Here is a 57671-nt window from a genome sequence, read left to right on the forward strand (position 1 = left end):
CTCAGTGATCGCTTCTGGAAATAGCATATCTGCACCCGCTTCGATGTAAGCACCCGCACGGTCAATCGCTGCCTGTAAGCCTTCAACCGCAAGCGCATCGGTACGTGCCATGATCACAAAGCTGTCATCGGTACGTGCATCGACTGCGGCTTTAATACGATCGACCATTTCTTGCTGAGTCACGATGGCTTTATTCGGACGATGACCACAACGCTTGGCACCGACTTGGTCTTCGATATGCATCGCAGCAGCACCAAACTTGATCATCGACTTGGTGGTACGCGCGATATTAAACGCAGAAGCGCCGAAACCCGTGTCGACATCGACCAATAACGGCAGGTCACAGACATCGGTAATACGGCGTACATCGGTCAATACATCATCAAGGTTACTGATACCCAAATCAGGTAAGCCCAAAGAACCTGCGGCAACACCACCACCTGACAAATAGATCGCCTTGTAGCCTGCGCGTTTTGCCAATAACGCATGGTTGGCATTGATCGCACCGACCACTTGTAATGGTTTTTCATTTGCGACCGCGTCGCGGAATAGCTGACCAGCAGACTGTTTAGCCATGTTGTTGTTCTCCTTGATTTTGTAGCAATGTTTGCTCAACAATTTTGTAAGATGCATTGATGTGACGGTGCATCAGCATTTCGGCGAGTTCACCGTCACCTTCAGCAATCGCATCTAATATGCGGATATGTTCGTCCCAAGCCTTGCTTGGTCGATCTGGGGTATTTGAAAACTGGATTCGATACATACGGATGAGGTGATACAGCTCATCGCATAACATTTTTTCTAAGGTTTTATTGCCACTGCTTTTGATAATGCAGTAATGGAAATCGTCCTGACCTTCTTGTAAGTAGTAGCCCTTGCCTGCTTTAAAGTTTTCATCCTCAGCATGCATACGCAAGACATCACGTAAGGCCAGAATCTGTTTTTTATCAATATGCTGTGCTGCGAGTTTGCAGGCCAAGCCTTCTAAAGAGGCACGGATTTGATAGAGTTCTTGAAACTGTTGCAGTGAAAGCGAGACTACCCGCGCACCGACATGTGCAGTTCGCTCCACCAGTTTCTGCCCTTCCAGACGATGAATCGCTTCACGTAAAGGCCCGCGACTAATGCCATAAATACGTGCCAGTTCAGGTTCTGAAATCTTGCTGCCCGCAGGAATATGTCCCAATACAATCGCCGACTGAATTTGCTTGAATACGTGTTCCGTCAGGGTCATTCCCTGACTGGTGCTGAGGGCTTGAGGAACAAGGGTATCTTGCATATTGTCGACAATCTCTACAATTTTTATGATTTTATAACCAGATAAAAGAAAAAATGCAATAGGATTGTCGACAATAAATTAGACTGGTGCTTTCAATCCGACGTGATTGTGATCACTCAGTGGCTGATCAATACACTGCCAAAAATTTTACATAAAAACAGAAAAAACAACAGGTTAGTGATAATCCAAATCATCACCCAACCCTGAGCTTTGATCGACTGAACAGGCTTAGACTGTTAATGCTACGACCATGGTATGACAGCTTGATTGTAGACAATCTTTATAATCAGCTTGTAGTGACAAATTTTGTAAGTAAATACTGCACCAAAATGTAAATAACAGCGTGCTTCATGCAGTCTTTATTGATACATTATTGGGCATCGAAGGTTCCGCGTCTAAAGCGCCAACCTCCCCAGACATCTATGCACTTTGTTGAAGAAAAGGACATTGTTAATGTTTCAACATATCCCACCTTATGCAGGCGATCCAATCCTTTCATTGATGGAACAGTTCAATGCTGATCCACGTGCTGAAAAGGTAAACCTCAGTATTGGTTTGTACTATAACGAAGACAGTATCGTTCCTCAGCTTGATACCATTATCGAAGCGCAAAAACGTATTGCACCTAAAAATACGCAAACCAAGCTTTATTTACCAATGGAAGGTTTCAAACCTTACCGTGATGCGATTCAAGCCTTATTGTTTGGTACAAATAGCCCTGCAATTCAACAAGGTCGTGTTGCAACGATTCAAACGCTTGGTGGTTCTGGCGCATTAAAAGTCGGTGCAGACTTCTTAAAAACCTACTTCCCGAATTCAGAAGTTTGGGTGAGCCAGCCAACTTGGGATAACCACGTTGCGATCTTCAATGGTGCAGGCATCAAGAGCAACTTCTATCCATACTTCGATGCTGAAACACGTGGCGTTGATTTTGACGGCATGTTGTCTACCCTAAAAACATTGCCAGAACAAAGCATTGTGTTATTGCACCCATGCTGCCATAACCCAACAGGCGCAGACTTGAACCCAGCACAATGGGATCAAGTGATTGTGGTATTAAAAGAGCGCAACCTGATTCCATTCCTCGACATCGCTTACCAAGGTTTTGGCGATGGTATGGAGCAAGATGCTTATGCCATTCGTGCTTTAGACCAAGCGGGTCTGAACTTTATTGTCAGCAACTCGTTCTCTAAAATCTTCTCACTTTACGGTGAGCGCGTTGGTGGTTTGACTTTCGTATGTGACGATGCAGAAGCAGCAAAATGCACATTCGGTCAATTGAAAGCAACGGTACGTCGTATCTACTCTAGCCCACCTACAACAGGTGCATGGTTGGTTGATCAAGTGTTAAATGACGCTGATCTCAATCAACAATGGCAAGGCGAAGTCAAAGAGATGCGTGAACGTATTATCAAAATGCGTAGCATCTTAAAAGATGAGCTAACTAAAGCCCTTCCTGAGCGTGACTTTAGCTACCTTGTGAACCAAAAAGGTATGTTCAGCTACACTGGTTTAACCGCTGAGCAAGTGGACATTCTTCGTGAAGAATATGCAATCTACTTAGTACGCAGTGGTCGTATCTGTGTTGCAGGCCTGAACATGAACAACGTATACAAAGTTGCCAAAGCAGTGGCTGAAGTTTTAGCAAAATCTGCTGCAACCGCTTAAGTTGTAACGCATAAAAAAGGCGCTTGAAGCGCCTTTTTTATTGTCTGTTTTATTTAAAGTCAGGACTTGGCCTTGCCCCAATACTTCAATTTAGAGGTCTGTCCAATCCCGACATTAAAACAGTTATTCGGATCAAGTTTCTGATAGAAATTGGCCAATGCAGGCTTGGCAATATATAGATGACCGACATTGTGTTCGGCGGGATACTCTGCGCGACGAGCATCGAGTAAATGCCACATTTGATGTTCCATCGCTAAAGGATCATTACCCTTTTTAAGGATGTAATCCTGATGAAACACGTGGCAGAAAAAGTGTCCATAATAAAGCTTATGAATGATCTGCTGTTCCATCTGCGCAGGCAATTGCTCGACCCATTCACGATCATTACGACGTAACGCAATGTCGAGTGCCACAATATCCTCAACTTCATCGCGATGGGTATCACGATAACGAATCGCAGCACCTGCCACTGCAAAACGATGCAAAAAGGCTTTACGTCCTTCATCCGCATCACAGAGAAAGAAATTACCTGATGCATGTACCGCAAAATAGTCATGTAAAAATTGCTCGGTCTGGGCTTTGCAATTATTTTCAACTCGCAACATCAGATGATGTTCATAGCGATCACGATACTCGGTCATCCGTTTGGGTAAATGGCTAGGTAACAAGGCCGTGACCGCTTGTAAAATATGATCGGTCAGCCCTTTGATTTTAAATTTTTCTAAAAAGCCATCGACCTTATCCTTGAGCGCGAAGGCTTTGGGCACATTGGCGGTGCCAAATTTCTCAATAAACAGGAAGGTATCTTTACCGTATTTTTCGCCAATATGATACGCATCACGATGGATGTATTCCCCTGCAATCGGCAAGCTGGGCAATGAAGTCAGTAAATAACGTCGAATCGCAGTCAGATCATCGGCATTATTGCTACCAATATAAAAGACACTGCTCTCCACCTTCTCATAGGTATCCAGACGTACTGCAAATACGCAAACTTTCCCTGCCGAACCCGAGGCTTCAAACAGGCGTGAAGGATCGGCATTAAAACGCGCTGGGCTATCGGCATCGACCTGAGTGACATCTTGTGCATAACGCTGATCGGATGCCTGCTTTTCAACATCATCTAAAATATCTGTGGCTTGATAGCGCTGCTGCTCTAAACGGGTCAGGATTTCTTCAGGACTCGAGCCTAAGTTCACACCCAGATGATTGACCAATTCCAACTGACCTTGGGCATTGACCTGCGCGTATAGCGCCAGTTCGGTATAGGCAGGCCCACGACGTACCAAGGCGCCGCCTGAATTGTTACACACCCCGCCTAAGACAGAAGCACCGATACAGGAAGAGCCAATCACCGAATGCGGTTCACGATCATAGCCTTTCAGTATCTGCTCCAGATTGTCCAAGGTCGCCCCCGGTAAACAAATCACCTGCTTACCCTCATGAATGACTTGAATGCCTTTTAAACGGCGTGTACTCATCACCAACACAGGACGGTCATAATCATCGCCATACGGTGTGGAGCCACCGGTCAAGCCCGTATTGGCCGCCTGCATGATGACAATACAATCTGCTTCGATGGCGGCTTGTAGCACCTGCCATTGTTCCAGCAAGGTGCCAGGGATCACCACCGCAAAGACTTTACCCTCACCAAAACGACGACCTTGCCGATACTGGCGGGTACTTTGGTCATCACTCAGCACATGTTGACGCCCAACGATCTGCTGTAAACGACCAATTACCACTTTGGGAGAAAATGTTTGCATGATGGCTCCTTTGGATCATCCATTTATAAACTTAGACCAACACGGCAGAATCTTAGTATGTGTCATTCGAGTAGCTCATTCTTCAATACGAATCAGCCTTTTATTTGCTATCGTGGTTGGCGGCAAGGATGCCGCCTGTTGAGCAACCGTACAAGGAAGTACGGTTTGCTCAACAAAAGGTTTTTGGTTACTTTTGACCTTTCAAAAGTGACAAAGGCCTATACCTCAGACATAAGCATGTCACCAAACTTGGCGGCTGTGCCTACGACTAAACTTAGAAAATAATTCTTAAAAACCTTGTTTAATGGCTTGTACCAAACAATCCGCATTAATCTCTTGAATCGACTTAGCTCCTGTTAAGGTCATCGCTACCCGCATTTCCTTCTCAATCAAATCCAGCAAGTTCGACACCCCTTGCCCACCTGCTGCCGCCAAGGCATACACAAAGGCACGGCCCAATAACACCGTATCTGCACCAAGCGCCAACATCCGTACCACATCCAGACCATTACGGATGCCTGAATCTGCCAGAATCGCTAGATCGCCTTTCACCGCATCGGCAATCGCAGGCAAGGCCCGTGCAGAAGACATCACCCCATCAAGCTGACGCCCACCATGATTGGACACCACGATGCCATCGGCACCAAAACGCACCGCATCTTTGGCATCTTCAGGATCAAGAATGCCCTTAATCACCATCGGGCCATCCCAAAACTCACGAATCCACTCCAGATCTTTCCATGAAATCGATGGATCGAAATTAGAACCTAACCAGCCGATATAGTCTTCAAGCCCGGTCGGTTTACCCAGATATTTTGAGATATTGCCCAAGTCATGCGGACGGCCGCACATCCCGACATTCCATGCCCAATGCGGATGCAACATTGATTGCAGATAACGACGCATCGCCGCATTGGGACCGCTCATACCAGAATGGGCATCACGATAACGTGCCCCCGGCACAGGCATATCCACGGTAAATACCAATGTCGAACAACCTGCCGCCTTGGCACGTTCCAAGGCATTGCGCATAAAGCCACGATCACGCAACACGTACAGCTGGAACCACATTGGACGCTGAATTGCAGGGGCCACTTCTTCAATCGGACAGACTGAAACCGTCGACAAAGTGAATGGAATACCCTTTTGATCTGCTGCCACTGCGGCTTGCACCTCACCACGACGTGCATACATACCAGTTAAACCCACAGGTGCCAAAGCCACTGGCATCGATAAGGTTTCATTAAACAGCTTGGTTTCCAGACTCAATGCCGACATGTCATTCAGTACCCGCTGACGTAAGGCAATTTCAGAAAGATCCTGCACATTACGTTTTAAGGTATGTTCCGAATACGCTCCACCGTCGATATAGTGAAATAAAAAGGGCGGTAAACGACGCTGTGCCGCAGCACGATAATCATTGCCAGAAGAAATAATCATTTTGAATCCACTCTAGTTAAACGTGTTGCACGTTTCTGGCGAGCTTCATCTTCGCCCAGCGCACGTACATGATTAATCACAAATTCAATATGACCACACACCGCTTGGCGTGCGGCCTCGGGATCTTGACGATCAATCGCATCCATCACCTGAAAATGCTGCTCACTGAGCAAGTCACCATTGACCGGATGGTTATAAACTTTGTTACGCCCAAGCAAGACGTTGTATTGCAACAAGTCAAACAGACTACGCATCATTTGTATCAGCACAATATTGTGTGAGGCCTCAGCAATTGCCAGATGAAATTCAGCATCCGCCACCGCCGCCCGAGCTGAATCGCCTGCATTTTGATAACGACTGATCTCATCAAAACAATGATGAATTTTGGCACGATCTTCAGGGGTCGAACGCAGTGCGGCGTACCATGCAGTGCCGCCTTCAAGCAACAAACGTGCTTCCTGTACATCAAAACGGTACAGTGGATCTTCTTCAATCAAATGACTGATCGGATTGACGATGAGCTGTTGCGGCCACTGCTCAGGTAATTGTTGGATATAGGTGCCATCACCACGGCGACTACTGAGCACGCCCTGACTATTTAACTGTTGAATCGCTTCACGTAAGGACGGACGAGATACACCTAAGCTGGTCGCAAGTTGACGCTCGGCAGGCAAGCGATCACCTTGTTTCATCTGGCGTTGCTCAATGAGTGCCTGTAATTTCATGACCACTTGATCGGAGATTCTCATCACATTTCCTTGATTAGAGTTATGGAATCATCCACGGCACCAGATAAGCCTGAACCGTGACGATGATGCCAACAAAGACTGTAAATATGATGCTATGTTTTACCGTGAAACGGAACAGGTCCGATTCTTTTCCAACCAAGCCCACGGCTGCACAGGCAATCGCAATCGATTGCGGTGAAATCATCTTGCCGGTTACCCCACCACTGGTATTGGCTGCCACCAACAACACTTCTGGAATCCCAATTTGCTGGGCTGTAGTAGCTTGTAAAGCTGAGAACAGCGCGTTGGATGAGGTATCTGAACCGGTTAGGAATACACCCAGCCAGCCCAAGAATGGCGAGAAGAAAGTAAAGGCATGGCCCGTATGTGAGAGTGCCAAAGCCAAGGTCGCAGAAAGACCTGAATAGTTAGCAATAAAAGCAAACGCTAGCACCATCCCAATCGAATAAATCGGGGTTTTTAATTCATTCAATGTTTCGCCAAAGGTACTGACCGCATCACGGGTTTTCATCTTCAGGAATATGATGGTGATAATTGCGGCAATAAAAATAGCCGTACCTGTGGCAGAGAACCAATCAAATTTATAGATCGCTACATAAGCGGTGGTTTCAGGCACAATCGGCGCCATTTTCTCTACCAGCTTATGCAGATACGGAACTTCAATTTTAAAAATCCAGTCCGCCAAAGCACCGTCTTTGGCAAAGAGCGCTTTAAATGGTTTCACACTCCAAATGGTCACCATCACGGTCAAAATCATAAATGGTGACCATGCTTTGGCAATCTGCGCAATGCTATAACGCTGTTGTGATGAGACCGCATGGCTGGCTGCTTGTTCATGAGTCATTTCAAAACGGAAAATATGTTTCGGTTTCCAGACACGGAACAACAAGGTCAAACTGACCAATGAGGCAATCGCAGCGGTAATATCAGGCAGTTCTGGTCCCAAAAAGTTCGAGGTCAGATATTGTGCAATGGCAAAGGCACTACCACCGACCAGTACCGCAGGCCAAGTTTCTTTCACGCCACGCCAACCGTCCATGATCGCCATAATCCAGAACAGCACAATGATGGTTAAAAAAGGCAATTGGCGGCCTACCATCTGGCTGATTTCCATAGTATCGACACCAGACACCTGTCCGGCCACAATAATCGGAATCCCCATGGCACCAAAGGCCACAGGAGCTGTATTCACAATCAGACAGAGGCCCGCAGCATATAGCGGTTTAAAGCCTAAGCCGACCAATAGGGCTGCTGTAATGGCGACTGGTGCACCAAAGCCTGCCGCACCTTCTAAAAAGGTCCCAAAGGCAAAACCGACCAAGAGCATCTGTAGGCGCTGATCTTCAGTAATCGACAAAATACTGGAGCGAATCACATCAAACTGCCCCGTTTTTACCGAAATTTTATACAGGAACACGGCCCCGATAATAATCCACGAAATCGGCCATAAACCGTAAAAAAAGCCATAAACCACGGAAGCAAATGCCATTTCAGCTGGCATTTGATAAAAAAATAAAGCAATCAACATGGCAATCATCACGGTACAGGTTCCCGCGACACTGCCCTTCATACGAAAGACCGCCAACGCCAAAAAGAAGAAAATAATTGGGATCAACGCGACTGCACTGGATAGCCAGATATTATTTAAAGGGTCATATAGTTGTTGCCACACATTTAGCATTCTCATCTCCTTGAAATGCTGGGCGTCATTTTGTTTTTACTTCGATATTTAACGAATCTTCACAATATTGGTATGACCAATATTTAATAAATCAGCAAATCTTAATCATTCGTAATCTTTATGCATCTTAATTATATGAATTATCAGGATCAACCCTATCACCGCAATCATAATTGGTATGACCAATAATAATTAAAATAAATCAATCCTTTTCTGTTCATGTACGCTTTCGGCATTCGACTAAAGTCTGATAAAAATTTTCCAATCAGCATTCGATTTATGTAGCTCAGGTCCTCAACCGCTGAAGATAAAACAATAAATATGACTTTGTAGCGATATCTGTATAATCTGTTCACAACTCAAATCACATCACTATGAATTGAACAATATGACTCAACTGACTTGCTTTAAAGCCTACGATATTCGCGGCAAACTCGGTACTGAACTGAATGAAGAGATTGCTTATAACATTGGTCGTGCCTATGGGCAGATCTATCAACCGAAAACCGTGGTGATTGGTTGTGATATCCGTTTAAGTAGCGAAGGCTTAAAACAGGCCACAATTCGGGGCTTGAATGATGCAGGTATCAATGTGCTTGATTTGGGCATGACCGGCACAGAAGAAGTCTATTTCGCAGCTTTTCATTTGGATGTACAAGGCGGTATCGAAGTGACTGCCAGCCACAACCCAATGGATTACAACGGGATGAAATTGGTGCGTGAAAATGCACGTCCAATCAGTGCAGAAACAGGCTTAAAAGAAATTCAGGCACTGGCTGAAACAGGGCAATTTGTAGAGGTCGCACAAAAAGGTACGACCCAATCCTACAATATTTTGCCTGAGTTTATTGAACACCTACTCACCTATATTGATCCACAAAAAATTAAACCCCTTAAACTTGTGGTCAATGCGGGCAATGGCGCAGCAGGTCATGTGATTGACGCCATCGAACAAAAATTCCAGCAACTGAATATTCCAGTAGAATTTATTAAAATTCACCACGAAGCAGATGGTCGCTTCCCGAATGGTATTCCGAACCCAATCCTGATTGAAAACCGCGATAGCACTCGTGATGCTGTGCTGCAACATCAAGCTGATATGGGTATTGCCTGGGATGGTGACTTTGACCGCTGCTTCCTGTTTGATGAAAAAGGACAGTTCATCGAAGGTTATTACATCGTTGGTTTATTGGCACAGGCCTTCCTGATCAAACAATCAGGTGAAAAGATTGTGCATGATCCGCGTCTAGTCTGGAATACCTTTGACATCGTCGATCAATACCAAGGCATCGCAGTACAATCTAAATCTGGACATGCTTTCATTAAGGATGTCATGCGTGAACACAATGCCGTGTACGGCGGGGAAATGAGTGCGCACCACTATTTCCGTGACTTTGCCTATTGCGATAGCGGTATGATCCCTTGGTTACTGACCATTGCCCTGCTTTCGGAAACGGGTCAATCTCTTTCAACTTTAGTTGAAAACATGATTGCCAAATTCCCATGTAGCGGTGAAATCAATTTTAAAGTGGCGGATACACAAGCCACTGTACAAAAGATTTTTGATCATTATGCCGATCAGAATCCACAGGTTGATCGTACCGATGGTGTGAGCCTTGATTTTGGTGCATGGCGCTTAAATGTCCGTGCTTCGAATACCGAACCGTTACTACGTTTAAACATTGAAAGTCGTGCCGATCAAAACCCGCAACCGATGCAACATTATGTCGATGAATTAACTGGGTTAATTCAGGGTTAATTCAGTCCAATAAAAAAGGAGCCTATCGCTCCTTTTTTATTTGCTTGGTATTTAGTTAAAACCGTTTGGATTCTGTTTCTGCCAGTTCCAACTGTCTGCCAACATATCTTCCAAAGTATATTGAGGCTGCCAACCCAACTCTGTAATCGCACGGCTATTGTCTGCAAATGAAGTGGCGACATCACCTGCACGACGTGGTGCAAATTCAAATGCAACAGGTACAGCATTGATTTGCTCAAAGGTATTTTTAACTTCTAATACAGATGAACCATTGCCTGTCCCAATGTTCCAAGCACGACAGCCTTGAGCAGATAAGCGATTATTTAAGGCACACAAATGCGCATTGGCCAAATCGACCACATGGATATAATCACGAACCCCTGTACCATCGACGGTGTCATAATCATTGCCATAAATTGCCAGCTTTTCACGACGACCGACTGCGACTTGTGTTACATAAGGCATTAAGTTATTTGGAATTCCTTGTGGATCTTCACCAATCTGACCGCTTTTATGCGCACCGACAGGGTTAAAATAACGAAGTAAAGCAATCGACCAACGCGAGTCTGCCTGTGCCAGTTTTTGCAGCATTTGCTCAACAATCAGTTTGGTATAACCATAATTGTTATTTGGCATGCCTGTTGGCATATCTTCATTTAACGGAGAACTATTGGCTTCATCATATACCGTGGCAGATGAACTAAATACCAAGTTAAATACGCCAGCGCGTTCCATCGCCTTGACCAATTGAGCACTGCCGGCAATGTTATTATCAAAATAAGTCAATGGAACCTGTTGGCTCTCACCAACCGCTTTCAGACCTGCAAAATGAATGACTGCATCAATAGAATAGTCCTGAAAGACCTGATCTAACGCATCCTGATTACGAATATCACCTTTTACAAAAACCAAGCTTTTATTGGCGAGTTTCTGTACACGACGTAAAGCTTCTTCAGAACTATTTGAAAGATTATCAAATACAACAACATCATGACTTGCATTGAGTAGTTCTAAACAGGTATGTGAGCCAATATAACCCGCACCACCTGTGACTAAAATTTTAGCCATCTATTTTTCCTAACAATATTTTCAACAAACCTTGCGTCGATGTATCAAAAGCAGATAAATCATCTTGCTCACGGTTTAAAATCGGTAACAGTTGATTGGCAATCTCTTTACCTTTTTCAACCCCCCATTGATCAAAGGGATTGATATTCCACAATACCGACTGCACAAAAACTTTGTGTTCATACGTCGCAATCAGCATCCCTAAACTATAAGGATTCAGCTCTTTGAGTAAAATGGTTGAACTTGGCTGATTGCCTTCATATTGCTTATAAGCAGGTAAATCTTCAAGTTCATCTGCTGCCAAAGCTTGATTACCAAAGGCCAATAATCGCGACTGCGCCAAACAATTCGATAAGGCCAGATGATGCTGTTCAACCAAAGCCTCTGCACTTTCAGCATAAGTAAATTGATTGGCATTATAACGCTTTACCGGTGCAATAAAGTCACAACTGACTGAATGCGTGCCTTGATGTAATAGCTGATAAAATGCGTGTTGTGCATTAGGTCCAACCTCACCCCACACAATCGGGCAAGTGGCTGTATTCACCTTTTCCCCATTACGCTGGATCGATTTACCATTGGACTCCATTTCAAGCTGCTGCAAATAAGCGGCGAAATATTTGAGTCGGCCGTCATAGGGCAACACAGCATGGGTTTGGATTTCAAGGAAGTTATTATTCCACGCCCCTAACAATCCCATCAATACCGGAATATTCTGCTGAAATGGTGCTGTTTGAAAATGTTGATCAATCTCGTGCGCACCCGCTAACAACTGCTTAAAACCATCAACCCCAATCGTCAGCGCAATCGGCAGGCCAATACACGACCACAGCGAATAACGGCCACCAACCCAATCCCATAGCAACAGCTGCTTATCAGTGGCAATGCCCCATTCCGTCATTTTTTCAGGTTTGGTCGAGACCCCAATAAAATGATTCTGCAGAATTTTTTCATTCTGTCCAAGCGACTTTTCTAACCATTGACGCACCGTTTGTGCATTCGACAAGGTATCAATGGTGCCAAATGACTTCGAGGAAATAATAAATAATGTCGTTTCTGGGCGCAGCTGATGTAGCAGGTCAGACAGTTGACTACCATCCATGGTCGAGACAAAGTGCACATCTAAAGGCTTTGTACTCGTCACCTTAAAATCGGACAATGCATGTGTCACCATTAAAGGGCCTAAGTCAGAGCCTCCGACACCAATATTGACCACATCCTGAATGACTTCACCTGTTGCGCCACGGTATTGTCCAGCATGGATTTTATCCACCAAAGCATACATCCGCTCCAGCTGTTGCTGTACCTGTTGATTCTCCTGAGGAAAATCTGGACTCGATTGCGGCAAGCGTAGAGCCCAATGCATTGCGGCACGATGCTCGGTATAATTAATTTGTTCCGAAGAAAATAATGTCTTAATCCATTGTTTTAAATCTTGTGCCTGAGCTAAGTCGACCAAGCCATTTAAAATATTTTGATCAATACGATGTTTACTAAAATCTAGAACAATTTGATCATGTTCAACTGAGAACCGTTTAAAGCGTGAGGGATCTGCTGCAAATAATTCTTTGAGATGAACCTCTTTAATTTGCTTTTGCAAAGATGATAAATGCTCAAGCACTGACGCTGGTGCCTTAACGGCAAAAGGCTGAATTTGCTTGATCATCATTAACGCCCCACGCCCATATATGCGAAACCTTGTAATTTCACATAGTCTGGATCATAAATATTGCGACCATCCAATATCAAAGGATGTGCCATCAGTTGTTCGAGCTGTTTAAAGTCCGGACTCCAATATTGTTTCCATGCGGTTAACACACATAGACCGTGCACATTTTTCACCGCATCATACTGATCATCACAGAGCACTAAATCGTCACGCTGCCCATACATCTGTTTAATTTCATCCAAAGCCTGCGGATCATGTAAATGAACCGTCACCCCTTGCGCCCACAATGCAGCAAGCATTTGGTGAATGGGTGATTGCTGAATACTTGAGGTATTTTCTTTAAAAGAAGCCCCCCAAATTGCAACGGACTTACCCTTTAAATCACCATGATAATAGTTCCAAAACTTACGGAACAGGATTTCTTTTTGTTGCTCATTGATGTCCCATACTTGTGCAAGCAATTGGCTTTTAACGCCTGTATTTGCAACTGTATTAGAGAGTGTCAGAATATCATGAGAAAAATTTTCACCGCCAAAACCAGCACCAGGAGCTAAGTAAGCTGAACCAATACGGTTATCCGCCGCCATACCCTGACGTACTGAAGCAATATCAATCCCAAGTTTCTCAGCAACCACAGCCAGATCATTAATATAGCTAATTCTTGTCGCCAACATGCCTGAAATACTGAGCTTCGTAAATTCAGCATCTAAAATTGGCATAAACAGATACTGCTGTGTCAAAGGAAAAAGAGGCCTTAGCAATTCTTTCACTTTACTCTGAACGTCAACTTGCGTACATCCTACAATCATTTGTTTTGCTTGAGTTAAACTCTGTAAAGCATTTCCTTCTTGAATCGTATCTGGTAAATAAACCCAGTCATCTTCGGAAAGGATTTGCTTAAAGTGATCAGTCCCCTGCAAACCAAAGGTTGAAGCATTGATCATCAGTTTTGGATGAATAATCGGGCGCTGTTTTAACGACTGTAGCAGTTGAAAAACTTGTTGTTCTTGTGTTTGATTAAAACTAAATAAATAGGCATCTATATCTAAAGGAATTGCGTCCAAATCACGATAACTGAGAAAACCACTGTTTAACTGTTGTTCCAGTAAACGGCTAACATTTTCATCATGAAATGAGTACTGCTGATCAGCGGAATTATCATTGAGATGTGAGCACCAATACACAAAGTGCCCAGATTCAGACAATAATGCAGACATCACGCCTGCATATAATGTATTGCCAAAGATTGCAACTTTCATAACCACATGCCCTAAACTACAGGGCCAATTCTTGAATTAAGCCCTTAAAATCTGCGCCCAATTTGGGGTGCTCAATACCATAGTGTAATACAGCTTTTAGGTATCCAAGCTTACTACCACAATCGAAAGTCTGCCCTTTCATGCGATACGCTTCAACAGCTTCTGCTTGCTGTAATGCTGCGATGGCATCAGTGAGCTGAATTTCATTTCCAGCTCCGCGTGGGGTATTTTCTAAAAGCGCCATAATCTGTGCTGGTAAAATATAACGACCAACCACAGATAAGTTCGAAGGTGCTGCGCCCACCGCAGGTTTTTCAACGATTCCCTGCATCACAACGCTTTCACCTTCATTCGGAGAAACCGCGACATCCACAATACCATATTGATCAACCAAATGATCAGGTACTGCTTCAACCATAATCTGTGCTGCTTGAGATGTCTCAAAGCGCTGGATCATCAGAGACAAATCATTCTCAGAGACTTGATTCTTGACTAAAACGTCAGGTAATAATACGGCAAAGGCTTCATTACCCACGATATCTTTTGCACAAAGTACAGCATGTCCAAGGCCTAAAGGCTGCGGCTGACGCACGCTCACAACGCTCACATGCTTCGGTAAAATATCAGTAATTTCTTTGAGTAGATCAAATTTCTTTTTTTGTTCTAAAGTTGTTTCTAACTCGAAATTACGATCAAAATAATTCTCAATCGAGGCCTTAGAGGAATGTGTGACCAAAATAATTTGTTCAATCCCAGCATCAACTGCTTCACGTACCACATATTCAATGGCTGGACGATCAACAACAGTCACCATTTCCTTTGGAATAGATTTGCTTGCTGGTAAGAATCGTGTACCTAAACCTGCGACAGGTAAAATTGCTTTCTTGATCATTACATTACTACTTCATTGATTTAGATAGATCTTCAAGAGTTAATTTTATCTTGTTCTTGTAAATTATTCCCCTTAAATAAAGAGGGGCCAACATGTCCAGGCGCATTAATCCCTTCACGTTTCAACATAACACCTAATGTTTTCCACATGATTTTAAAATCAACGAAGGTATTATGATGATCGACATACCAAACATCACATTTAAAGCGGTCTTCATAATCTAATTCGTTACGACCACTCACTTGCGCTAAGCCGGTCATTCCAGGTTTTACATCCAAACGACGTGCTTGCTCTGGTGAATAAAGTTCAACAAATTCTTTTAACATTGGCCGAGGCCCAACGACGCTCATATCGCCTTTTAGCACATTAAATAGCTGTGGCATTTCATCCAAGCTTGTAGAGCGTAATTTTTGTCCAAATGGTGTAATCCGCTGCTCATCAGGTAAAGCATTACCCTCAGAATCTGTAGCATCTTTCATCGAGCGGAACTTAATCATTTTAAATAGCTTACCGTCTTTACCAGGGCGTTCCTGATAAAAAAAGATAGGAGCGCCTAAGTTCTTTCTGACCTTATAAGCAACGAGAATAAATATTGGAGAAAGTAATAAAATTGCTACAGATGCAACAACTATATCAACAAGCCTTTTCATTGTTTGAAACCCATATATCAAAATAATTTAGACTTTCTTCCTAAGAAAATTATTATAAATTTTCCCCAACATCGTGGATGGTAGTAGTCGAAACACTGACCGTAACAAAAAAACTATATTAGCATGAATTGGATCTTGTAACTTCAACTCTTTTTTTAAATCCAACAACTTTTTTTCACTTTTAATATATTCCAACCCCTTACGACGACCATGCATACCATTATCAATACGAGCATACACCAAAATATCTGATAAATTCTGAACTTGATAACCCTTCGCAATTATACGTAAAAAAAGATTATAATCTTCCATCCATAAATGGTGATGATAACCACCAACATCCAGAATATGTGCCTTTCGATAAGCAATCGTCATATTATTGAAAGGGCTTTGTTTTTTTGCATAGTTTTTTAAATCTTTATGTAAAAGTGGAACACTACGCACCCCAGTTGGATTTTCAATATTTTCAATAAATTCAATAATTTGACCACCTAATATAGAAATACTAGGGTTTTCATTCAAGAAGTCAATTTGTTTTTTAAACCTATCTGGTGCACAAATATCATCGGTATCAACTATGCATACAAGGTCATAGGCACATTCTTTTAAACCAATATTTTTAGCCTTACCTGTTCCAACGTTCTTCTCGAGCTTTTTTACACGAAGAATATCACCTAGCTTGTTTTGCCATTGTCCGATTACTTTATTCAATTCAGGAGTTAAAGGCCCATCCTCAACTAAAATAATTTCTGTAGGTCTTAAAGTTTGTTTATCCCAAATACTTTCCATACAAGCATTAAAATGCACTGGAGATTCTTTGTGATAAATAGAACTTAATACAGAAAACATAAAACTATCCTTTCAAAACCTTATCAATCCAAATTTTTAAAATTTGTTCGGGCTGATATTTTTGAGCATTTAACAATGAGTTTTTTGCGAATTGACCCAATAAATCAGGAGAAGAAGCAACTTTTAAAATTGCTGCAGCTAATTCACTAACATTTTGATCTTGTACTAATAAACCGTTTTCATGATTCTTTATGATATCACTTGGTCCAAAAGGACAATTATATGACACAATAGGCAAACCAAAACTCTGAGCTTCAATTAACACCATAGGTAAGCCCTCATATTTTGATGACATTACAAAAAAACTAGATTGCTCATAGACTTGTTTAACATTTGAAGTACTTCCTTTCAAACTAATATGTCTAAGTGAATGCTCCCTAATATAATTATGCAATATTGTCTCTTGTTCGCCCTCTCCATAAATATTTAGTTGCCAATCAGGAATAGTTTGATATATTTTCTCCCAAGCCTGCAGTAAATGAATATAGTTTTTCTGATCAGTTAAGCGACCAATCGCTACAATTTGTTTACTACCCTTTTGAGGTGCCGAGATGATAGGGAATGGTGAAAAATTAGGGATAACAATTACATTAGAATGAAATTTATCGAATTGATCCTTGTCATTTTGGGTCAAAGTAATAACCTGACCAACTCTTTTGTAAAAAAATCGACTGAGCAATTGAACAGTCTTAGGTCTACTTATGAAAGATACATGCTCAAGCGTCACTAATTTTTTTACTTTTGGTAGAAAAGTACACAATAGAGATAATTTCCCCATATTATGAACTATCACTGCATCATAAGAGTAAGTGGCTGTATACTTTTTTAATTTCTTATAAAATTTAAATATATTTCCAGTCAATCTAATTACATTCACATTTTCAACTAAAGGATATGCTGAATTGTCTTTTGTAGATTCTCTATTTAAAAGTGTAATCTCATAACCATCCATTCTGGACATCTTATTTGCAAGCTCTACAGCAACACGTTCTGAACCAGACTTGTTTTTTAAAGAGTTAATAATAAACAGTATTTTTTTCACTCTCGCACCTTTTCATAGAATTACATGCATATACCAATAACATCAACAAAGAAATGAAAACAGTAATACCTTTAGCCAACAAAGCCAATAATAAAACTAAAAGTGCTATTTTAAATTTAAGATCAACAAATGAAGATTTTATTTTAAATATCAAATATATATTAAAAATCAAAAAAACACCAAGACCTAGCAAACCATTAGCAAAGATCACCCTAAAATAACCAACATCAGTATTCATATAATAACCATTTTTTAAGTTATACATATTATCCCCAATAATCCAAGTTTTATAACTTTCAGGAAATATTGAAAACATGTCTAATAGTGTATTAAATGAGTTATTAGTATCCGAATTCCCATCACTCAAAAACAAACCAAAACCAAATTTAATCAATTGAAAATCAACAAATTTTTCCCCGTAAACAAAATATAAAATTACAGCAATAGATAGCAAGAATAACCCTGAAAAAAATATTTTGATTTGATTTATAGAAAAACTAGAAAACAACAATAAAGATCCTATAGCAAATCCGACTAAAGTTGTTCTCGCACTCATCATTCCAATAATTGCTATCATAAAGTAAACAAACAACCAAAATATTATATGCTTTTTTTCATATTTTATAATTTGACTTAAACAAACCAATATAAAACAATTAATAATTCCTGATGCAAAAAAGGAACGACCAACCCCGACAATTCGCTCAAGTTTCAAATCATCAAGCCTAGATAAATCCGACAAATTGTTATAAACAATGGAGTAAAATATTTTCTCAAAAGCAGGATAAAAGCTAATCAATGCAGACAGCATAAGTTGAATTAACACGGCAATTGCACTAAGTTTAATTACTCTAACAAAATCTAAATGAGCACCACCTACCCTAAAAACACCAATTAAAGCTAGAAGCTGAAAATAAATAAATAAATAAACCTCATAATAATAACTATAATCCAGATTACTATTAAATAAAGCAGATAGAGTACTTACAAAAAAACCAAAAAATAAAAACAAAAAAATAAAAAAATCAATTTTTCTAAATTTATTAAATGAATTAAAAACAAAAAACAGGCCAAAAAGAGAAAATAAAAAAACTAAGAAACCAAATTTAAAAAAAACAGCTATATTAAATATATATATAAACAAAAAAAACACCCACATAAAACCAGTAAGGTATTTTTTATTCAGTTGAAGCAAAGCACTCAAAGCTACAACCCCCTTATTATTCTTTGTATTTTATTAATTATTCTTTCGAAATAATTAAATTTCCACGAATATCCCCAGTGATGTATACCATAAGTATCGTCCTTAATATGAACATACATCAACTGCTTTACAGGTTTATCTTGATCAAATGGATTATAGGGGTAAAATGAACTCTGAGACAAAACTATATCTCTTTCTTTAGAAACCTTATTGTATACACTACCAAGAACATAGGGCATAGTCTTATACACATTACTATTAATATCATAAAAATCTAATACTAATTTTAATATTTGATGCCCCTTAATACAGCCAATTACCCCACAGCTCACTTTATCTTGGTCAGAATCTTCATAAGCTGCAAAAAAATCATTATTAAGCAAAGTCGAAATATCTTTAATCAACTCCATATCAGTATCTAAATATACTCCACCATATTCATATAAAGCATGACAACGAACATAATCAGCAACGAAAGCATATTTCTTATCTTTTAATGCTTTTTTCACAAAATCATGCTCTAAAGGTGAGTTGTCTTCATTCCAAAGAATAAACTCCCAATCAGGTAAATATCTATGCCAACTTTTAATACATTCTTCTATTAAAGGGGACATAGGGTTTTTACCAAACCAGCAATAATGAATAATCTTAGGAATCATAATATACCATTCAATTTTCTAATTAATTTTCCACTTAAGGCTTTTAACACCATAATAGGATGCAAAAAAAACATATTTAGTATTGCAAACAAATATATTTCTACCAAAAGCTGATTATATTCTCTCTCATGTGATTTAAAATAATCAGCAATTTGCAACTTACCAATAATCATTATATTTTTTTTCTTTGAAAGATTATCCTCATGCAATCTATACTTCGTAAAAGTATAGTTTAAGTGTATACAATACCCACCTTTCTCTAGGACTTTCAAATAAATATACCAATCTTCAATGATAAATTTTTCATTAAAACCATTCACATTCTTTATATCTTTTAGTCTAAGCATCTGTGTAGGGGCTGGTAAATATTCTGTATACTTAAACAAGTCTTTAAAAAAATATTTTTTTTCTTTTTTTATTATTTCCCCACACTCTTCATTCTGATCATTAATTAAAATCATATTACCAAAAACACCTTTGCAAGCGTCATCAGCTTCAAGAATAGGAACTTGTACCATCAGCTTTTCAGCTAATAGCATATCATCTGAAGCAATGGCTGAAAAATACTTACCATGACACCATTCCAATGCTTCATTTAAAGTCGCACTTAAACCACGATTTGCTCGATATCTGAACTCAAATCTAGTAAACCGTTCTTCACAAACAGATAACATCTCTTCTATTTTTTCTATAGAATTATCTTTAGAGCCATCATCAATAATAATTAGTTCAATATTCTGATAAGTCTGATTAATCACACTTTGAATACAATCCTGAACATACTGTGCATGGTTATAGCAAGGGATGACAACAGAAACTAACGGCTGACTTTTTGATTGCATCTCTATATAACTCTCATCCGCAAATGTTTAAACACAAAAATACTCATTACCGCCCAATAGATTGCATAATTTATTAGATGAGCAATAGAAACTCCTTCAAAACCAAACATCTGGGTACAGATATAAGTCAAAAGAATTGAACTTATTGCAAACATAATTTCTGTCGTTACAAACAGTTTAATCATTGCTTTGCTTAACATCAAATAAGCAAGTATCCAACTTCCAATTTTTAGGGCATCTCCTATCATTTGCCATAAAAATAGATCAGCCATAGGCAGGAATTTTTCACTGAATAATACAACAATAACCCAATCTTTCAATAGATAAGCCAGCCCCCCTCCTAAAATAGCGAGTGGGAATATAAACTTATAACCTAAATAGACTTCTTTTTTTATTTCAACAAGGGTTTTTAATTCTGATAATTTAGGCAAGTAATAGACACCTAAGGTTGTTGTTACCAACATTAGATATGCAGCACTTAAACGAATCATCGCTTCCCAATAACCCGCATAGTCCGCACCAAAAGTCTGACTTAAATATGTTCTAATCACTATTTGAGAAAGTGGTACACAAATTGCGCTGACTAAAGCCATTAATGCAAATGACATAAACTTATGTGCAATAGCAGAATCGATTCGCCCAAACAAGTAAGAAATTTTAAACCAATCTGCTTTATAGCAAAGATACAGAGTTACAAAAAAAGCAAGAGATTGATAAACAGACAATGCAACCAATGCACCATACAAATGATATTTGACTGCAAGGGCTGTCGTGATCACTAAAGAAACTAAACTACCCGCTATATTTGCCAATACTAATTTTAGTATTTCCTTTTTTCCATTTAATATCGCCAAAAACAAAGTATTAAAATTAAAAAAAACTAGAAAAATGGCAAACCAAATGAATACCGATTGGTATTCTAGGCTATGAAAAATATAAAGGGATAATTGCTGCTGAAAAATAATAATGAGTAATGCAAAAAGTACGCTTAGAATAAAAACTATGCTCCCTGCATTCTGCCATATTTTTTTCTGCTTTTGCTTATCTTCATAATATTCTGCTGTATATTTTGTGACAGCAGTATTAATCATACTTCCTGAAAAGGTTGTAATCATTTGAATAAAATTTTGAAACTGGCCAATCATAGCATAGCCAGAAGGGCCAACATAAATAGCTAAGATTTTATTCAAAACAAATAAAGTAGCTGTTTTAATTAAAACGGCTACTCCATTTAAAGCACTTGTTTTCAGCAGATTCATATCAAAGACTAAACGTGTTACAGACTTCAACTATATGCTGAGCATCTTTTATATTTAAGACAGGACTCATTGGTAAACTCAGGACTGTCTCGTGTATTTTCTCAGATATTGGGAAACTTAGACGATTCCATTCAAGATAAGCTTGTTGTTTATGCGGCGGAATTGGGTAGTGAATTAAAGTTTGTATACCGTGTGCTGCTAAATGCTGCTGTAAAGCTTCTCTATCAAGAGTACGAATGACAAACAAGTGCCAGACATGTTGTTGATCTTCAACTGCATTACCTCCTATTTTAGGAAGTTCAATCAAAGGATTACTAATCCCCTCTAAGTAAACCTGAGCAACTTCACGGCGATGCACAATTTCTTGATCTAAAAACTTAAGTTTAACATCCAGCATAGCCGCCTGAATTTCGTCTAAGCGACTATTTACACCTTGTACGAGATTCTTATATTTTTCATGCGACCCATAATTACGTAGAGCCCTGAGCATATTTGCAAGCTCTGCATCATTGGTCGTGATCGCACCTGCATCACCTAAAGCACCCAGATTTTTGCCAGGATAAAAGCTAAATCCAGATGCATCCCCCCAATTTCCAGCCTTTTTACCATCAATTGCAGCGCCATGGCTTTGTGCAGAATCCTCTAAAACCAATAAACTATATTTTTCAGCAATTGCCATAATCTCAGGCATTGCCGCAAGCTGGCCATATAAGTGAACGGGTAAAATAACCTTGGTCTTATTTGTAATAACAGCTTCAATTTTTGCTGGATCAAGATTAAACGTATCGGAATCTGGCTCAACCAGTACAGGAATAAGTTGATTGGCACTAATCGCGAGAATACTGGCGATATAAGTATTTGAAGGGACGAGAACTTCATCACCGTCTTTTAACTTGCCAAGCTCTTTCCAAGCCCTCAAAGTTAAAATAAGTGCATCTAAACCATTGGCTACACCAATCGCATATTTCGTACCACAATATGCAGCAAAGTTCTGTTCAAACTGATCAAGTTCAGTGCCACCAATATACCAGCCAGAATCAATCACACGTGTGCAGGCTTCAATCAGTTGTTCACGATATTGCTGATTGATATTTTTTAGATCTAAGAAAGGGGTTGTCATTCTACATAACCTTTAATGATAGCTGGATTTCCTACAACAATCGCATTTTCTGGAACATCTTTGGTCACAACAGCACCCGCACCAATCAGTGCATTTTTTCCAATACGGATACCAGGTAAGATGGTTGCATTTGCACCAATACTGGCACCTTGCTCTACAATTGTTTGAGCAAAACTTTCTGGATATTGTTTAGAACGTGGTTTTTTATCATTGGTAAAAGCCACACAAGGGCCAATAAACACATTATCTTCTAAGGTTATACCATCCCAGATATAAACCCCTGATTTGACAGTAACATTATTGCCAATATACACATCATTTTCAATTAAAGTATGAGCACAAATATTACACCCTGTACCAATTACAGCATCTTTTAAAATGACACTATATTGCCAAACTCGGGTATTTTGACCAATATTTTTAGAGTGTACATCAGATAATGGGTGAATGAATGGACGATTAACCGTAGTTAAAAATTCATCATAATCTCGAATATAATCACTTTCATCATAGTGTTCGCTAGCTAATACCAACAATACACAATCTTCCGAAAAGTCATGCATTTCACGCCAAGTCATACTTTCAATGATTAAACCTTGAGTAGGTGAACTCAAGGTAACTTCTTCTTTTTGTCGTCCGTTGTCTAAAACAAAGCGGCACTGCCCATGAAGGCAAATCGCAAGCTGTTTTAGATCTTTATGTGCATGAAACCCTCTAGGCTTATCTTTAGATGCAGCAAAAATATAATAGATCCGTTTAATGTCAAAGGGGATATGCTGATTAGCCTCTACCGAAACCAGCCCGCCTCGTTCATCACCTAAGTCAGGTAAATCAATGAGTTTCTTTAAGCTCATACTTCATTCACCAAAGAAATCAAATATTGGCCATAATCATTTTTATTCATACTTTGGCCAATTACTAAAACTTGCTCTTTGCTTAGCCAACCATTATTAAAGGCAATTTCTTCTAAACATGCCACCTTATAGCCTTGTCGCTTTTCAATGGTTTCTACAAATTGTGCTGCCTCAAGCAAGCTCTCATGTGTGCCCGTGTCGAGCCAAGCAAAACCACGTCCAAGCAATTCTACATTCAAGTCGCCACGCTCTAGGTACATTTGATTGACGGTCGTGATTTCTAATTCACCACGCTCAGATGGTTTGACTTGTTTTGCGATCTCGACAACATCATTGTCGTAGAAATACAGACCGGTTACAGCAAAATGTGATTTTGGATTTTTCGGCTTTTCTTCTAATGAAACAGCACGTTTTTGCTCGTCAAATTCAACCACACCAAAGCGTTCAGGATCTTTCACTTGATAGCCAAAGACCGTTGCCCCTTTTTGACGAGCAACTGCTTGGCGTAACATCGGTGTAAAGCCTTGACCATAAAAAATATTATCACCAAGCACTAAACACACATTACTCGTGCCGATAAAGGCTTCACCAATAATAAAAGCCTGAGCTAAACCATCTGGACTTGGCTGAACGGCGTAACTCAATTCAACACCAAATTGCGAACCATCACCCAATAGTCGTTTAAAGCCATCAATATCATCTGGAGTACTGATAATTAAAACTTCGCGAATACCCGCTAACATCAAGACTGACAAAGGGTAATACACCATCGGTTTATCGTAAATCGGCAGTAACTGCTTAGATACACCCTTGGTAATTGGATATAAGCGTGTACCTGAACCACCCGCAAGAATAATACCTTTCGTCGACATTAGACATTTACCCCTAATCTTTCACCTTGATAACTGCCATCTTGTACACGGCGACACCATTCTAAATTATTTAAATACCATTCAACGGTTTTACGGATACCCGTTTCAAAAGTTTCCTGAGGTTTCCAGCCAAGTTCACGTTCTATTTTTGATGCATCAATCGCATAGCGTAGATCATGTCCGGGACGATCCTTTACAAAAGTAATTAAACTTTCATAAGCTTGAGCATTAGCCTGTGGTCTTAATTCATCTAGAATTTTGCAAATAGTTTTAACTACTTCAATATTCTGCTTTTCGTTATGTCCACCAATATTATAGGTTTCACCGATCACACCTTGAGTAACAACTTGATACAGTGCTCTAGCATGGTCTTCAACGAACAACCAGTCACGGATCTGATCACCCTTTCCATAGATCGGCAATGCTTTACCATCTAAAGCATTTAAAATGACTAAAGGAATTAACTTTTCTGGGAAGTGATAAGGACCATAATTATTAGAACAATTGGTGACAATGGTCGGTAAGCCATAGGTACGTTGCCAAGCTCGAACTAAATGATCTGAACTCGCCTTACTTGCTGAATAGGGAGAGCTTGGCGCATAAGGTGTTGTTTCAGTAAATAAGTCTGTTGTACCCTCTAGATCACCATAGACCTCATCTGTTGAGATATGGTGAAAACGAAAACTTGCTTTTTTATTGTTATCTAATGCCTGCCAGTACTTACGAGTTACTTCTAATAAGGTATACGTTCCTACAATATTGGTCTGAATAAATGCACTTGGTCCATCGATTGAACGATCAACATGCGACTCAGCTGCCAAATGCATGACTACATCAGGTTGAAATTGTTGAAAAACCTTCTCTAGCTTTGGCACATCACAAATATCAATTTGTTGGAACTGATAGCGAGTATCCTCATCAATTTCTTTTAAGGACTCTAAATTTCCAGCGTAGGTCAATTTATCTATATTTAAAACGGTATCTTTCGTTGTTTTTATAATATGGCGTACTACAGCAGAACCAATAAATCCAGCACCACCAGTTAATAATATTTTCATATTTTTCCACTATACTACATCGAGTAGACTCTATCTAAACTTGATATCTTCACACAAAACTTAAAGTATTTATGAACAATCCTATAAAATCTTTCGCAAAATATCGGCTAAGACACTAGGCTGCTTATTTCGAATTTCATCCTATTTCACTGAAAAAAATAAGGAAATAAGGCTTAAAACACTTCAAATTAGTACGGAGAATACAACTCGGCATAATATAACAAATTTCATCAATTTGTTAGCGCTTCATTCTATTTTATTTAAATGATCTTCTAATTAATTTAAATTTATTTACGAATAGCTTTTCGTTAAATACTGAACTAAATCAAATTACTCTATAAAGTGAATTTTTTATATCAAATAATTCAACACTCCCACAAAAAGAATATTATGTTTTTTTAATCTTTTGGGATAAAATCATCGCGATTTAGCATCCATTGTCCACTGATGATCCATACACGACAATAGGTATTGATTAAAAATAAGATTATCTAAGGGTTTCATGTGAAGTATTACCAACTTTTTTCAATTCTTACACTTAGTATTAGCGCTGTAAGTTGTGCAATCACTTCAGGTCTTCAAACACATGACTTACCTGAAAATGGAGACTTTACAACGGAGCAAGGCGTTAATCTTACGATTGTACAATTAACCCAAGAAAACTTAGCTTTATATAACCTAGCCTCTACATCATTGCTACCGCAAGACAAGCTATCGACATTATTTCGCCAAACTCCCACCCAATATCGTTTAAGTGCAAATGATGTCTTATCAATCCAGTTATGGGCCTACCCTGAAATTACCCCCCCTCTAAATAATATTAATAATATGCAATCTGCCCAAGCAAGTGGCTATGCAATTGACATAAATGGCAATGTACAACTCCCCCTAATTGGCCAAGTTCATGTCGCAGGAAAAACCCTTGCTGAAACTAATCGATATCTACGGTCTCAGTTTGCAAAATATTTGAAAACACCTGATGTTATTGTTAGGATTTTATCCTACGAAGGCAATCGTTACTTTGTAAATGGACAAGTCATGAAAAGCGGGCAATATACGCTGAATGATCAGCCAATTAGCTTGTATACGGCACTCAGTATGGCTGGAGGAGTCAATCCTGAAACAGGGGATAACACATCTATACAGTTAATTCGTAAAGGGATTACTTATAATTTAAATTTAGTTGCTTTAGAACAAAGTGGTTTATCTCTCCACAAATTAATAATTCAACCTAATGATACGATTTTTGTAAATACCAAACAAAACCAAAAACTTTATATCATGGGTGAATCAAGTAAAAGCCAGGCGCTTCCCTTACGTGATCAAGGGATGACCTTAAGTGATGTACTTGGTGAGAGTGAAGGTATTAACCCATATACAGCAAGTGCTGCGCGTATTTATGTAATGCGTACAAACCTCAATACTCAGCACTCGACTATTTATCAACTAAATTTGAGTAGCTTAGGGAATCTTGCTTTAGCCAATCAATTCGCTATGCAGAAAAATGATATTGTTTATATTGATGCAACAGGCTTGACGCGCTGGCAGCGTATGGTTAATCAAATTATACCATTCTCTAACGCACTTTATAGTTTTGATCAGTTAGGTAAATAATATGACCTTTTCAATCTAACCATTTAGATCTCCAAGAATCTGCAAGCGTTTTCCCAAATTTTAAATAGTTGTTCCCTTATGAATCAAAATACACAACTGACTGATGACACGATTGACCTTAGAGAATTATTTTTCGCTCTTATTGCACAATGGAAACTTATTGTTTTCTGTACAATATTCGCCCTAATTTGTGCCAGTATTTATCTTAAAACTGCAGAAAAAACTTACGCTGTTGATGCAAAAATTCAAATTATTGATAACAAACAAAATGGCTTAGCAGGTCTAAACTCACAGCTTGCATCTTTAGGCAGTTTAGCTGGCGTAAATATTGGTGGTCTTGGCGGTCAACAATCGATTCAGGCAGAAATCGAAATCTTGCAATCTCGCTCTATTTTAGCAAAAACGATTCAAGATCTAAATCTAGATATCCAAATCCAACCAGATCAAGGTTTTGTTCAGAAGTTTTTAAGCACAGATCAATTTCACACCAACTATCTTACGGATCAAGTACAAGTTAGAAATCATAAAACTGAGTTCTCTATTCGCCAATTTGACATTCCAAAAAAATATCTAGATCAAGACCTACTTTTAAGCTTCCATGGGCAAAACTTTAGCCTTACGTCAGAAAAGACTGGGCTAGAAGTATACAAAGGATCCCTAAATCAAAAAGCAAATTCTACTTCCCTTAGTTCAGCTTGGAAAATTAGTATTTCAAGCCAACATCCTTTAGAAGGTCAGTATATTGTTCAAAAACAATCAACACTTGCTGCAGTCAAAGCTATTTTATTAAGTTTAAAAGTGGCTGAACTTACCAAGCAAACAGGGATTATCACTATCAATTATGATGGAGCAGACAAAGCGCACATCATAAAAGTGCTAAATCACATTTTGGAAATTTATCAAGAGCAAAACTTAGCGACGAAATCAGCAGAAAAAGAAAAAACATTAGCCTTTTTAAACCAGCAACTGCCACAACTGAAACAAGAGCTAACAGAGGCAGAGAAAAAGTTTAATACATTCCGAGAAACTCATGGGACCATTGATATTCAGCAAGAAGCTGGGCTTTATTTAAAGCAGAGTGTTGAGTTGGAAACACAAAAAATTCAGTTAGAGCAGAAGCAGGCACAATTGGCTGCTCAATACACAGCACAACACCCAATGATGCAAGAAATTAATACCCAAATTGCTGTATTCAATAAAAAAATTAATGAATTGAATAGTGCATTAAAAAAATTACCAAATACACAAAGCCAGTATTTGCAATACTATCGCGATGTACAAGTACAAACGCAGCTGTATACCAATTTATTAGGAACATACCAGTCTTTAAGCTTGGCTAAAGCAGGCGAAACAGGAAATACTCGTGTTTTAGATTACCCTGTAGAACCAACGAAACCAATCAAACCTCGTAAGCTAATCGTGTTAATCCTCTCAATTTTTATTGGTGGATTTGTTGGTGTATTGATTGCTCTAGTTCGCAATATGTTACAAACTGGCGTACGTCATCGTGATGAAATTGAACAGGCTGTCGGCATTAATACTTATTTTGAATTGCCTAAAGCGAAACATAAAACTGCTCCTGAGTTACACGCACTCAAGACATTTATCCCGACTTTATGTTTTAAGTTACAGCAAAAACAACATAACGTTGCACTCATAACAAGTGTTACACCTAATCAAAATCAAGGTGTGATTGCTCAACATTTGGCACTTTATCTAAGTCAAGCTGGGCAGAAAGTTTTAATCATTGATAGCGACCTTTATCGTGGTGAACTTGACCAACTTTTTAAGAGCACGTCAAAAGTGGGCCTAGCTGAATATTTACGTGGACAAGCCGATCTAGATCAAATTATCGTGAATACAACTTATCCGAATTTGAGTCTAATTGGCCGTGGAAAAAGCAATGATGAGGCTTCTATTAGTTCACATCAATCAATTTTTGCACAGTTAATGCAACAGATCAGCAATCAATACGACTACATCTTGATCAGTTCAGCACCCGTACTTGCAACCCCTGATAGTTTAAACCTTGCTCAATTTACAGGTTTTAACCTCTGTTTAGTGCAATATGGTCAGACACAACTGAAAGATATTGAACTCGCAAAATCTTATTTTGTGAATGCGGGGCTTGAGATTGACGGTCTTATTCTAGACCAGATCCCGAGCTATCAAATTAATCAATATCAATATCAGACCAGCAAATAATTGCTCTAATATTGAATAAAAAGAACCAGAGGGCTATAAATTCTCTGGTTTTTTTATTTCAACAAGAATGCTCATTGATTTCACAAATGACTCAATCCTCATACAAAAAATCCATGCATTTTTGCTGTTTATTATTCAATGCCTAAGCCTATACATGCTAAGATCAACGGCATATTTTTTATTAAAATCTCGCTTTGGGACATCTCATGAGTAAAGCTTTACCTTTCGTTGTCGCAGCTGTTTTAGGCGGTGCAGCGCTCGTTCCTATTTACTACGCTACTAAAAATCCAACCACTGAGTTTGGCGCCAAGGCTGACAAAAATGCAGCACCTGTGGCAAAAATCAGTTATGCATTAGGTTATGAAGTCGCAAAACAAACCCCACCAGAATTAGAAACCAGTGCATTTATTACTGGTTTCCGTGACGGGCATGCACAAAAACCAGCAGCCTATACAGAAGAAGAGTTACAAGCGGCTTATATCGAGTTCCAAAAAGAGCTGCAACAAAAACAAGCGAATGAGACCAAAAAAGTCGAAGCGACCAACAACAGCTTTTTAGCAGAAAATGCGAAAAAAGAAGGCGTGAAAACCACCGCTTCAGGCTTACAATATAAAATCACTAAAGAAGGTACAGGTAAACAGCCTGCCGCGACCTCTGTTGTGAAAGTTCACTACAAAGGTCAACTTACTGATGGTAAAGTATTTGATAGCTCTTATGACCGTGGCGAGCCAATTGAATTCCCGCTGAATCAAGTGATTCCAGGCTGGACTGAAGGTTTACAGCTGATGAAAGAAGGTGGTAAAGCAACACTTTATATTCCTGCAAACTTAGGTTACGGTGAACAAGGTGTTCCTGGTTCGATCCCACCGAATAGCACATTAATTTTTGATGTAGAATTAATCGCTGTTAAGTAAATGATCTTAAGGAGAGCCTATGCTCTCCTTTATTTTTTGGAAGAAATAATGAAAAGATTAGGTCTCATTTTAATTGCTTCAACCATCGGAACGGTTCAAGCAGCATCAATTACACAAAAAAGCCCACAAAAAGATCAACTCGGATATAGCTACGGTTATCTCATGGGCAGAGGCAATGCCGAGACTTTAAAAGACTTAAATATCGAAACTTTTGTACAAGGCTTACAAGAAGCTATTCAAGGTAAAACAGCATCTTTAACCGATGAGGAAATGGCGACTGTACTCAATCAATATAAAAAACGCCTTGAAGCCAAACAGCTGGTTGAGTTTCAAGAACAAGCACAAAAAAATGATCAAGCAGGCAAAGCCTTTTTGGCTGAAAATGGCAAGAAAGCAGATATCGTGACCACGAAATCAGGCCTACAGTACCAAGTACTACAACAAGGCCAAGGTAAATCACCGAAAGCGACATCAATGGTTAAAGTAAACTATGAAGGCCGCTTGCTCGATGGAACGGTGTTCGACAGTTCAATCGCACGCAACCACCCTCTTGAATTCAAGCTCAGCCAAGTGATTGCGGGTTGGACTGAAGGTGTTCAAACGATGAAAGAAGGTGGCAAAACACGTTTCTTTATTCCAGCAAATCTTGCCTATGGTGATGTCGGTTCGGGCGATGCAATAGGGCCAAACAGTACTTTAATTTTCGATATTGAATTACTTGAAGTGAAATAATAAAAACCCTCCATTTGGAGGGTTTAATTTTTTAATTGAATCTAATTTAAGCTTTTAAATGTCTTGGTCGGAAACCCGTAGCCAACAATGCTACAGCATAGGCAACGACACCAATGACACACAAGCCAATCACTTCAGCAATACGTAGCCATTGAGAAATATCGCCTTGGTACCAGGTTAAACCATACCAAAGTGCTGCAATCATGGTGATATTGGCAACCGCATATTGCAATGCCAGTTTTTTCCAATGTCCCCCAAAACGATAGATGTTACGTTTATGCAAATAGAAATACAGCATACCCGCATTCACCAAAGCCGAGCCTGAAGATGCTAGTGCGAGCGCCATATGCTCGGCATGCCAATCGATTAACTTAAAGAAGCCAATAAAGACTACGTTTAGAATGGCATTGGCTGCCACCGCCATTAAGCCGACACGAACAGGGGTTTTAGTATCTTGTTGTGCATAGAAGCCTGGCGCAAATACTTTGATCAACATAAATGAGATGACCCCTGCACTCATACATTGCAGTGCTAAGGCAGTCATTCGCGTATCTTCTACAGTAAATTCACCACGCTGGAACAAAGCTTGAATAATCGGTGTCGACAACATAAATAATGCAATACTTGCGGGAATACCGACCAGCATAATAATCTTGGCAGCCCAATCAATCATGCCTCTAAATTTGGCTTGATCTTGCTCTGCATGACGTGCGGAAAGTGAAGGTAAAATTACCGTACCAATCGCGACACCAATTAAGCCCAGCGGTAACTCAGTCATACGTTCAGCACTGTATAGCCATGACACCGAGCCATCTTGCATGAATGATGCCCAGATTGTATTGAGCAATAAGTTAATCTGAGTCACTGACACCCCAAACAAGGCTGGCAGCATCAGTTTTAAAATACGATCCACCCCTTCATGTTTGAAGTCCACTTTAGGTGGAATCAATAAGTTCTTTTTCCATAATTCAGGAATCTGAATCGCCAGCTGTAAAATACCCGCAGCAACCACAGCCCAGCCCAAAGCCATGATTGGCTCTGCCATATACGGCGTTAACCACCACGCCCCCGCAATCATCGCCACATTGAGTAATACAGGAGAAAATGCAGGTGAAGCAAATGAACCATAGCTGTTTAAAATACTGCTAGCAAAAGCCGTCAACGACATAAACATCAAATATGGAATAGTCAGACGGAACATATCCACAGCGAGATCAAATTTTTCAGGATCATTATGGAAACCAGGCGCATACAGATAAATAATCGCTGGGGCAGCCACCATAGCGACAAAGGTCAATAAGGACATGGCCGTAAGCAAACAGCCAAACACCCGACTAATCAGAATCTGGACTTCAGCATGGGCACGACTGGTCTTATATTCGGTCAGAACAGGAATGAAAGCCTGAGAAAAAGCCCCTTCCGCAAATAAGCGTCGGAAAAAGTTGGGAATACGAAAGGCAACAACGAAGGTATCGAAGTCCTTACCTGCACCAAATACATTGAGTAGCACAACATCACGTACCAGCCCCAACACTCGAGATAACATCGTCATTGCACTGACAATTACAGTCGATCGCCACAATGCCATCGCATTCACCTACGGCTTATCTTTTAAAAAGCGTTATTGTAATGAAAGTCCGAATAGATTTCGTTATGAAATCTTAAATCTGGTCATATTTTTAGCGTGTTTTTTGTTTAGACAGCAAATTTCGAAATAATTGCCAATCAAAGTACTCACCAGGATCGGTTTTCCGTTTCGGCGCAATGTCGGAATGGCCTGCAATATGATTTTGAATTTTTGGATATGCTTGGCGTAAACTATTCACGACTTCAACCAATGCTTGATATTGCTCAGCTTCGAAAGGTAGATCATCACTTCCTTCTAGCTCGATTCCAATCGAATAATCATTACATTCCTTCAAAGCCAAATAGCTAGAACGGCCTGCGTGCCACGAACGATCATTAAAATTCACAAACTGAATCACTTCACCTGTACGCAAAATCAATAGATGCGCTGAAACCTTCATTCCCTCAATGGTTTGGAAGTAAGGATGTAATGACCAATCCAGCTGATTCTGAAAGAATTGTTGAATATAACCACCACCAAACTGTGAGGGTGGCAAACTAATATTATGAATAACAATTAGTTGAATATCGGTATCTGTAGGTCGGGCATTAAAATTCGGCGATGAAATTTGTGTTGCACCTTCCAATATCCCATCTTGAACTTGAGTAAATCTAGATTGTTGCATGGTGACTCGAATCAGCAATTTAATATTTATCTTGCCCATTCTGACATGCTTTATCACGAATAATCGAGATGAAATACTTATTTTTTATGAGTAGAGTATTAGGGTCTATCGACAGTTCACAGATGCTTGCGACAGAGAATATTTTTAGACGATACAAGGCATGACTTGTGAAATTTAGTCATTCTAAATGAGCCAAGTCATAACGCAGGAACGGCAAAAAATATTCCTGTCCCGAAGGGTTATGGCTAAAACCTCCATAAACAGCGTTATGAAACTTGACAAGGGTGGCGCCATTGCCTACATTTCATGCCTTGTTTATGTCGTTTTAGCCAATAACGCAATGCATGGTTGAAATGTCAATAGACCCTATTATAACGCACACGTTTTTTAGTCAAACATACACTGGAACTGGTATGAGTATCCCTCAATCTTTGCTTGAACAATCTATTCAAATCAATATTCAACAAGCATTACAAGAAGATATTGGGGACGGCGATATTACCGCCCTGCTCACACCTGAAGATGAACAAGCCACTGCAACCATTATTACACGTGAAGATATGGTGTTGGCGGGTCAGCCTTGGGTCAATGCGTTAATTCAAGCCTATGACAGCGCTGTTCAAATCACATGGCTCAAGCAAGAAGGCGAACATGTTGCGGCAAATGAAGCATTCTTAAAACTTGCTGGTTCTGCACGTAGTTTACTCACCGTAGAACGCCCAGCACTAAACTTCATCCAAACGCTGTCTGCGGTTGCAACCAAAACAGCAAGCTATGTGCAACAGCTTGATGGTTTACATACCAAACTACTCGATACCCGTAAAACCTTACCCGGCTTACGTATTGCACAAAAATACGCGGTTGCGATCGGCGGTGGTCAAAATCATCGTTTAGGTTTATTTGATGCATTCTTAATTAAAGAAAATCACATCATGGCTGCGGGTGGAATCGCTCAAGCAATTGCCAAGGCACATACGATTGCGCCAGGCAAACCGGTTGAGGTCGAAGTAGAAACTTGGGATGAGCTCAATCAAGCGCTTGAAGCAGGTGCTGATATTGTCATGTTGGACAACTTTAGCCAACAGCAGATGATTGATGCGGTCAAACATGTGGCAGGTCGTTGTAAATTAGAGGCTTCTGGTAATATTACCATTGAGAATTTACGTGAAGTGGCAAGCACTGGCGTAGACTACATTTCCATGGGCGTATTGACCAAAGACGTACGCGCAGTTGATTTATCCATGCGTTTTAACGCTTAAGCCTGATCAAGATCTTTTTCTTGTTTCAGCGGCTTTTGTTCTACTAAAACCTCTGCTTTATTCAATTGTGTCGTTTCAACTTGCCATGCTGATTTGGCTTCAGTCGAATCAGTTGGGCGAGGGTCAGCCGCCATTAATACAAATGTTACTGCAGTGAGTAAGACCAAGAATACTTGTAGCATCATTATTTCCCCCTAAACTTGTTCCTTTCAATTTGGCTCAATCTATCAAATTAAAATGAGTCAAATCAGTGGGCTGTGTTATAGGCATGTAAATGCTCAGTGAGCTATTTGTTGACGATGATGTGTTTGTGTCTACTTTTATTTCGATCTATGTAAGCTTAAAATGCTAAGCAGCTCAATTTATTAAAATAATAAGTATGGATACCGTATTCGAAGCCGTATTTCATGTGCTGTTTAAGCTGTTCCGTTTTCTATTCATTGACCTAATTTTTGAGATTATTTTTGAAAGTGTAATTCGTAGCCTTGGCTATGGAGTTGTACGTTGCTACCGGCTTGGGCAACGAGTAGATTTTGACAGCACTGAAGTATTTGTCGTCGGTTTTATCACGCTGCTCATATTGATATTTCTATGTATCTACTGGTTTTTACTACGATAATCTTCAACCTATAAAAAGCAGCCTAAGATTGACTTAGACTGCTTTAGGCTCATATCAAACAACCTTAATTTCCTGAAAAGCCCATATACGGATCAGAAATTGAGTCTTCATTGGTTTCAATACGTCCAGCAAAGCGACGGCTATAGCTTGGATCATTTTCAATCGTGACGGTAAAATCGTACCAACCACCAAACTCAGTCATATCCCAACTGAGTTCTTTTTCAGTCGCAGCCGTTTCAATTTGCCAACTCTTATTTGGTAAGTAGGCATTGGCTTTGACCACCAGTTTTGCTGTTTGTGTAGCATCATTGCGGACTTTTAAGAAAATCTTTGGATCACACTCCTCCATACAGACACGAACTTCTGGAAGTGCTTGAATTTGTGCGGTTTGAGTTAGATTACCCGTAAAGCTGCGATGGAAACCATTTGGCCCCAATACCCATAGATCATATCGATTCTCTTTAGTCTGCCAAACATCATCCAGTTGCTTACCTGCTTCCACCATATAACGACGTGGAACTGCTTCTAAATTCAATTTGTCATAGACATGGAACACGGCCGCATGTGTGCCCGTATTTGAGAACATCAGTTTGACCGTTTTGGCTGTAACATCAACTTTGGCGCTGCTATGTAAGACATAAGGCAGTGCACGCGATGGACGAATCCCCATCTCCTGAACTGGATCGGTCTGACTGAGCGGGCGGCTGACCTGAGATAAACGCTCCTGTGCTTTGCGAATCGCATCAGCTTCTGCTTTGCTCTTCTTACCGGATAAATCTGGCATAGGCAGTAAGTTTGGCGTTTTAAAATTAAATGCCGAGGTCAAGTCACCACACACTGCACGACGATATGGACTGATATTCGGCTCTTTCACATCAAAACATTGCTCCAAGAATCGGATCACGGAAGAGTGATCAAACACTTGGGAGTTGACCCAACCACCACGACTCCATGGTGAAATGATGTACATCGGCACACGGATGCCTGGCCCATAGACCCCGACCCCATTACTCACTTTTGGATCGGTAAAATTAGGCTGACCATTCGATGCTTTGGCATGCGTGGCATACTCGTACGACATCTGCTCTTTGTTTAAAGTCGATTTACCATACACTGTTCCAGCAGTATCCATTGACGGTGCACTCGGCGATGGTACATGGTCAAAGAAACCATCATTTTCATCAAAGTTAATTAAAAATACGGTCTGACTCCAAACCTCTGGACGTTCAGTTAGAGCATTTAAAACTTCTTGGATGTACCATGCCCCTTGAACTGGACTCGATGGCCCTGGATGCTCACTATAGGTTGCAGGTGCCACTAACCAACTCACTTGAGGTAATTGTCCCTTGGCAATATCTTCTTTAAATGTACCGAGAAAACCACCATCTGGCATGGTATTGGCAATGCCTTTATACAAAGGTTGACTGGCATCAATTGCTGGATCATAGGCTGGGCAAATGGTGCTGTTATTGACTGGTTTGCCTGATAACTCATTGGCACGACGATACTTTTTAAATCCTGCTAATGGATTATCAGTAAAGTTATCAGGCATGTTTTGATACACTTTCCAGCTGACACCAGCTTGTTGCAAACGCTCAGGATAGGTGGTCCAGTCATAACCTGTGGTCGATGGGCCAATCGCATCTAGATCATTGACTACACTAGCAACATTGGCGCCTGTTGGGCCATTGGTTCCCGTCCAGATAAACATACGGTTTGAGTTGGTTCCCGTATGCATCGCGCAGTGATAAGCATCACACAGGGTAAAGGCATTGGCTAAGGCAAACTGGAATTCAACTTCTTGTTGCTTGTAATAGCCCATCGATTGCGGTTGCTTGTATTGCACCCAACTGCCCATACGACCATGATCCCAAGCATATTGTCCATCGGTCCATGAGTGCGGTGTACCGCTGACACGCTGTGCATTGCCGCGGCTGCTGTCTAAATGATATGGATAGACCTTATTCTTATTGGCATCATACTGTTCCCAGACTTTACGACCTTGGCTTAAAGGAATAGTAAAACGGTCACCAAAACCACGTACACCTTTCAACGTCCCAAAATAATTATCAAAAGAACGATTTTCTTGGGTCAAAATCACCACATGTTTAACGTCTTTAATGGTGCCTGTTTCTACCTTGGCATCAATCGCAAGTGCCTTTTGAATACTCATTGGGAAACTGGTGAGTGCTGCAGTACCAAACAAGGCTTTGGTTGAATTTAATAAAAAATCACGACGATTCATTGATTTATTTCCTTATTGTTCTTGTTTATGGCGCGCAGTGAATTTTGCATGTGGATGTTGGCGGCTTTGGACTTGGCGTTGGGTTATTATTATCGCCATCGCTGTCGTTACAGGCACTGAGTAACAAGCAACTGCTGCTGAGCAACGCTAAAAGGAAATTTCGCATTTGACTATCCGTTAAATATCAGTGCAGATAGTCAATACAATATAAATGACAATTCGATGATGATTTGATCGCAATTCGATGACAAAAAATGGATAAAAAAAAGGCGGTCTAAAAAAACCAGACCGCCCGCACTATCAACTGGAGCTTACCAACCGAGTGCCTGCTGTTGCTTCTGAATCAATTCCGCGATTCCTTTTTCTGCAAGCTCTAACATGGCATTGCACTGCTGGCGCGTAAACGGTTTGTCTTCTGCCGTTCCTTGAATTTCAATAAATTCGCCAGCCTGTGTCATCACCACGTTTAAATCGGTTTGGCAATTTGAATCTTCTTCGTAGCATAAATCGAGTAAAACTTCGTCTTGATACATCCCGACAGAAATTGCTGCGACTAAGCTTTTTAATGGATCCTGTTTAATTTTCTTGTTGCTGAGCAATACGTTCATCGCATCAACCAAAGCCACTGCTGCGCCTGTAATTGCTGCTGTACGTGTTCCGCCATCCGCTTGAATCACATCACAGTCAATCGTAATGGTGTTCTCGCCTAATTTCTTCAAATCCACCATGGCACGTAAGCTACGACCAATTAAACGTTGGATTTCTTGCGTACGACCCGTTTGCTTACCGCGTGCCGCTTCACGATCACTGCGAGTATGCGTTGAGCGCGGTAACATGCCATATTCAGCCGTCACCCAACCTTGTCCCTGACCTTTCAAGAAACGAGGGACTGAGTTCTCAATGCTTGCGGTACATAACACTTTAGTATGACCAAACTCAACCAAAACTGAGCCTTCTGCGTAACGAGTAAAGTTACGGGTAATTTTGACCTCACGTAATTGGTCTAATGTTCTTTGGTCAATACGCATAACGATTCCTTAAAACTATGGCACAAATATCATTGCGCCATAGTATATCTCAATTACACGTGCTTCCAGTTTTACTTATTCGTTACAATTCACAGAATTAGTCATCGCTTAAGCAAACTTAAACTTCGATTTGAAATTCGACCAAGTTTGAGCCACTTGTGCAGCCATATCATTCGGCAAAGAACATCTTGCTAAACGAACCCAAACCGTCCAGAACTGCTTCATAAAGTTAGCTTCGTTGTAGTTCACGCCATATTCAGCACATAAAGCTCTGATTTGTGGTGCAACTTGCTCATAACGATTGGCAGGCATATCTGGGAACAAATGATGCTCAATTTGATGGCTCAAATTACCACTCATAAAGTGCATCCATTTACCACCGGTAAAGTTACTCGAACCACGGATCTGACGCAGATACCACTGCGCTTTGGTCTCATTCTCAGTATTATCTGCTTCAAAGGTTTCCGCATCTTCAGTAAAGTGACCATTAAAAATCACGGCTGATGACCATAAATTACGCATGATGTTTGCAACTGCATTTCCAGCCAATACTGGAATAAAGTTAATCGTTGCAATTGCAGGGAAAAACACATAGTCCTTTAACACCTGACGTGTCGCTTTTTTACGGAAATCAGATGCATCCGCCCAAACCTGTTTCCATGTTTTGGTTTTATAGACCAACGCATCTTCCAAATGCAGGTTTTGTACCCCTACATACCATTGGAAAAAGAACATCAACTGTAAAGCCAACGGAATATTGGCTAAATGACGCACTTCCCATTTTTGATCTTCTGTTACTCGTAAAATGCCATAACCGACATCATGGTCTTTACCGACAATATTGGTATAAGTGTGATGCATATAATTATGGGTATAGCGCCAGTCATTGCCTGAACAGGTATTGTCCCAATCGTAGTCTTCGCCACGCAAGCTTGGGTCATTCAACCAGTCAAACTGACCGTGCATCACATTATGCCCAAGCTCCATGTTCTCTACGATTTTAGACACACCCAGCATGGCTGTCCCCAGCAACCATACGGGTGGGATCCAGCCACCGAACATCAACATGCCGCGTGATGCGATTTCGGTATAACGTACAAAATTACGTACTTTGTAGATATATTTTGAATCCTGCTCACCGAGATTTTGCATCACCTCTAGACGTATTTGCTCGACACGGCGACCAAACTCTTCAACTTGTTCAGGGGTTAAATGCGCTGACTTTGATACGGTTTTAAATTCTAATGCCATATTCATTGTACTAATCCTCAAATATCTTTGTTTTTATAGGTCAATCGTGACTGGGCTTAAGGCCTGGCTCACACATAACTTGATTGGACGATTCGGTTGATCATCAATTTCGCCTGTGATCACGTTCTGCGTCACACCACTGACTTTGGTACAGCTACAGCGGTTACAGACACCCATACGGCAACCATGTTGTGGACGTAAACCTGCTTGTTCTGCACTACTTAATAGATTGGTCGTTGCAATAAAATTCTGTTGCGCACGACGAAAACTAATCGGTTGAGCTGCACTTGAATGCTCAATCTGGATCGGTTGGAAAAACTCTTGATGAAAATTTCCAGTTGCATCCTGTTGTGTATAAATGTCTTGTGCTTGGCGCATCATGCTGTGGTGACCACACGCATAAGCCTGCATCTCTTTAAAATTTGGGACTAATTTCTCTAACAATGCTGCATCTAAATGCTGTTTTTGCTCTGCGGTATTAAAGAAATGATAGTGCAACTGTGGATATTGCTCAGCCAAAGCCAAAATGTCCTGATGCAACACTTCTGCACGGTTAAAATAAACCACATGAATCTGTTCAAGCTGCTGTTGTAGCGCTTGTTGCAATAAAGAATAAATCGCAGTAATCCCTGAACCTGAAGCAATCAGTAATGCAGCTTGCTGACCTTGATGTAAGACGAAGTCACCTTGTGCTTGTGAGATCTCGAAACGATCGCCTACACACAATTGTTGTGCTGCTTTCGATACTACACCTTGGACTTTAATCCCAAGGCGAATTTCGCCCTGTGGCGTGACATCAATAATTGAATAACTACGTTGTTGATATACCCCATTGATCATCAAGGTAATCAAAACACTATGACCTGCTTGGACTTGGCTAAAATCAAAATTATGATTTGGCTTTATCGTCAATAACACGATATCCGAGCTGAGTGGCTGTACGGCGGTCACTTCTGCAAGAATGCGTTTCCAAGCAAAGGTTGGCTTTATTTTTTGCAAAATAAAATCAACAAAATCTTCTCGAATCCAATGTGGCTGATAACTTAACTCTGCGTTCATACGTTCCTCGTTTTGTATCTGGCTATTTATTTTGAGTGAACAAATGTTCGTGTAGTGAACATGTGTACACTATATTTATTTGTGTTCACTGAGTCAACACTTGTTCACTAATTTTTTGAATATTTTTTATACTTTTTAATAAGCCATTTAAAACAAGGAAAAAATAAAAAAATTATGCAGGCTTTGAACTCATATCTAGCAAGCGTTGATCAGTGAAAGATCAAAAACATTGGCATTTAGCAATGGACAAGGACTAAAAAGTTTCTGTTTTTTTTGCTAGACTCTGCTGTACGGTTTCAACGAGTCTTATTCATGTCGATTAGAGATGAACGAAAACAACAGAGTCGGCAGGCTCTACTAGATGCAGCACTTCATCTCAGCACTGCTGGGCGCTCATTTAGTAGTATTAGTTTGCGTGAAGTTGCTCGCGAGGTTGGTTTAGTCCCAACAGCGTTTTATCGTCATTTCCAAGATATGGACACACTGGGCCAAGAACTGGTTGATCAAGTCTCTTTACATCTAAAAAGCTTGATCCATCAATTAGGGCAAAGTTATTTGAAACACAGCGGCAGTGCCAAAACCCGTACCAGTATTGAACTTTTTGTACAGGCCGTGAATCATAGCCCGCAACAATGGCAGTTTATGATTGCAGAACGTTGGGGTGGCTCAGAAACAGTCCGCATTGCGATCGCACGTGAAATTGAGTTTCTGATTGAAGACCTCGCCATAGATCTATGCAAACTCGAAACCTTCAAACACATTAAAGAAGCCAAAGACTTGCAAGTCTTATCTACGATTTTGATTAATATGTCGTTTACATGGGCAATGACGTGGATCAATTTACCCAAACAATTCACGATTGATCATCTACTCGAACAACAAAACTTATTTATCGACAATGCAGCGACTCAAGTCCGTTTACTCTTCAGTGGCATTTCTAACTGGGAACCACAAAACGCTTGACCTGATCCAAACCAAAGTTTGATATATAAAAGCATTGCTTAGCGTTATGATGCATTAGACACTAATGCAAACGCAGTCCAGAACACTATGAGGAGCTTATAAGCATCATGAATCCTGATCGTCATACTCAGTTCTTAATTCGTAAAGAAAAAATTTTGCAGGTTGCGGAAAAGCTATTATTAGAAAACAACCAAGAAATGACCTTAGATGAACTGGTTGCGGAACTGGATATTGCTAAAGGTACGCTATACAAACATTTCCGTAGCAAGAATGAACTGTTGCTGGAACTGATTATTCAAAATGAAAAAGAAATTTTAAAAATTTCAGATAAATACAATACCGATGTCAAAGAATACGCACCACGTTATATGCTTTATCACTTAACTTCACCTAGTCGTACCATTCTGCTGCATCAGCTAGAAGAACATTTGACCATGACCGAATCGAAGTTAAAACATTTGTTTGATGAGCTGTATGCGATTCGTCAGCAGCGTATTGTTTCATTGAAAGATATGACTGAAAAATATTTAAAATCACAGAATTACGATATGTCGATTCGTGATTACCTGTCTTATATCTGGTCTTTGACCTACGGCGCAGCATTATTATTAAACTCAAGCTATTACCAACGCTCGATTGGTTCGCGTGAGAAGTTGATTAATCTTTATGTGAATCAGGCTTTGTCTCTACCGACACAGAAAGTCCAGATTGATTTAAAAGATTTACAGATTGACCAAAATTAAATGATAAAAAGGACTGTCACTACAGTCCTTTTTATTGCAGATGGGCGTAAGTTATTTTGCTTTACGCTCTTTTTCTAGCAAATAATCAACCACTTGAGTCACTTTCCCGTCTTCGCCCTGAACCACATATTTACCATTCACGACCACAGCAGGAACACCTGTCAACTGGTACTGCTGTGCCAATTTATTCGACTCAGCAATTTTTGCGGTAATTGGGAAAGAATTAAACATGCTGTTAAATTTCTGCTCAGGTACACCATAACGCGCAAAGAATTTTGCTTGAGAGGCTTGGTCAAAGATTTGCTGACCGCCATCATGAATCGCATGGAACAATGGAATATGGGTTTTCTTGCGTACACCCAGTGCTTCTGAAACGTAATAACCACGAGCACCTTGTTCCCAGACTTTATTCATCGCCGCAGGGGTACGTAAGAAATAAACGTCTTTTGGAATTTGCTTTAACCATGTTTGCATATGTGGTTCAAGCTTGAAGCAGTGCGGGCAGCCATACCAGAAGAACTCACGTACTTCGAGTTGTCCAGCAGGTGCTGAAGTTTTGCCTGGGTTGGCAATCACGGTATAGTCTTTACCGGCTACAAAATCTGCTGCCATCGCATTCATTGAGAATGCCAACGCAACTGCACTTAAACCACCTAATACTAACTTTTTCATTGGCTTTGCTTTTCCTCTAAGCATTTTTCGTAAGTTTATATGCTAAATATAAAACAAACACGAGCAATTCGTTTTGCTTCTGTGAAGTTTTTTATTGGATTTATCGCTTTTTTTGCCAGAATCGCTACACTACCAACAGATTAAACCTAAATAATCATCCTAATATAGAGGTGACACCATGTCGCAATTGAATGTTGACCCACAAGAAATCGCAAAATTTGAAGCATTGGCTGCCAAATGGTGGGATCAACATTCTGAATTCCGCCCACTGCATCAAATCAATCCTTTACGTTTAAACTGGGTGGATGAGCGTGTCGGTGGCTTGACTGGCAAAAAAGTACTGGATGTTGGCTGTGGTGGTGGCATCTTGGCTGAAAGCATGGCACGTCGCGGAGCAGATGTCCTTGGCATCGATATGGGCGAAGCACCCCTTGCTGTAGGTCGTTTGCATGCACAACAAGACAATGTACAAAACATCGAATATCGTCAAATCCCCGTTGAACAATTGGCACTCGAGCAAGCAGGTCAATACGATGTGGTGACCTGTATGGAAATGATGGAACACGTGCCTGATCCAGCCTCAATCGTGAAAGCCTGCCAAACCTTGGTGAAACCAGGCGGTCATGTGTTCTTCTCGACCATTAACCGTAATCCTAAATCGTATTTATTTGCGATTATTGGCGCGGAATATGTGCTGCGTTTATTGCCTAAAGGCACGCATGATTATCATAAATTCATCCGTCCTTCAGAAATGGCGCATGATATTCGCAATGCAGGTTTAACGCTGAAAGAAATGACAGGCTTGCACTACAACCCAATTACCAAACACTATTGGTTAGCACCAAATGTTGACGTGAATTACATGGTGCATACCACCAATACAGGTGCTGAATGAAAGCGGTTTTATTTGATCTAGATGGCACATTAATTGACACTGCCGCAGACTTCATTCGTATCATTCAACAAATGTGTCGTGATGAACAACGCCCAGTAGTTGATGCGGATACCATTCGTACTCAAGTATCGGAAGGTGCGCGTGCCATGGTGAAGTTGGTTTATCCTGAATTAGAGGTCACAGACCCTGTATTTCTAGCACATCGCCAACGCTTTTTAGATGTATATGGTGACAATATTGTGGTCGATACCGACCTGTTTGTCGGCATGTACCCATTACTTGAAGAACTGGAAGCACATCAAATTCCGTGGGGCATTGTCACCAACAAACCTCGTGGTCTAAGTGAGTCTCTATTGGCAAAATTGGATCTGACTGAACGTTGTGCAGTCTTGGTTTGCCCAGAAGATGTCAGCAAAACCAAGCCTGATCCAGAACCGATGTATTTGGCTGCAAAGCAACTCGAGCTTGATGCAAAAGAGATTATCTATATCGGTGATCATCCACGCGATATTGACGCAGGTCGTCATGCCGACATGTACACCATCTTGGCAGCTTATGGCTATTTGCCGGTCGAATCACGCGATGATCTTGCCGCTTGGCAAGCCGATGCCATTATTCAAACCATTCCTGAACTGCATCAGCTGATCAAACAGAAAATCACGGTGTTGTCAGAAAATCAGGGTATGATGAATTAAATTTTTAAGATAAGAATAGGAGGCATAACAATGAAATACTCAGAATATCAACCTCGTCCAGATTTATTGAAAGATCGTATTATCCTGATCACAGGCGCTGGTGATGGGATTGGTCGTGCTGCTGCGATGAGTTATGCCCTGCATGGTGCAACCGTTGTATTACATGGCCGCACCTTAAATAAACTTGAAGTTATTTATGATGAAATTGAAGGCTTAGGCGCACCACAACCTGCAATTTTGCCGCTACAACTGTCGACTGCATCAACACATGATTACGAGCTGCTCGTCAGTACGCTAGAGCAACAGTTTGGTCGTTTGGATGGTATCTTGCATAACGCAGGCATGTTGGGTGATCGGGTTGAACTGGCACATTATCCTGTCGATGTTTGGGATGATGTACTCGCAGTAAATTTACGTGCACCGTTTGCCCTCACTCAAGCCTTGTTGCCTTTACTAGAGAAATCTGAACATGCCTCAGTGGTGTTTACCAGTTCAAGCGTCGGCCGTGAAGCACGTGCGCTTTGGGGTGCTTATTCAGTGTCTAAAGTTGCAACTGAGGCCATGAGCAAAATCTTTGCCGCAGAGAACACCTATCCGAACATTCGTTTTAACTGCATCAATCCAGGCGGGACCCGTACCGCCATGCGTGCCAAAGCCTATCCAGAGGAAGATCCAAAAGTGCTCCCGACTCCAGATAGCATTATGCCCGCCTATCTGTACCTCATGGGCGATGACAGTTTAGATATGAATGGCCAAAGTATTGACGCTCAAGCTTAATTTCATCCTTACAATAATTCTAAATAACATTGGACACTGGCGTTAAAACTGCTTTTTTCAGAGAAATGTGTGAAAAATCTTCATTGTTTTAAAGGAATAATGAATCGATCTTCACAGTTTCTCTGCATTTTTAACGTACAGTAGTTCACATGAGAGACATCCGAAGTCCATAAGGTGCATCATGAAAAAATTTTTCATTATCTTGGTTTTAGGTTCGACAACCCTGTTCAGTAGTCTGGGGACTTTTGCAGGTCCACATGATCGCGATGATGATTCGCGTGGTGGCGGCTGGCAAAATGGTCGTGGCTTTGATCGTCCAGATGGTGAAAATCGTCAACGCGAACGTCGTATGCGTGAAGAACGTGGTGTAGAGCGCCTAAAACAACATCGTTGGCAGGAAGGCTACGTCATGCCACAACATTATCGTGGTAACGGCTATAAAGTCGACTATAAGGACAGCAATCTGCCTCGCCCAGGTCGTAACGAACAGTGGTATAAAATCAACAATGACTACATTTTAGTCAACTCAGATGACAACAGTATTATCCGAATCATGGGCTTCTAAGCCCTTTTTCATGGTTCGTCAGAATTAAAGTTGAATAGATGCTTTAGGAATAGATTTATCTTTTGATTTTTTTCGTTAGAATCAGAGCAAGTGCTGCATATCTGAGATCAACATGGCGAAGCAAATGACTGAAAATTCACATAGTACAACAAAAGATTATGTGCATTGGTTTCGCCACTCCGCACCTTATATCAATGCCCACCGTGATAAAACTTTCGTTTTAATGTTCTCTGGTGAAGCAGTCCAACACGAAAATTTCCAACATATTATCCACGATATTGCCCTATTACATTCTTTGGGGATTCGTTTAATTTTGGTTTACGGCGCACGTCCGCAAATTAATCAAAATCTACTCGAACGCAATATCGAGACCCCCTTCCATCAAAGTCGTCGCATTACCACACGCGAATCCTTACGTGGAGTCATGAATGCGGTAGGTTCCATTCGTCTCGAAATTGAAGCCCTCCTCTCCATGGGTTTGGCAAATTCACCAATGTATGGTGCTCGCATTGATGTCGTTTCTGGCAATTTTGTCACCGCCAAACCGTATGGGATTCGCGATGGCATCGACTTCCAACTGACAGGTGAAGTCCGTTCAATTGATACCGATGCCATTCAACGTCATTTAGACAATCACAATATTGTTTTGCTTGGACCAACAGGTTATTCAACCACAGGTGAAGTATTTAATTTACTGGCTGAAGACGTCGCCACCAAAACAGCGACAGCCTTAAAAGCAGATAAACTGATCTTCTTAGGCGAAAAACAAGGCTTGATGAATGAACAGCAACAGTTATTACGTGAATTAAGTCCGCGCCAGCTAGAACCCTATATTCAACAAAACCAACAACAATACCCAGAATTTGCCTTACACCTCAAACAAGCGCAGCAAGCCTCTTTATCTGGCGTACATCGCGTACATTTGATTTCATATGCTTATGACGGCGCACTGATTGAAGAACTATTTACTCGCGATGGTATTGGTACCTTGATCACCGATGCGCACTATGAAGAAGTGCGGATTGCCAATATTCACGATGTCGGTGGCTTGATTAATCTGCTACGTCCGCTGGAACAGGAAGGCATTCTGGTGTATCGCTCTCGCGAACGTCTTGAAAGTGAAATTGAACATTTTGCAGTGATTGAACGCGACGGTATGATTTTGGCTTGTGCAGCACTGTATCCAATTCCGGCGGGAACAGATGAAATTCGTTCTGCTGAAATTGCCTGCGTCGCAGTGGATTCAAGCTATCGAAAATCCAATCGTGGTAGCCAAATTTTGCAATTCTTGGAAAGCAGAGCCAAACAGCAAGGGATTCAGCGACTATTTGTACTGACCACTAGAACCGCTCACTGGTTCCTAGAGCAAGGCTTTAGTCCTGCCAGCGTAGATGATTTACCTAATGCGCGCCAAGCACTGTATAACTATCAACGTAATTCTCTCGTCTTTAAAAAAGCATTGTAGTCATCGCAACGTAGACTGAAGGAGATATTTTTATTTTTGATAAAGATATCTCCGCTTCATCATTATCTCTGCTTAAGTGAGTATGAAGAATAAATTCACCAACCGATAAAATAAAAAATAATGCAATTAAAACAATATCTTGGTTAAATTAAAGCATTCGACACTTATTCAATCCGCAGATAAGATTATGCAATTTTCTATTTTGCACTTTTCAGCATAAGCAAAGCCCGATTACTTATTTTTTATGCAATAAAAAAAGTTTTAGTTTAGTTGCTCATCTTATTTAAATCTTTTGATTTGTCGGGGAGCACAACCAACATGACCATTTCAATCCATCGTTCATGGGCAACATATAGCATCATCGCAGCAAGTCTTGCCAGCCTGATGAGTGTTGCAGGTTGTGCAAAAAAACCAGAGCAGCAAGAGACAACAAAACAAGAAACCACAACATTAAATATCGGCTTTCAAAAGTATGGCATCCTGCCGATTCTCAAAGCAAAAGGTGAATTAGAAAAAAAACTTGCTGCTCAAGGTGTCAATGTTAAATGGGTTGAATTCCCTGCAGGCCCACAACTGTTAGAAGGTTTAAATGTCGGCAGTGTGGTCTTTGGTGAGGCAGGCGAAGCACCACCAATCTTTGCTCAAGCAGCCAATCCAAACTTGGTGTATGTCGCCAACCAACCACCGGCACCAACAGCAGAAGCGTTAATTGTACAAAAAGATTCGCCAATTCAATCGATCCAAGATCTGAAAGGTAAACGCGTTGCGCTGAATAAAGGCTCAAATGTTCATTACCTCTTACTCAAACTCTTGGAAGCCAATAACCTCAGTCTCAATGATATTCAAGCCGTCTACCTACCACCCTCCGATGCCCGTGCGGCGTTTGAAAAAGGTGCAGTCGATGCTTGGGTGATCTGGGACCCATTCTTTGCCGCAGCAGAACATCAGATTCATGCGCGTGTCATCACTACAGGCGAGCATCTGGTCAGCAATCACCAATTTTATCTGGCTGATCGTCAATTTGCCGAAAGCCATCCTGAAGCACTGAAAACGCTGGTGAATACACTGAACCAGACCACAGACTGGGTGCAAACCCATCCAGATGATGCAGCCAAATTACTGGAAAAACCAACGGGGCTTGAATTTGATGTCTTAAAAAGCTCAATTTCACGCATGGGCTTCGGGGTTCAACCGATCTCTGACAAAGTCGCCAAAGAACAGCAATATGTGGCTGATGCCTTCTTTGCACAAAAACTGATTCCGAAGCAGCTTGTGATCCAAGATGCCGTATTAAAAAACGACGTTAAATAATTGAGGATCACTATGAAGTTGCTATCTAAAGTTTCTGTTTTGGGGTTGCTAATCTCTACATTTTCACTGAGTGGTTGCCAGAAACCAGAGCAGAGTACGGAGAAGACAACTTCAGCAGCTGAAAATACGGCTGTCAAAACCCTATCCATTGGTTTTCAGAAATCCTCCCTCAATTTGTTAGTTGCCAAACAACAAAAGCTATTTGAGCAAGAATTTCCGAATGCCAAAATTGAATGGCGAGAATTTCCAGCAGGTCCACAAATGCTTGAAGCACTTGCGGTTGGTGCAGTCGATTTTGGTTATGTCGGCAATACCCCACCCATCTTTGCGCAAGCCGCAGCTAAACCATTGAGCTATGTGGCTTATGAAGTGGTCGCACCAACAGGCCAAGCTATCTTGGTACATGCCAACGATAAAATCAGCACCCTTCAAGCCTTAAAAGGCAAACGTGTCGCGGTTCAAAAAGGCTCCAGTGCGCACGAACTTTTGGCAAAAACCTTGCAGAAAGCAGGTCTATCTTGGCAAGACATTCAACCGATCTGGTTACCTCCTGCCGATGCACGCGCAGCTTTTGACAAACAGGCCGTTGATGCGTGGGCAATTTGGGAACCTTACTTAGGTACAGCAGAACTGCAAGGCCATACCAAAACCTTGGTCGATGGCTCTGCTTTTCCAACCACTTATTCTTTTTATATTGGTAATCCTGATTTTATTCAAAAGCATCCTGATTCTGCGCCAAAGCTGATTAAGAGCATCAACATCGCGGATCAGTGGATTGTGCAGCATCAAGATCAGGCACTACAGATTTACGCACAAAGTACGGGGCTGAGCCTTCCTGTGGCACAACGTGTTTTAGACAAACGACCAAAACCATCACCTGTACACATCCTCACAGCTGAGGTCATAAAGAGTCAGCAGCAAATCGCCGATTTATTTAAACAAGAGCAACTCATTCCTGTGCAAATTGATATTCAGCACAGTGTCTGGTCTGCCCAATAAACATTGATTTCATTTTCATAAGGAACATCGACATGAATATTTTCTGGTTTATCCCCACTCATGGTGACAGTCGTTATTTAGGCACCAGCAAGGGTGCTCGTCAGGTCGATCATGCTTATATGAAACAGATTGCAGTTGCCGTGGATAATCTGGGTTATGCAGGCGTACTCATTCCAACAGGACGCTCTTGTGAAGATCCTTGGATTACGGCAGCCAGTTTAATTGATGCAACCACCCAGCTTAAGTTTTTAGTCGCACTTCGTCCTGGGTTGACTACACCAGCACTTGCTGCACGCATGGCAGCAACTTTTGATCGCCTCTCCAATGGCCGTATTCTGCTCAACCTTGTCACAGGTGGTGATGAACAGGAACTCAAAGGTGATGGACTCTATGAAGATCACAGTACCCGTTATCAAACTGCTTCTGAATATGTCAAAATCTGGCGCGAAATTCTCACTCGCTCACATACGGGTGAACCGTTTAGCTTTCACGGCGAGCGTCTCAGTGTGGATGATGCCAAACTACTCTATCCACCCGTACAAAAACCTTATCCACCGCTTTGGTTCGGTGGCTCATCAGAAGCTGCAACCGAGTTGGCAGCGGAACAGGTCGATACCTATTTGACTTGGGGTGAACCTCCTGCTGCCGTAAAAGAAAAGATTGAGCATTTACGTGCCAAAGCCGCAGCCAAAGGCCGTACCCTGAATTATGGCATTCGCTTACACGTGATTGTGCGTGAGACCAATGAACAGGCTTGGGCCGCTGCAGATGAACTGATTCAATACCTAGATGATGCAACGATTGCCGCAGCACAGAAAAAATTTGCACAAATGGATTCAGTGGGCCAGCAACGTATGGCTGCATTACATGGTGGTCGTAAAGATCAACTTGAAGTATCACCGAACCTATGGGCGGGCATCGGCTTAGTCCGTGGTGGCGCGGGAACCGCTCTAGTGGGTGACCCAGAAACCGTTGCTGCACGAATTCAAGAATATGCAGACTTGGGTATTGATACCTTTATTTTCTCAGGTTACCCACATTTGGAAGAGTCAATTCGTTTTGCCGAACTGGTGTTCCCTTTACTGCCACTCAAAACCCGTGAAAAACTGGCGCAACCGCATTTAACGGGGCCTTTCGGAGAAATCATTGCCAATAACTATGTCCCTGAGACCAAGGAAGCAAAAACCTTGATCAAGGAGGACGCATGAGTGCCAAACCTTTTTTGAATGATGTTTCACGTGGAACACAAAAAATAGGCAAAGGTCTCCTGCCTTGGCTGTTTCCGATTTTATTGATTTTAATTTGGCAAGCAGCTTCTAGTTCAGGTCTATTGCAAAGTCGGGTCTTACCTGCCCCAACTGCTGTCGTGAGTGCCTTCTGGCACCTACTGATCAGTGGTGAACTTTGGCAACATGTCAAAGTGAGTGCTGGTCGTGCCTTACTCGGCTTATTGGTTGGCGGTGGCTTAGGGTTGGTTTTGGGGCTATTGAATGGTTCATCTCGTATTGCCTCAACCTTACTCGATACTACCCTGCAAATGATCCGTAATATCCCTGCGCTAGCACTGATACCACTGGTGATTTTATGGTTTGGGATTGATGAAACTGCCAAACTATTTTTAGTGGCCGTCGGCGTATTTTTCCCAATGTACATCAACACTTATCACGGTATCCGCTCGGTTGACCCTCAACTGATCGAAATGGGAAAAAGTTACGGACTCAATCGTTGGCAACTTTATAAAGACATTATTTTACCTGGTGCGATGCCCTCGATTTTAGTTGGGCTACGTTTCTCTTTAGGTCTGGTTTGGGTACTGTTAATTGTGGCAGAAACCATCTCTGCACAAGCGGGAATTGGCTATATGACTATGAATGCAAGAGAATTTTTGCAAACAGATATCGTCTTGGTGGGTATTTTACTGTATGCCCTGCTCGGAAAATTAGCAGATGTATTGGCTCAAGTGTTAGAACGTTATCTACTACGCTGGCATGCAGGTTATCAAAAATAATAAGGACATAACGATGAGTAACTTAAATTTAAACTTCTACGATAACAACCTGATTCAACCCGTTACTGAACCAGAAACCATAACCTCACCAGACAATGGTGCTCATATTCTGATTGAGCAGCTATATAAATTTTATGGCGAGGTCAAAGTTCTTGAAGACCTTGACCTGAACATTCAAGCAGGTGAGTTTGTTGCCATCGTTGGTCGTAGTGGCTGTGGTAAAAGCACCCTGCTGCGTTTGATTGCCCAACTCGAAAAGGCCAGTTATGGCGAAATCAAGTTCCAATCCGCTCGCAATTTCCGTGAAGGCATTACCAACCACGATATTCGTGTCATGTTCCAAGATCCACGCCTGTTACCATGGAAAAGCATTATACAAAATGTACAATTGGGGTTGCCTAAAAATCAGCATCAGCTTGCAGAAGCATTGCTAGAAAAAGTCGGGCTAAAAGACAAGGCGACGCAATGGCCAACTCAGTTATCAGGTGGGCAACGACAACGCGCTGCGCTTGCGCGCGCGCTTTCCCATACACCCCGTATTTTGCTGTTAGATGAACCACTCGGCGCATTAGATGCACTGACGCGGTTGGAAATGCAGAACCTGATTGAGCGCCTTTGGAAAGAACAAGGTTTTACCGCCATCTTGGTTACGCATGATGTTAGTGAAGCGGTACAACTTGCCGATCGGATTATTCTTTTGGATCAAGGGCATATCGCCCATAGTTTTCAGGTCAATCTACCACGACCACGCAAAAAAAGTATTGCATTCGCTCAACTCGAGCAACAAGTCCTCGATGCGGTTTTAGCTACCTAAAACTGCATTAATTTGCACTAAAATGTGACCAAAATAATAAAAACCGAGTGCTCTTTTCTCCTGATCAGAAAAAAATTATTTACAAAATATGTATGCATTTTTTTAGATTTCAATAATTATCAAATACATCGTTTGCATTGGCCTAAAAAGTATATTTTTTTCGATAAAAAATTTTCGCAATTGTGCACAAATCCGACAATTTATCTTACAATGTCAATGACATTTTTTGAATCAAGCTCGCAGATGGAACAGAAGAAAAGTACACAAAAGCGCAATCAACTGCTGAATGCTGCCCTAGATGTTTTTTCCGTCTATGGGTTTAGTGGTGCCAGCCTCGATGAGATTGCACAGCTCGCAAATATGCATAAATCGAATATTTTCTACTACTATGAAAATAAAGAGTCGCTTTATGTCGAAGTGCTCACCACTGTGTTGCAAAAGTGGCTTGCACCCTTACAAACCTTAGAGTCTGAGCTTGAGCCAACTGAAGCACTCACTCACTATTTGATTCAAAAAATTGAAAGCTCGCGTGATCAACCGAAAGCGTCACGTTTATTTGCTCTTGAGATTATTCAAGGTGCGCCGCATATTTTGCCAATCTTAAAAGGGCCTTTGAAAAAGCTATTTAAGCGTAAAACCAAGGTGATTCAAACTTGGCAAGAACAAGGCAAATTGTCGGCAGAGGTCGATCCAGAATTATTGATTCTCAACATATGGGCGATCACTCAAAACTATGCTGATTTTTCGACGCAAATAGAAATGGTCACAGGTAAAACCTTACGCAACCGTAGCATGTATCAACGGACCATCGAACATACCATTCATGTGATGTTGTATGGCGTGTTGCCACGTTAAATTTTCTTCTAAAAGCCTTAATTTTAGCGATTGACTTACACTAAAAAGCGACTATGTGAGTCGCTTTTTTCTTGCCAAATGGTTAAGGTGATTATTCAACTGAACTAATCAAAAATGTGGAACATTAATTAAGAAACATACGTAGAACGTGAAAAGTGAAGAAAAAGCCGTTCTAGTTCGCCGAACCCTAAAACGGTTTAGGCTAAGATATTGATGCAAATAGGAAAAGCTCAAGCTTTTCGCATAAGGCGTATTATGTTAATTTTAAATAATCTTACGTATCATCAGAGTCACAACCAATCTCTTTTTTATATTCATCAAGAGCTCTTTCATCTCTAAGTTTATTCTGATGAATTTTTGTATGTGTTGAGGAATTTACTAATATACCAGCGTCAGGATCTAAACTCATTTCTGGGTCAGTATGCAAAGACTTCTGGTTTTTATGATGAAAAGCATACCCTTTTGATAGAGGATCTCCTGTTACTTCATCGACTGTAGAATCACGTAATGTCCTTAGTTTTTTTTGTTCTTTATTACTAAAATCATCTAAATTTCTTCTCAAAGCCTGAGCCTGATTCGAATCTGAAGCACTTATCAATGAATCACGAGCATACTGTTGCAAAGCTTGCTTACTTGCACTTCGAGACTCTTGTGCTCTTTCATCTAGTAAACCCACTAATGATGCGCTATGTACTAAATCCTTGCCGCCAACATTTCTTTTTTTACTGTCGGGAATAAAAGTATCTATTATATATTGAGCATCTCCAGCATTTTCTTGAAGAATTTTTGGAGCTTCATTAACATCCACATATGCCACTCCATTAGAGCCTAGTTTTACTCCATTCTTTATGGCACCATCAACTTCATTATATTTCTTATCATCAACTAGCTTATTCCGACGAGTTGGCTTTTCATATTCTTCAGATAGATCTTCGAGAATTATAGGTAATCTACTATTGCCCATTTTTCTTCATCCGTTCATATATATTATTTAACTCGGAAATGGCTTCATCTGCTAACATATGATTACATCTATCTGAATGCAGTTTAGAAGCAAGTTGCCTATACCATTGTTTTGATTCCCTCAATGAAGAGTACATTTCTTTCTTTATTCCTAAAATCTCTGCTCTTTTTTCTCCATCTAATTGGGTTAATGCAAAAATTAATTTTGCCTCTTCTGAAATAAAGAAATCATCTGAAATTAAGTTTTTTTGGTAAAGATTAAAAAGTCCAATCCAGCTTCTAAAAGAGTCATTTTCTACCCCAATCAGTTTTTTTACAAAACTTACAGCTGATTTAAACCCACCTTTAGTTTTGAAACTTTGCTTAAATTCTTCAATTGACTCCAATTCACATTCTCCATACTTCATACAAATTATCTAATTTAGATTGAACCTTATTTTAAGTTGACTTATCAACGTCGATATCTTCTTCAATCAAACTATCAAATGAAAAGTTCATTTTTAATCTATCAATCTTATATTCCGAACTACTTAAATCAAGAGCTTCAGGGTTTCCCGTAAAAAATGGCTTTGGCATAAATTTAATATTAAATTTAAAATTCTTAATTTTTTGAACTTTTTGGATCATATTATCCGAGAAAATTGGAAATTCAAAAACAACATTTCCAAAACTGATTAATCCCATATACTCCATATCTTCTTCATATTGCTGAGTTTTTAGAACTTCATCAATGCTTTTAGTATCTTTTTTGATAATAATAATATTCAATGGTTTATGATTAAAAAATGGTAAATTTGATTTATAAACAGTTAAAGGAGAGATATAGGTTAATGTTTGATCGCGATCATTTATCCAGCTTCTTAATAATGAAAAATTTTGTAATTCATTTTTAGGTAACAATCCATAAACTATTTTCATGAAAGCTTTATATATATTTGATGGTCTATGCTTAGGAATATCAAATTGCATAACCATCGTTTTTTTTTCAAAATCAATCAAAAAATCAGATTCATATCCTAAAAATTCAAATCTAGTATCATCAAGATTAAATTTTCCAAAACTTTTTTGATTAATTGACCGATAATTTATAAGTTTATTTTTTTTATTTTTTGTTCGATTAAAAACCCTATAAATAGTTGTAAATTTATCCAAAGCATCTTCTATGCTAGAGCTAAAATAAGAATTACATTCATCACATTCTTCATAATGAAGTAAATATTTATTTCCTAAAAACTCAGGAATAACATGAGCTTTCTGACTAAAACTAGTATCATCTACAGATTTTAAGCAAAAAATACATGTTAATTTTTTATTTGTATCCAACGGATGTACATAGCCAAAATCTGTCAAATGAATAAAATCAGTTAAAGCAAAAATACCTTTATAACCTTCTAAATTTTTCAAATATTTCTTATTAGCTTTTTTTGCTTTTTGAATGCTCATCAAAAAATGATTTTCCTTATTAAAACTAAATTCTCTTATATGATATGTGGATTGTAGAAAATTTTTATAATTCATAGCTTTAATAACCTATATCATCTTGATTTTTTAAATAATAGTAAATTATATTATTTTAAAAATTAAGTAAATATTTTTCAGCTAGTTGAAGAACTTCTGAGTCTATTTAACATAATGGGGGTTATGCGAATTAATAAAATAATATTTTTTTAATTTCAATAGCTTAGTAGTGTGTAAAGTTTACCAGTACATACTACTACATTAGACCTTTGCATTTAAAAATGTGCTTGATACAGCGCCAATAATTTTTGTGCACCCAGCAACAGATTTTCTTCCCAGTCCAGATGCGCAGTATCATTGGCACCATCTGTAATATATTTGACTGAAATCAAACGTACTCCTAGCTTTTGACACACTTTGGCCAAAGCATAGGCTTCCATATCGACGAGGTTACAACTAACCTTTGGAATCCCTGTTTCAAAAGAATCACCTGTGCCGCAGATCCCTTTGGGTAAAATCTCAAAATGAGGCTGAGTATGGATCTCCGCAGGAATTTCATCATCCATCGGAGTGACCCCAACTGCGAAACCTAAAGGAGACACATCCATATCACGTTGTACGAAAGTGATCACCTCAACCAGACTATGTGCATCAAAGTGTGAACTGCCTGCACTGCCTAAATTGATTAGCGTTTTGCATCCCGTCTTTTGAATCACTTCAAATGCCTTGAATGCTGCATTAATTTTGCCGATGCCACTGTAATGAACGTCAATCCCTGCTTGCTCAAACAAGCCTTTAGATTCATTCGGCAAAGCCATAATCAGAGCAACATCAGCATTCATAAAAAGACTCATTCAAATCAAAATAGAGACACAAAAAGGTGTGCTTCGGCACACCTCGATATTATTACATCTTCTGCTGTAAGGCGACTAAACAGGGAGAGAAAAATAACTGACCGCTATACGCCCCTGCCAGTGTTTTCTTCATCACCAATGCCCATAGGCCAACCAACAACAGACTTAAAACCACAGCCACGTACTGTAAGAAGTCGATATGTAACTGATGCGCCAAGTTGAAGATCGCCAAGATAAAGACACCGAATGGGAAAGTCAGTCCCCACCAACCCAAGTTAAATGGAATGCCAGTGCGCATATGACGTAGTGTGGTCAAAATCGCAATCCCAAACCACCATAAACCAAAACCTAATAGCACCAAACTTGCCACAATACCCAAGGCTGGAAGTAATGTCGCTAAGCCTTCAAAGCCCATCGCCTGCATAATACGTGGTGCTTGTTCACCCAATAATAATAACGCCAACGCACCTGTACCAATCGGCCCTAAACATAACCAGCTAGAAATCGCGACCTCTTTTTCAGGTAACTGGTGTAAAGCTAAACGTAACATCAAAATGGTTAAGATCGCAAAAGCAGGTAGTACAGAAATACCCCACAACACATAGCCTGTGATCAAGATGGTTAATGCATGTTGATCGGCAGCTAAATGTTGTAATAGCAGCCCCGCAGAGCTGGCAGCGACTTCACAGGCCACGATCGGGAGTAACCATACCGCAGTCATCCGTTGTAATTGATGATCTTGGCAACTAAACATACAAAATGGCACCACCCACGCAATCACTACCGCAAGAACCACATCGATATACCAAAGGTAAGT

55 protein-coding genes (2 of these 55 cut by a window edge) are annotated in these 57671 nt (G+C 40.4%); 21 read left to right on the forward strand and 34 right to left on the reverse strand.

What is annotated here, in order from left to right; all coding sequences use genetic code 11:
- Nucleotides 1-576 carry the 5' portion of a methylisocitrate lyase gene (gene prpB, locus WA352_RS14580; protein ID WP_005209856.1) on the reverse strand. Its footprint begins 309 nt before the window's first position, so only the first 576 of its 885 coding nucleotides appear in the window; its start codon is at nt 574-576; the stop codon falls past the left edge of the window.
- Entirely contained in the window at nt 569-1279 is a 711-nt protein-coding gene (locus WA352_RS14585) for a GntR family transcriptional regulator (protein ID WP_005186499.1), read from the reverse strand. The genes prpB and WA352_RS14585 overlap by 8 nt, the downstream gene beginning before the upstream one ends.
- A 453-nt stretch (nt 1280-1732) precedes the next feature.
- On the opposite strand from WA352_RS14585, the gene WA352_RS14590 reads away from it, so the two are divergent.
- Nucleotides 1733-2947 carry an amino acid aminotransferase gene (locus WA352_RS14590; protein WP_005319893.1) on the forward strand — a complete coding sequence of 405 codons (1215 nt, stop codon included), beginning with the start codon at nt 1733-1735 and terminating at the stop codon, nt 2945-2947.
- A 59-nt stretch (nt 2948-3006) separates the two neighbouring features.
- Here WA352_RS14590 and dld read toward each other — a convergent pair whose 3' ends face one another.
- From dld to lldP, 4 genes are all read right to left on the reverse strand, one after another.
- A complete protein-coding gene (gene dld / locus WA352_RS14595) occupies nt 3007-4713 on the reverse strand; it encodes a D-lactate dehydrogenase (protein WP_005319895.1) in 1707 nt (568 codons plus the stop codon).
- 288 nt (nt 4714-5001) lie between these two features.
- Nucleotides 5002-6153, reverse strand: coding sequence for an FMN-dependent L-lactate dehydrogenase LldD (lldD, locus tag WA352_RS14600; protein ID WP_004801823.1), 1152 nt, complete (start codon nt 6151-6153; stop codon nt 5002-5004).
- Nucleotides 6150-6902 (reverse strand): transcriptional regulator LldR, encoded by a 753-nt coding sequence (gene lldR / locus WA352_RS14605; RefSeq protein WP_004801820.1) that lies wholly within the window; start codon nt 6900-6902, stop codon nt 6150-6152. The genes lldD and lldR overlap by 4 nt, the downstream gene beginning before the upstream one ends.
- A gap of 19 nt (nt 6903-6921) precedes the next feature.
- A complete protein-coding gene (gene lldP / locus WA352_RS14610) occupies nt 6922-8589 on the reverse strand; it encodes an L-lactate permease (protein ID WP_336143007.1) in 1668 nt (555 codons plus the stop codon).
- Between the two features lie 382 nt (nt 8590-8971).
- Here lldP and WA352_RS14615 point away from each other — a divergent pair, with 382 nt between their 5' ends.
- Complete coding sequence (locus WA352_RS14615; RefSeq protein WP_005319898.1) at nt 8972-10342, forward strand: phosphomannomutase/phosphoglucomutase; 1371 nt, start codon at nt 8972-8974, stop codon at nt 10340-10342.
- Between the two features lie 51 nt (nt 10343-10393).
- Here the strand turns inward: WA352_RS14615 and galE are convergent, their stop codons facing one another.
- Genes galE through rfbB form a run of 15 tightly spaced genes read right to left on the reverse strand, consistent with a single transcriptional unit; the run spans nt 10394 to nt 25639 of the window.
- Nucleotides 10394-11410, reverse strand: coding sequence for a UDP-glucose 4-epimerase GalE (galE, locus tag WA352_RS14620; protein ID WP_005319900.1), 1017 nt, complete (start codon nt 11408-11410; stop codon nt 10394-10396).
- Nucleotides 11403-13079: a glucose-6-phosphate isomerase gene (pgi, locus tag WA352_RS14625; protein WP_005319903.1), complete on the reverse strand. Its 1677-nt coding sequence runs from the start codon at nt 13077-13079 to the stop codon at nt 11403-11405. Before pgi ends, galE begins: the two co-directional genes overlap by 8 nt.
- Nucleotides 13079-14338, reverse strand: coding sequence for a nucleotide sugar dehydrogenase (locus WA352_RS14630; RefSeq protein WP_005200898.1), 1260 nt, complete (start codon nt 14336-14338; stop codon nt 13079-13081). Before WA352_RS14630 ends, pgi begins: the two co-directional genes overlap by 1 nt.
- A 16-nt stretch (nt 14339-14354) precedes the next feature.
- The gene (gene galU / locus WA352_RS14635) at nt 14355-15230 is read right to left on the reverse strand and encodes a UTP--glucose-1-phosphate uridylyltransferase GalU (RefSeq protein WP_005319906.1); all 876 of its coding nucleotides are present in this window, start codon (nt 15228-15230) and stop codon (nt 14355-14357) included.
- Between the two features lie 32 nt (nt 15231-15262).
- Nucleotides 15263-15880 (reverse strand): sugar transferase, encoded by a 618-nt coding sequence (locus tag WA352_RS14640; protein WP_004801805.1) that lies wholly within the window; start codon nt 15878-15880, stop codon nt 15263-15265.
- Between the two features lie 27 nt (nt 15881-15907).
- Nucleotides 15908-16729 carry a glycosyltransferase gene (locus WA352_RS14645; RefSeq protein ID WP_005319908.1) on the reverse strand — a complete coding sequence of 274 codons (822 nt, stop codon included), beginning with the start codon at nt 16727-16729 and terminating at the stop codon, nt 15908-15910.
- A gap of 4 nt (nt 16730-16733) precedes the next feature.
- Complete coding sequence (locus tag WA352_RS14650) at nt 16734-17771, reverse strand: glycosyltransferase family 4 protein (protein ID WP_005319912.1); 1038 nt, start codon at nt 17769-17771, stop codon at nt 16734-16736.
- Nucleotides 17746-18975 (reverse strand): hypothetical protein, encoded by a 1230-nt coding sequence (locus WA352_RS14655; protein ID WP_005319917.1) that lies wholly within the window; start codon nt 18973-18975, stop codon nt 17746-17748. The genes WA352_RS14650 and WA352_RS14655 overlap by 26 nt, the downstream gene beginning before the upstream one ends.
- A gap of 2 nt (nt 18976-18977) precedes the next feature.
- Nucleotides 18978-19634, reverse strand: a complete 657-nt coding sequence (locus tag WA352_RS14660; protein WP_005319920.1) for a glycosyltransferase family 32 protein — start codon at nt 19632-19634, stop codon at nt 18978-18980.
- Nucleotides 19631-20476: a glycosyltransferase family 2 protein gene (locus WA352_RS14665; protein WP_005319922.1), complete on the reverse strand. Its 846-nt coding sequence runs from the start codon at nt 20474-20476 to the stop codon at nt 19631-19633. Before WA352_RS14665 ends, WA352_RS14660 begins: the two co-directional genes overlap by 4 nt.
- A gap of 2 nt (nt 20477-20478) precedes the next feature.
- Nucleotides 20479-21735, reverse strand: coding sequence for an O-antigen translocase (locus WA352_RS14670; protein WP_005319925.1), 1257 nt, complete (start codon nt 21733-21735; stop codon nt 20479-20481).
- 1 nt (nt 21736) lies between these two features.
- Nucleotides 21737-22855, reverse strand: a complete 1119-nt coding sequence (locus tag WA352_RS14675) for a DegT/DnrJ/EryC1/StrS family aminotransferase (RefSeq protein WP_005319928.1) — start codon at nt 22853-22855, stop codon at nt 21737-21739.
- On the reverse strand, nt 22852-23709 hold the full coding sequence (locus tag WA352_RS14680; protein WP_005319932.1) for a WxcM-like domain-containing protein: 858 nt from the start codon (nt 23707-23709) through the stop codon (nt 22852-22854). Before WA352_RS14680 ends, WA352_RS14675 begins: the two co-directional genes overlap by 4 nt.
- On the reverse strand, nt 23706-24581 hold the full coding sequence (rfbA, locus tag WA352_RS14685) for a glucose-1-phosphate thymidylyltransferase RfbA (RefSeq protein ID WP_004801792.1): 876 nt from the start codon (nt 24579-24581) through the stop codon (nt 23706-23708). The genes WA352_RS14680 and rfbA overlap by 4 nt, the downstream gene beginning before the upstream one ends.
- A complete protein-coding gene (gene rfbB, locus WA352_RS14690; protein WP_005319935.1) occupies nt 24581-25639 on the reverse strand; it encodes a dTDP-glucose 4,6-dehydratase in 1059 nt (352 codons plus the stop codon). The genes rfbA and rfbB overlap by 1 nt, the downstream gene beginning before the upstream one ends.
- 504 nt (nt 25640-26143) lie before the next feature.
- Here rfbB and WA352_RS14695 point away from each other — a divergent pair.
- The 4 genes from WA352_RS14695 to WA352_RS14710 all read left to right on the forward strand — a co-directional run bounded on the left by WA352_RS14695 (nt 26144) and on the right by WA352_RS14710 (nt 31104).
- Nucleotides 26144-27253, forward strand: a complete 1110-nt coding sequence (locus tag WA352_RS14695) for a polysaccharide biosynthesis/export family protein (RefSeq protein ID WP_005319938.1) — start codon at nt 26144-26146, stop codon at nt 27251-27253.
- Nucleotides 27254-27331: 78 nt separating this feature from the next.
- Nucleotides 27332-29458: a GNVR domain-containing protein gene (locus WA352_RS14700; protein WP_336143016.1), complete on the forward strand. Its 2127-nt coding sequence runs from the start codon at nt 27332-27334 to the stop codon at nt 29456-29458.
- Between the two features lie 206 nt (nt 29459-29664).
- Nucleotides 29665-30372, forward strand: coding sequence for an FKBP-type peptidyl-prolyl cis-trans isomerase (locus WA352_RS14705; protein WP_005319944.1), 708 nt, complete (start codon nt 29665-29667; stop codon nt 30370-30372).
- Between the two features lie 48 nt (nt 30373-30420).
- Entirely contained in the window at nt 30421-31104 is a 684-nt protein-coding gene (locus WA352_RS14710; protein ID WP_005200920.1) for an FKBP-type peptidyl-prolyl cis-trans isomerase, read from the forward strand.
- A gap of 46 nt (nt 31105-31150) precedes the next feature.
- On the opposite strand, the gene murJ is transcribed toward WA352_RS14710, so the two are convergent.
- Both murJ and ampD read right to left on the reverse strand, forming a co-directional pair.
- A complete protein-coding gene (gene murJ / locus WA352_RS14715) occupies nt 31151-32701 on the reverse strand; it encodes a murein biosynthesis integral membrane protein MurJ (RefSeq protein ID WP_171068216.1) in 1551 nt (516 codons plus the stop codon).
- A gap of 82 nt (nt 32702-32783) precedes the next feature.
- On the reverse strand, nt 32784-33356 hold the full coding sequence (gene ampD, locus WA352_RS14720) for a 1,6-anhydro-N-acetylmuramyl-L-alanine amidase AmpD (protein WP_005319950.1): 573 nt from the start codon (nt 33354-33356) through the stop codon (nt 32784-32786).
- Nucleotides 33357-33769: 413 nt separating this feature from the next.
- On the opposite strand from ampD, the gene nadC reads away from it, so the two are divergent.
- Nucleotides 33770-34615 (forward strand): carboxylating nicotinate-nucleotide diphosphorylase, encoded by an 846-nt coding sequence (gene nadC / locus WA352_RS14725; protein WP_004801772.1) that lies wholly within the window; start codon nt 33770-33772, stop codon nt 34613-34615.
- On the opposite strand, the gene WA352_RS14730 is transcribed toward nadC, so the two are convergent.
- Complete coding sequence (locus tag WA352_RS14730) at nt 34612-34797, reverse strand: ABZJ_00068 family colistin stress protein (protein WP_026057479.1); 186 nt, start codon at nt 34795-34797, stop codon at nt 34612-34614. The genes nadC and WA352_RS14730 overlap by 4 nt on opposite strands.
- A 197-nt stretch (nt 34798-34994) precedes the next feature.
- On the opposite strand from WA352_RS14730, the gene WA352_RS14735 reads away from it, so the two are divergent.
- Nucleotides 34995-35234: a hypothetical protein gene (locus WA352_RS14735; RefSeq protein ID WP_081401679.1), complete on the forward strand. Its 240-nt coding sequence runs from the start codon at nt 34995-34997 to the stop codon at nt 35232-35234.
- Nucleotides 35235-35298: 64 nt separating this feature from the next.
- Here WA352_RS14735 and WA352_RS14740 read toward each other — a convergent pair whose 3' ends face one another.
- From WA352_RS14740 to WA352_RS14755, 4 genes are all read right to left on the reverse strand, one after another.
- Nucleotides 35299-37479 (reverse strand): phosphocholine-specific phospholipase C, encoded by a 2181-nt coding sequence (locus WA352_RS14740; RefSeq protein ID WP_005319954.1) that lies wholly within the window; start codon nt 37477-37479, stop codon nt 35299-35301.
- Nucleotides 37480-37790: 311 nt separating this feature from the next.
- Entirely contained in the window at nt 37791-38507 is a 717-nt protein-coding gene (rph, locus tag WA352_RS14745) for a ribonuclease PH (protein WP_004801766.1), read from the reverse strand.
- A 108-nt stretch (nt 38508-38615) separates the two neighbouring features.
- Nucleotides 38616-39758: a fatty acid desaturase family protein gene (locus WA352_RS14750; RefSeq protein WP_171068221.1), complete on the reverse strand. Its 1143-nt coding sequence runs from the start codon at nt 39756-39758 to the stop codon at nt 38616-38618.
- Between the two features lie 33 nt (nt 39759-39791).
- On the reverse strand, nt 39792-40817 hold the full coding sequence (locus WA352_RS14755) for a flavin reductase family protein (RefSeq protein WP_336143022.1): 1026 nt from the start codon (nt 40815-40817) through the stop codon (nt 39792-39794).
- Nucleotides 40818-41129: 312 nt separating this feature from the next.
- On the opposite strand from WA352_RS14755, the gene WA352_RS14760 reads away from it, so the two are divergent.
- Together WA352_RS14760 and WA352_RS14765 are read left to right on the forward strand one after the other, a co-directional pair.
- Nucleotides 41130-41780 (forward strand): TetR family transcriptional regulator, encoded by a 651-nt coding sequence (locus tag WA352_RS14760; RefSeq protein ID WP_004801762.1) that lies wholly within the window; start codon nt 41130-41132, stop codon nt 41778-41780.
- A 107-nt stretch (nt 41781-41887) separates the two neighbouring features.
- Nucleotides 41888-42523: a TetR/AcrR family transcriptional regulator gene (locus WA352_RS14765; RefSeq protein WP_004801761.1), complete on the forward strand. Its 636-nt coding sequence runs from the start codon at nt 41888-41890 to the stop codon at nt 42521-42523.
- 51 nt (nt 42524-42574) lie between these two features.
- Here the strand turns inward: WA352_RS14765 and WA352_RS14770 are convergent, their stop codons facing one another.
- Nucleotides 42575-43195 (reverse strand): thiol:disulfide interchange protein DsbA/DsbL, encoded by a 621-nt coding sequence (locus tag WA352_RS14770; protein WP_004801760.1) that lies wholly within the window; start codon nt 43193-43195, stop codon nt 42575-42577.
- A 178-nt stretch (nt 43196-43373) separates the two neighbouring features.
- Between WA352_RS14770 and ubiG the strand changes: the two genes are divergently transcribed.
- From ubiG to WA352_RS14825, 11 genes are all read left to right on the forward strand, one after another.
- The gene (gene ubiG / locus WA352_RS14775; protein WP_005319964.1) at nt 43374-44090 is read left to right on the forward strand and encodes a bifunctional 2-polyprenyl-6-hydroxyphenol methylase/3-demethylubiquinol 3-O-methyltransferase UbiG; all 717 of its coding nucleotides are present in this window, start codon (nt 43374-43376) and stop codon (nt 44088-44090) included.
- A complete protein-coding gene (locus tag WA352_RS14780) occupies nt 44087-44785 on the forward strand; it encodes an HAD family hydrolase (protein ID WP_005319967.1) in 699 nt (232 codons plus the stop codon). Before ubiG ends, WA352_RS14780 begins: the two co-directional genes overlap by 4 nt.
- 30 nt (nt 44786-44815) lie before the next feature.
- The gene (locus WA352_RS14785; RefSeq protein WP_004656765.1) at nt 44816-45562 is read left to right on the forward strand and encodes a YciK family oxidoreductase; all 747 of its coding nucleotides are present in this window, start codon (nt 44816-44818) and stop codon (nt 45560-45562) included.
- Between the two features lie 181 nt (nt 45563-45743).
- Nucleotides 45744-46127 (forward strand): RcnB family protein, encoded by a 384-nt coding sequence (locus tag WA352_RS14790; protein ID WP_004801755.1) that lies wholly within the window; start codon nt 45744-45746, stop codon nt 46125-46127.
- A 112-nt stretch (nt 46128-46239) separates the two neighbouring features.
- A complete protein-coding gene (gene argA, locus WA352_RS14795) occupies nt 46240-47592 on the forward strand; it encodes an amino-acid N-acetyltransferase (protein ID WP_005319970.1) in 1353 nt (450 codons plus the stop codon).
- Between the two features lie 318 nt (nt 47593-47910).
- Complete coding sequence (locus tag WA352_RS14800; protein WP_005319973.1) at nt 47911-48903, forward strand: sulfonate ABC transporter substrate-binding protein; 993 nt, start codon at nt 47911-47913, stop codon at nt 48901-48903.
- Between the two features lie 12 nt (nt 48904-48915).
- Complete coding sequence (locus tag WA352_RS14805) at nt 48916-49902, forward strand: aliphatic sulfonate ABC transporter substrate-binding protein (RefSeq protein ID WP_005319977.1); 987 nt, start codon at nt 48916-48918, stop codon at nt 49900-49902.
- A gap of 32 nt (nt 49903-49934) precedes the next feature.
- The gene (ssuD, locus tag WA352_RS14810) at nt 49935-51110 is read left to right on the forward strand and encodes an FMNH2-dependent alkanesulfonate monooxygenase (RefSeq protein WP_005319979.1); all 1176 of its coding nucleotides are present in this window, start codon (nt 49935-49937) and stop codon (nt 51108-51110) included.
- A complete protein-coding gene (gene ssuC, locus WA352_RS14815) occupies nt 51107-51910 on the forward strand; it encodes an aliphatic sulfonate ABC transporter permease SsuC (protein WP_005319982.1) in 804 nt (267 codons plus the stop codon). Before ssuD ends, ssuC begins: the two co-directional genes overlap by 4 nt.
- A gap of 13 nt (nt 51911-51923) precedes the next feature.
- Nucleotides 51924-52724: an ABC transporter ATP-binding protein gene (locus tag WA352_RS14820; protein WP_005319985.1), complete on the forward strand. Its 801-nt coding sequence runs from the start codon at nt 51924-51926 to the stop codon at nt 52722-52724.
- A 243-nt stretch (nt 52725-52967) separates the two neighbouring features.
- On the forward strand, nt 52968-53579 hold the full coding sequence (locus WA352_RS14825; RefSeq protein ID WP_004801743.1) for a TetR/AcrR family transcriptional regulator: 612 nt from the start codon (nt 52968-52970) through the stop codon (nt 53577-53579).
- A gap of 274 nt (nt 53580-53853) precedes the next feature.
- On the opposite strand, the gene WA352_RS14830 is transcribed toward WA352_RS14825, so the two are convergent.
- From WA352_RS14830 to WA352_RS14850, 5 genes are all read right to left on the reverse strand, one after another.
- On the reverse strand, nt 53854-54543 hold the full coding sequence (locus WA352_RS14830; RefSeq protein ID WP_005319988.1) for a hypothetical protein: 690 nt from the start codon (nt 54541-54543) through the stop codon (nt 53854-53856).
- Complete coding sequence (locus WA352_RS14835) at nt 54533-54949, reverse strand: J domain-containing protein (protein ID WP_005319991.1); 417 nt, start codon at nt 54947-54949, stop codon at nt 54533-54535. The genes WA352_RS14830 and WA352_RS14835 overlap by 11 nt, the downstream gene beginning before the upstream one ends.
- A gap of 31 nt (nt 54950-54980) precedes the next feature.
- On the reverse strand, nt 54981-55985 hold the full coding sequence (locus WA352_RS14840) for an HNH endonuclease (RefSeq protein ID WP_225761835.1): 1005 nt from the start codon (nt 55983-55985) through the stop codon (nt 54981-54983).
- Nucleotides 55986-56275: 290 nt separating this feature from the next.
- On the reverse strand, nt 56276-56842 hold the full coding sequence (locus WA352_RS14845; RefSeq protein WP_005319999.1) for a phosphorylase family protein: 567 nt from the start codon (nt 56840-56842) through the stop codon (nt 56276-56278).
- Nucleotides 56843-56906: 64 nt separating this feature from the next.
- Nucleotides 56907-57671 carry the 3' portion of a TDT family transporter gene (locus WA352_RS14850; protein WP_005320003.1) on the reverse strand. Its footprint extends 366 nt past the window's final position, so 765 of the gene's 1131 nt are visible here — the last part of the coding sequence; the start codon falls outside the window, past its right edge; its stop codon occupies nt 56907-56909.

It is taken from the genome of Acinetobacter sp. 102, assembly GCF_037028485.1.
Taxonomy (GTDB): Bacteria; Pseudomonadota; Gammaproteobacteria; order Pseudomonadales; family Moraxellaceae; genus Acinetobacter; species Acinetobacter higginsii.

Coding starts and splice junctions, on each gene's coding strand:
- WA352_RS14640 (WP_004801805.1), bottom strand. CDS start 15,880: ATGAAAAGGCTTGTTGATATAGTTGTTGCATCTGTAGCAATTTTATTA.
- lldR (WP_004801820.1), bottom strand. CDS start 6,902: ATGAGAATCTCCGATCAAGTGGTCATGAAATTACAGGCACTCATTGAG.
- WA352_RS14765 (WP_004801761.1), top strand. CDS start 41,888: ATGAATCCTGATCGTCATACTCAGTTCTTAATTCGTAAAGAAAAAATT.
- rfbB (WP_005319935.1), bottom strand. CDS start 25,639: ATGAAAATATTATTAACTGGTGGTGCTGGATTTATTGGTTCTGCTGTA.
- ampD (WP_005319950.1), bottom strand. CDS start 33,356: ATGCAACAATCTAGATTTACTCAAGTTCAAGATGGGATATTGGAAGGT.
- WA352_RS14800 (WP_005319973.1), top strand. CDS start 47,911: ATGACCATTTCAATCCATCGTTCATGGGCAACATATAGCATCATCGCA.
- WA352_RS14835 (WP_005319991.1), bottom strand. CDS start 54,949: ATGAAGTATGGAGAATGTGAATTGGAGTCAATTGAAGAATTTAAGCAA.
- ssuD (WP_005319979.1), top strand. CDS start 49,935: ATGAATATTTTCTGGTTTATCCCCACTCATGGTGACAGTCGTTATTTA.
- WA352_RS14845 (WP_005319999.1), bottom strand. CDS start 56,842: ATGAATGCTGATGTTGCTCTGATTATGGCTTTGCCGAATGAATCTAAA.
- galU (WP_005319906.1), bottom strand. CDS start 15,230: ATGATCAAGAAAGCAATTTTACCTGTCGCAGGTTTAGGTACACGATTC.
- WA352_RS14780 (WP_005319967.1), top strand. CDS start 44,087: ATGAAAGCGGTTTTATTTGATCTAGATGGCACATTAATTGACACTGCC.
- WA352_RS14660 (WP_005319920.1), bottom strand. CDS start 19,634: ATGATTCCTAAGATTATTCATTATTGCTGGTTTGGTAAAAACCCTATG.
- WA352_RS14750 (WP_171068221.1), bottom strand. CDS start 39,758: ATGGCATTAGAATTTAAAACCGTATCAAAGTCAGCGCATTTAACCCCT.
- ubiG (WP_005319964.1), top strand. CDS start 43,374: ATGTCGCAATTGAATGTTGACCCACAAGAAATCGCAAAATTTGAAGCA.
- WA352_RS14645 (WP_005319908.1), bottom strand. CDS start 16,729: ATGTTTTCTGTATTAAGTTCTATTTATCACAAAGAATCTCCAGTGCAT.
- WA352_RS14590 (WP_005319893.1), top strand. CDS start 1,733: ATGTTTCAACATATCCCACCTTATGCAGGCGATCCAATCCTTTCATTG.
- lldD (WP_004801823.1), bottom strand. CDS start 6,153: ATGATTATTTCTTCTGGCAATGATTATCGTGCTGCGGCACAGCGTCGT.
- WA352_RS14730 (WP_026057479.1), bottom strand. CDS start 34,797: ATGCTACAAGTATTCTTGGTCTTACTCACTGCAGTAACATTTGTATTA.
- WA352_RS14680 (WP_005319932.1), bottom strand. CDS start 23,709: ATGAGCTTAAAGAAACTCATTGATTTACCTGACTTAGGTGATGAACGA.
- WA352_RS14840 (WP_225761835.1), bottom strand. CDS start 55,985: ATGAGCATTCAAAAAGCAAAAAAAGCTAATAAGAAATATTTGAAAAAT.
- WA352_RS14790 (WP_004801755.1), top strand. CDS start 45,744: ATGAAAAAATTTTTCATTATCTTGGTTTTAGGTTCGACAACCCTGTTC.
- WA352_RS14585 (WP_005186499.1), bottom strand. CDS start 1,279: ATGCAAGATACCCTTGTTCCTCAAGCCCTCAGCACCAGTCAGGGAATG.
- WA352_RS14770 (WP_004801760.1), bottom strand. CDS start 43,195: ATGAAAAAGTTAGTATTAGGTGGTTTAAGTGCAGTTGCGTTGGCATTC.
- WA352_RS14700 (WP_336143016.1), top strand. CDS start 27,332: ATGAATCAAAATACACAACTGACTGATGACACGATTGACCTTAGAGAA.
- rfbA (WP_004801792.1), bottom strand. CDS start 24,581: ATGTCGACGAAAGGTATTATTCTTGCGGGTGGTTCAGGTACACGCTTA.
- WA352_RS14705 (WP_005319944.1), top strand. CDS start 29,665: ATGAGTAAAGCTTTACCTTTCGTTGTCGCAGCTGTTTTAGGCGGTGCA.
- WA352_RS14805 (WP_005319977.1), top strand. CDS start 48,916: ATGAAGTTGCTATCTAAAGTTTCTGTTTTGGGGTTGCTAATCTCTACA.
- WA352_RS14670 (WP_005319925.1), bottom strand. CDS start 21,735: ATGAATCTGCTGAAAACAAGTGCTTTAAATGGAGTAGCCGTTTTAATT.
- ssuC (WP_005319982.1), top strand. CDS start 51,107: ATGAGTGCCAAACCTTTTTTGAATGATGTTTCACGTGGAACACAAAAA.
- WA352_RS14735 (WP_081401679.1), top strand. CDS start 34,995: ATGGATACCGTATTCGAAGCCGTATTTCATGTGCTGTTTAAGCTGTTC.
- pgi (WP_005319903.1), bottom strand. CDS start 13,079: ATGATGATCAAGCAAATTCAGCCTTTTGCCGTTAAGGCACCAGCGTCA.
- WA352_RS14830 (WP_005319988.1), bottom strand. CDS start 54,543: ATGGGCAATAGTAGATTACCTATAATTCTCGAAGATCTATCTGAAGAA.
- WA352_RS14820 (WP_005319985.1), top strand. CDS start 51,924: ATGAGTAACTTAAATTTAAACTTCTACGATAACAACCTGATTCAACCC.
- WA352_RS14665 (WP_005319922.1), bottom strand. CDS start 20,476: ATGCAATCAAAAAGTCAGCCGTTAGTTTCTGTTGTCATCCCTTGCTAT.
- argA (WP_005319970.1), top strand. CDS start 46,240: ATGGCGAAGCAAATGACTGAAAATTCACATAGTACAACAAAAGATTAT.
- WA352_RS14710 (WP_005200920.1), top strand. CDS start 30,421: ATGAAAAGATTAGGTCTCATTTTAATTGCTTCAACCATCGGAACGGTT.
- nadC (WP_004801772.1), top strand. CDS start 33,770: ATGAGTATCCCTCAATCTTTGCTTGAACAATCTATTCAAATCAATATT.
- WA352_RS14615 (WP_005319898.1), top strand. CDS start 8,972: ATGACTCAACTGACTTGCTTTAAAGCCTACGATATTCGCGGCAAACTC.
- WA352_RS14825 (WP_004801743.1), top strand. CDS start 52,968: ATGGAACAGAAGAAAAGTACACAAAAGCGCAATCAACTGCTGAATGCT.
- lldP (WP_336143007.1), bottom strand. CDS start 8,589: ATGAGAATGCTAAATGTGTGGCAACAACTATATGACCCTTTAAATAAT.
- galE (WP_005319900.1), bottom strand. CDS start 11,410: ATGGCTAAAATTTTAGTCACAGGTGGTGCGGGTTATATTGGCTCACAT.
- WA352_RS14630 (WP_005200898.1), bottom strand. CDS start 14,338: ATGAAAGTTGCAATCTTTGGCAATACATTATATGCAGGCGTGATGTCT.
- WA352_RS14675 (WP_005319928.1), bottom strand. CDS start 22,855: ATGACAACCCCTTTCTTAGATCTAAAAAATATCAATCAGCAATATCGT.
- WA352_RS14755 (WP_336143022.1), bottom strand. CDS start 40,817: ATGAACGCAGAGTTAAGTTATCAGCCACATTGGATTCGAGAAGATTTT.
- WA352_RS14740 (WP_005319954.1), bottom strand. CDS start 37,479: ATGAATCGTCGTGATTTTTTATTAAATTCAACCAAAGCCTTGTTTGGT.
- dld (WP_005319895.1), bottom strand. CDS start 4,713: ATGCAAACATTTTCTCCCAAAGTGGTAATTGGTCGTTTACAGCAGATC.
- WA352_RS14785 (WP_004656765.1), top strand. CDS start 44,816: ATGAAATACTCAGAATATCAACCTCGTCCAGATTTATTGAAAGATCGT.
- WA352_RS14760 (WP_004801762.1), top strand. CDS start 41,130: ATGTCGATTAGAGATGAACGAAAACAACAGAGTCGGCAGGCTCTACTA.
- rph (WP_004801766.1), bottom strand. CDS start 38,507: ATGCGTATTGACCAAAGAACATTAGACCAATTACGTGAGGTCAAAATT.